Raw genomic sequence first — 57,671 nt, forward strand, 5'->3', positions numbered from 1 at the left:
TGAACTTTCTCCGATCCCAATTTTCTCTCATTATACAAGAAATACCCTATAGAATAGACTTTTTTTTCAGTGTCTATTCTATAGGGTACATTTTAATTATAGGCTGGTGTTTTTTTATCGCAGGTAGTGTTGGGCAAATCATTGTATCACTGACAGGTGGAATGTATATAGTAAAAGTCTTTTCTTTACCATCGTATTTTTCTTATATTATCGGGTTAATCATAGTAAGTATTTCTATCGGTTTCAATTTATTTGGATTAAAAATGAGCGGTTCATTTCAAGTATGTATCGGTGTATTAACTTTTTTTATTTTAATCGCAACAATTATAAGCTCACTACCTTATATTGAAATGAAAAATATAAATGTACATATTTCTATGAAAGCAGTAACCCCGATTTTAGATGCGTCATTATTAATTTTTTGGTCGTTTTTCGGTTGGGAAGCAATTGCGAGTTTAGCTCCAGAATTTAAAGCACCTAGAAAAAGAAATATTATTTTGTCTACAGGATTTGCAATTATTATTATTGGAGTTTTATATATGGGGATTGCATTATCAGTAATGGGAACAAAATCATATCATATTAATGCTGATAATACTACAGCTCTAGTACTTGTAATAAAACAAACATTAGGTAATCAATTTGCATGGTTAATTGGATTTGTAGCTTTTATTATTTGCTTAGGGACGACAAATGCATTTATCGCAAGTATGGGCCGTTTAGGCTATTCGCTAGGGCAGGAAGAAGTTGCACCTCGTTATTTAGCAAGTATTAATGTAAAAAGAGCAGCGCCAACAAATGCAATAAAAGTTGTAGGTTTTATTGCAATAATAGGTTTGTTACTATGTTTCGTTTTTCATATTAGTATAGATAGAATCGTATTAATACCGAACTCGTTAGGGATTGTTACATATATAGTCGGTACTGCGGCCGGAGTTAAGTTAATAAATAATAGATTAGGTAAAATTTTTTCTATAATAGCTTTTACATGTTGTATAGCGGTTTATCCCTTTATTGGAGGAGTCATAATTATTCCAATAGTTGTAGCTTTAGCGTCTTTATGCTATTTATATTGCATAAAAGGTAGACTTGTAAATGGGAGGGAGCAGAATAAGGAATGTTAAAATACATTCGTTTAAGTTTCAATATTTAGAGATATCTAAATATTGGGGATTCATATATAATTATGGAGGGGTTAAATTTTTGTAACTATTTGTAAAAAAAGGAGGCTATTAAAATGAATATACTTATTCAAGCTCCAACTAAATGGGAGTTAGGCAGACTATATTCTAATAAACAAGATCTTATATTTTCTATAGAACGGTTAATTATAGAATATAAAGCAACAAAAGACTCAGTAATCCTTTCACAACTTATACAGGCTATCGAAAAAGCAGAGTATTACTTATATTGCCGTGCTGCTGAAGATGAGAAGCAGCCTGAAAATACTTTACTAAGTGTAAAAGTAAATCAATTAAAGAAAGAAGTTCAACTATTAATAGAATCTAGTAAGGGACAAAGTGTTAATACAAATCATTCAAGTATTAAACTAATAGAAAATGAATTAAAAGCTTGGGAAGATATGTATACACAATTAAGAAATAAAATAGAAGTAATACACGATAAAGAGACTTTATCATTTGGACAAGCAAATTACGTTGCGATGAATAGTGATGATCATAATGAAAGATTAATAGTATTTGATTCTCTTACAAATGCTTTGAATAAGGAAAAAGATATCTTTGCTACTGTATTGAATCAAATAGGAAGATTACGTCATGCTAAAAGTGATGAAATGGAAGGAACAGAGATTTTAAAACAATCACTACAAGCAAATGGCATCTCTGAAACTGCATTATCCCAAATGTGGAATGCAACGAAACAAAATCTTACGAAGCTAGCAATTGCGTTAAACGGTTATAAAAAAGGAAAGAATTCAATTACATGGTACGAGCTAATGACATGGAAAGAAAGTAATGAGACTGTTATTCCTTTTTCAGTAGCAGTAAAAAACATATATGATGCACTAAAAAATATAGATGAAGAATTGGCACAGTTCGCACAGAATGCAATAGCGAATGGCTGGATCGATGCTGAACCGAGAGATAATAAACCGCCGGGTGGATTTTGTGCTCCTTTTTTCAGTGAAAAAGAATCTCGCATTTCACTTCGTTATGATGGAACAATTGATAGTGTAAGAGTACTTGCTCATGAACTGGGACACGCTTGGCATTTTTATGTTATGAGCCTTGAACAATCTACAACATTTTTAGATGATTATCTGCCAATGAGTACAGCTGAATCAGCGTCTATTTTCTTTGAAACGGTAATCATGAATTATTTAATTCAAACAACAGATTGTGTAGAGATGAAAAAGTCATTGCTTAGCTGGAAAATTAGAAATAGTTTTAATTATGTTATGGCAATTCGTGCATCGTTTCAGTTCGAAAAGAGTTTTTATGAAAAAAGTAAAGAAGGTCCTATAAGTGCTGATGAAATTGAGAAATTATCTATAGCCGCGCAGGAAAAGGCATACGGGAATGCACTAACAGAATATCAGCCGTTTGTTTGGATGAAATACGTTCAGTTTTATATAGCAGATGTTCCTTTTTACAATTATCCATACACACTTGGGTATTTAGCAAGTTTTAGTTTAATTGAAATAGCAAAGGAAAATAAAAATGCATTTCATTTGAGGTATAAAGGGTTTTTACGAGAAACAGGAAAGGCCCCAGTTGAAGAATTGATGAAAAAACATTTTGATATTGATCTAACAGAGTATGAATTTTGGAATAAAGCTTTTATGCAAATTCATAAAGATATTGATGAATATTTGCAAATTAATTAAGGGGACTACATATATGAACAGAATCGGTATTATCGGAGCAATGCAAATGGAAATAGACTTACTTTTAGAAAAACTACATATAAAAGAGAAACATACAATTGCGGGAATGCCTTTTTATAAAGGAAAGTTCATGGATACAGAAGTTATTATTACGAGATGTGGTGTAGGAAAGGTAAATGCAGCTGCTTGTACACAAATTTTAATTAATAAATTTGATGTGGATTCTATCATTAATACAGGTATTGCGGGTGGATTACATCCGGATGTGAAAATTGGTGATCTAGTTATTTCTACAAATGTTACGCATCATGATGTTAATAAAAATCAAATGAAGAATCTATTTCCGTTTCAAGAAGTGTTTCATGCAAGCAAGGAATTAAGAGATTTAGCCCGAAAAGCTGTTAATAGTAGTAGTTTAAATATTACTGTTCATGAAGGAAGAATCGTCAGCGGAGAATGCTTCGTCGAGGATTCAAAATTAAAGGAGCAATTAGTCACTGAATATGTACCTCATTGTACAGAAATGGAAGGGGCAGCAATTGGACATGTTGCTTATATAAATGACATACCGTTTCTCGTTTTGAGATGCATTTCTGACAGTGCAGATGATTCAGCGCAAGTTTCATATGATGATTTCGCGAAAACCGCAGCGAATTATTGCTCAGAAATTATTGTTGAGATGCTTGAAAATATTTCGATTAAAGCTGTATTGTAGTTCATAAGTAAAGAATGGGAGAGAATATCATGTTACAAGCACTAATTTTCGATATGGATGGAACTTTATTTCAAACAGATAAAATTTTAGAGTTATCACTAGATGATACATTTGATCATTTACGGTCACTACAATTATGGAATACGATAACACCAATTGATAAATATCGTGAAATTATGGGTGTACCTTTACCTAAAGTGTGGGAAGCTTTATTACCTAATCATTCTAATGAAGTAAGGGAACAAACAGATGCATATTTTTTAGAAAGACTAATTGAAAATATAAAGAGAGGAAATGGTGCTTTATATCCGAATGTAAAGGAAGTTTTTAGTTTTATAAAAGAAAATAATTGTTCTGTTTACATTGCTAGTAATGGTTTAACGGAATATTTACAAGCAATCGTATCTTATTATGATTTAGACCAATGGGTTACGGAAACATTCAGTATTGAACAAATACACTCGCTAAATAAAGGTGACTTAGTAAAAAGCATTTTGATGAAATATGATATAAAAGAGGCAGCGGTAGTTGGGGATCGTTTATCGGATATTAATGCGGCAAAAGATAATGGTCTAATTGCAATTGGATGTAATTTTGATTTTGCACAAGAAGATGAACTTGCTCATGCTGATTTAGTAATTGATGATTTAATGGAACTGAAGGGGATATTACCAGAATTGAAGAATACGTACATAACAAAATGAATAAGTTCACATTCAAATGAATGCTCAGGATAATATATTCTTGGGCATTTTTATTTTTCAAAAAGATACATTTGGATAGAGAAAGTGGGGGATTAAGCTGGAAGATATACAAATTAAGCAGATTGAAGATTTGTTTAAATATGAGATTAATCACCTTATTCAAGAAAGTACAAAAGAGGGATTTAACTTCTTAATAAAACTAATAAATGAATATGAAAGTAAAAGAAATACATTTAGTAAAACGGGCGAATGTTTATATGGCATTTTTCGAGGTAACACGTTAATTGGAATCGGGGGATTAAATCAAGATCCGTATACGAAAGATAATAAGATTGGCCGATTGAGGAGATTTTATATTGCAAAAGATTACCGGCGAAAAGGATTAGGAAAGTTACTGTTAGGGAGAATCTTAGGCGATGCAAAAATCTATTTTACTATCGTTGTCTTACACACAGATACAGAACAGGGGGACCAATTTTATACTTCGAATGGATTTGTGAAAGGGGCAATGTATGTAGGAACGAGCCATTATCTAAACTTAGATAAAAGGATGCAGTGAATTATTATTTATTCTCCGATAAGAACGTTTGTTCTTTTGTATGTAGATTTATGGTATGATTTATCTAAATCTATTATTAGAATGGGGAATTAGATGATGGGAGAAAATAAAATTATTAATGATTTCAATGAATATTCAATTTGGATAAATGCATTGAAAGATATGAAAGAAGAATTGTGGACGACACCAATATCAGAGGGGAAATGGACTGTTGGTGAGATCGTATCTCATATTATGAACTGGGATGACTATCTTTTACGTGAGACATTATCATCAGTGAGAGATGGACAGGGAATGGAGTTCCCTGACTTTGATACATATAATAAACTAGCCTCTAATTATGCGAAATCAGGTATATCTAAGATAAAACTTCTTGAAGAAGCAAAAGCTAAAAGAGATTTACTTGTTCAAGAGCTTCACCGACTGTCTATTGGAAAGCTAAGGGAACATTTAACTGCCAATGGAGTATCGTATTGTCCTCATACTGGAACGCCGTATTTTCTTATATATATTATTAAGGAATTCGTAGATCACGATAACCATCACAAAAGGCAGATTTTGAATTTTTTAAACGAAAATCATATTAAAAAATTAACTTGTTAACTGATAAAGAAAGATTCCACAAATGATACTTGTGGGATCTTTCTTTAATTAATCTTAACATTCATTTGTTTCAATAAACCCTGCGGATCACCTTTTACATAATAAAAATGGGGATTATTCTCATCATCGTAAAGCATAATGTAAGGTTTTTCATTAAGTGGGAGAAGGATGAGTACTTCATCGATTGTTGTATGTAACCATTGATTTGTAATAGGAACAGGTTTTGATAACGGGATTTTTATCATATGACCATCTTTCGGAACGACATTTAAGTTTTTAAATGGACCAGTAATTGATTTTGCGTATTGAACTGCTTCTTTTTGAATGGCTGAATCTAAAGATTGTTTTTGGACCACTATTTCTTTTTTACAATCAAATACTTCAATTTGTTTATTTGTATTTGCAAACGCATTTGTTGATAATAAAAAGAAGAGAAGAGTAATGACTCCTATTTTTTTGAACATGAAACAACACCTCACACTTACTATACCCTCAAACGTTGTAAATATTTTTATGTCACATTGATGTAACAAAGAAGTTGTATGATAAAATTGATATTTGTTTATAAGTAATGGAGGAAATGTAATGAAAGTATTAATCGCAGATGATGAACAAGATATGCTGAAAATTTTAAAAGCGTATTTTGAAAAAGAAGGCTTCGAAGTTTTATTAGCAAAGGATGGAGAGGAAGCACTTCAAATATTTTATGATGAGAAAATTGACTTAGCTATTTTAGACTGGATGATGCCGAAAAGTAGTGGTATTGCTGTCTGTCAGGAAATAAAAAAGAATTCGAGTGTAAAAGTATTAATGCTTACTGCGAAAAGTGAAAGTGAAGATGAATTAGCAGCTCTTCAAAGTGGGGCAGATGAGTATGTGAAAAAACCATTTCACCCAGGAGTGCTAATTACGCGAGCGAAAAAGCTTGTACAGCATGAAGATGTTATTCAAGTTCAAGATTTAAAAATAGATTTCACCAAAAATAAAGTATATAAAAATGAGAAAGAATTAGACATTACAAAGACAGAATTACAATTAATAAAGTGCTTTTTAAATCATAAAGGCACGATTTTAACGAGGAAAAAGTTGTTAGATATAGTCTGGGGATTTGATTATTTTGGGGAAGAGCGAACGGTTGATACGCATGTAAGAAGATTACGTAAAAAAATAGGAGAAAATATTATAAAGACACATCGCGGTTTAGGATACAGTTTGGAGGAAGAGTGTGAATAAACTCGGTAAAAAGTTATTTTTCAGCATCTCTTTAACAGTCATCCTTATTTTTGCCATCTCTTTATTATTAATTAACTATTTTTTACCAAAATATAATGTGCACAAAACACGCGAAAGCTTAGAAGGCATTACAGCGCAAATCCAGTCAATACCGCGTAAAGAGCTGGATGATGCTATAAATCGTATTGAAAATGAAGGTAATGTTACGATTGCGTATACATCAATAAATAGTTCAGAAGATGCTATTAATGAAGAATTACGCATGCAACTTACAAAAAAGAGAGTTGCATTGAATAAACTTTGGATTACAAAAGAAGAAATTACGAAAGTGAAGAACCTCGGACAATCGAATAAAATATATGATCAAGAAAAGATAAAATCTAGTTTTTTTGCGAAATACATTGCGAAAGATGATATGTTGATTTTAGTAGGAGTTTCTATCGCACATTCCAATGAAGTAATTAAAACGCTTAACTCATTTTATTTATACATTTTGGGATTCTCACTATTTCTTATTATCGTGCTCGTCTGGATTTTTTCAAAAACAATCACTACACCACTGAATGAATTGAGTGATGTCGCAGAAGATATTTCACGTCTGAAATTTAAACGGACGAAAGTTAAAACGAATGATGAAATAGGTGATTTAGCAAATAGTATAAACATTATGAGTGATAAATTACATGAAGCACATCAAGATTTAACAGATCGAAATGACCACTTAAAACGATTTATGGGCGATGTAACTCATGAATTAAAAACACCAATCGCATTAGTAAAAGCATATTCTATGGGAATAAAAGACGGTTTAGATGATGGTACATATGTTGATACAATCATTAAACAAACAGATCAAATTTCAAATTTAATTGAAGAGTTATTGCGATTTTCTAAACTAGAAAGAGATATTTTACAAAAAGAAGAATTCCCTATTGAACCACTAGTACAAAGTATAATAGATAAGCATAAGATTGAACTGGAGTCGAAAGAAATCAAGTTGCAAGTGAACTATAGTGTTGGTGACACGATTGTTTATGTTGATTTAAATAAAATGAGAATGGTCTTTCAAAATTTAATTTCTAATGCGATAAAATATACAACGAATCAAAATATAAAAATCACATTAGAAGAGAAAAATGGCATTGTGTATTTTCAAATTCAAAATGGTATTGCTGCTGAGGGAATTAAAGAGATAGATAAAATTTGGGAGCCTTTTTACGTATTAGAGTCTTCACGTAGCAAAGAAAAATCAGGTACTGGATTAGGATTAGCGATTGTAAAAAGTATATTAGAAAGACATGGATTTGAATACGGAGTTTCGGTAGAAGATGGAGAAATACAATTTTATATGTATATAGATAGGAACTAATTATTATTAGTTCCTTTTCTATTATCTTGAAAGAGTCGAATGTTTTACAAATTTCTCAACTTTCTATAAAATATAAACTGAATTTTCAGCATTTTTAATGTATAGTAAAAGAAGGAATATATGGGGAGGGAAGGGCATGAGGAAAAAGAAATTAGCAATAACACTTTCAGCTATATTATCTTTAACAATTACTTCAGGAGTTTCTAGTATGACTGCACATGCAGAAAATAAGGAAGGGAGCTCTGTAAAAGGGAGTGATATTAAGTTAAATGGTCAAGTTTCAGAAGCTTTAACTCCAAACACAAAAATTCAATTGGAAAATGGGATGACAAAACCAATCTATTCTCTTGATGAGGCCATCGTAGAAAATTTATTTGTAGAGACAGAAGTTGATAGTGATCGAGATGGTAAAAAAGATCGTGTATCAGTAAAGGTTATGCGTCCAAAGACAAATCCAGATGTGAAAGTCCCTGTTATTTATGAAATGAGTCCATATCGATCTGGATTGAAAGATGTTCCTGTTTATAATGTTGATGAAGAATTGAATGCATATGGAGGAAAACCGTATGGAGCTGTTAATCTTGGTTCATACGGAAATTATTACGTTCCAAGAGGATATGCAGTCATTTTAGGTGAAAGTATCGGAACTGGGAAATCAGATGGATGTCCGACCACTGGAGATGAGCAAGAAATATTAGGGACTAAGTCTGTCATTGATTGGGTAAATGGACGTGCGAAAGCATATACAGAGGATGGTAAGGAAGTAAACGCAAGTTGGTCTTCGGGAAATGTAGGAATGACAGGAGTTTCTTATAATGGTACGTTACCGAATGCTGTCGCAACGACAGGAGTGGAAGGGTTAAAAACAATTATTCCAATCGCAGCGATTAGTAGCTGGTATGATTATTATCGTGCAAATGGGGCGGTTATTGCGCCGGGTGGTTATCAAGGAGAAGATACAGATAATATGGCAGAAGCAGTACTAACAAGAAAAAACCCTGAAGTTTGCGGGCAAATTATTAAAGAACTAACAGCTGGACAAGATCGTAAAACAGGCGATTATAACGATTTTTGGGATAAACGTAACTATGTAAAAGATGTTAAGAATGTGAAGGCTAGTGTGTTTGTTGTTCACGGTTTAAATGATTGGAATGTAAAAACGAAGCAGTTCGCACAGTGGTGGGAAGCTCTTGGCAAAAATAATGTTCCTCGTAAAATGTGGTTACATCAAGGTGGACATGGCGGAACATCAAGTAATAACTGGCAACAAACCCAAAATAAATGGTTCGATTATTGGTTATATGGAATTGAAAATGGAATTATGGATGAACCGATGGTAGATGTACAACGTGAAAATAAATCGTGGCAAAAAATAAAAAATTGGCCAGATCCAGCAGCTGTACCATCAAAAGTCCGTATGTATTTAAGTAATAAAGCAGTCAATCTACCATTAAGTATGGGATCAGTAAACAATGTTTTCTCATTAGTAGATGATGCTAAAATAAAGTCAAATCAACTAGTAGAAAACCCTGAGTTAGAAATAGCGAATCGATTAGTATATACAATGCCTGTACTGCAAAAAGATATGCGAATAAGTGGTACGCCTAAAATTTCAATAACAGGAAATATTGATCGATCTGTTTCAAATTTAACAGCTTTACTCGTTGATTATGGCGGAGCGAGGCCTGAAATTGTAACGAGAGGTTGGATGGATCCGCAAAACTTAAATAGTATAGAAAATTCAACAGCGATTCAACCTGGTAAAGATTACACATTTACATGGGACATGCAGCCAGATGATTACGTATTTAAAGCAGGGCATCAAATGGGAGTCGTTTTAATCGCAAGTGATTACGATTATACAATTAGACCGAAAGCAGGAACGAAGCTAACTGTGAAATTGAGTGAAGTGACATTGCCGATTGTGGAATAAATAGTTTTTGATGAAGAGCTTACTATAGTAAGCTCTTTAAATTTTGAAATAGAAATGCCTACAAATATGGGGAGTGCATTATGCATTTACGTGCATAGTGGCAAAGAAAACAATGGGGGAAGAAAGACTGAAAATACCACTGGCTATTTTCCATATTTGTTTATATTTTTTTTGCTATAAAGAAAATTAGAACATTAATAGCGATAAGAAGAAAAAGAAATCCAATTAATGAATTCATCATATCCTCCTTTCAGTATAAGTCTGAATTTTGGTTTCTATATGTTCATTTTGAAGGGAATATTATACAATATGATTATATTCTATGGAAAGCGAGTGATATATTATGACAGTCAGCTCTTTCGAATTCTCATTAAAATTTGAGGTACGGAAAGATTAAGTAAATTAGAATCTTCCGTACACATAAAACGGAGGAGAAAATAAATGTTTAGTTATTATAGTACACTTTGTACGGAATTATATGATTACACAAAACCTGTCGGTTACTCTTTGAATGGTGATATTGAATATTATCAAGATCGTTTAAAGAGTTGTAAAGGAAGAATTCTTGAAGCAGCAGTAGGGTCGGGACGTGTCATTATTCCATTTCTTGAAGTTGGATTTAAAGTTGATGGGATAGATTATTCACCTGAAATGCTAGATTCTTGCCGTAAGCGTTGTAAAGAGAGAGGCTTAAACCCTAATTTATACCAAGGAAGCTTACAACAATTTTCATTACCATATAAATATGAGGCGATAATAATTCCTACGGGATCCTTTTGTTTAATTGAAAATCGTGATGATTCTATAAACGCTTTGAAATGTTTTTATGAACATCTTAATCCAGGTGGGCGTTTAATTGTAGATCTTGCGCTTCCATATGACTGTAAGACGGGTGAGATTCATACATCGACTTTTTCTCTACCAAGCGGGGACGGAATTACATTAGAAAATAAATCAATTGAAATAGATTGGCTTAACCAAGTAACTGTATCATATTTAAAATATGAAAAATGGAGTAAAGGACAGTTAGTACAAACTGAACTACAACGTTTTGCAATGCGGTGGTATGGAATAGAAGAGTTTAAGCTCCTTTTAGAAAGTATAGGTTTCACTGACATTACTTGCTCTGCTGACTATGTTTATGAAAAGCAACCGTCAAATGCAGAACAAATTATTACTTTTGAAGCTGTACGAAAGGAATAATATAGGAACTATTCATGAAAATAAGGCAATCGACACAACATCGACTGCCTTATTTTCAATTTTAGGATATGTTTTATTTCATTGTTTATAGAGAAAGATCGGGGGAAAATAAAGGAAATTCATCTTAATATTTGGCCCGCAAGCAGTCGGGAAAATGACAGTCGGACAAGAATTAGTGAAATTAACAGATTTGAAAATTTTTCATAATCACATGACCATTGATTTAGTAAGTCCATTTTTTGATTACAGTACAAAGGAAGCAAAAAGATTAGTAAGTTTGTTTCGTAATGAAATATTTGAAGAAGTGTCTAAAAGTGATTTATACGGAATGATTTTTACATATGTATGGGCATTTGACCTTCAATCAGATTGGGAGTACATAAACCATGTAGTAAGTATTTTTGAATCAAAAGGCGCAGCAGTATATTTTGTAGAGCTCGAGGCAGAATTAGATGAAAGATTAGAGCGAAATAAAAGTCCACATAGACTAGAGCATAAACCGAAAAAAAGAGACATTGAATGGTCTGAAAAAAATTTAAAAGAAACGATGAAAAAACATAGATTAAATTCATTTCATGATGAAATTGAAAAAAAAGAGTACATAAAAATTAATAATACTCATTTGAGTGCTAAAGAAGTAGCTGTAATGATTAAGGGAAAATTCCGATTGTAAAATACTTAAATGCTGTTACGTTTTCATAGTCCAAGCATTCTCCTACTAACTACATATACTATTTATATTAAGGACGGTCACTAATTTATTGAGAAACCGTCATTTATATATAAATGACAAATTTGGAAGGAGGTAAGAAAAAATTGGAAAATGAACAGCCAGGAAGAATTGAAAATCAAGTGTATTCTAATCGAGTTGTAAGATCAGAATTTGATAAGCATTGGGAAACTTGTATTTCAAAAAGTGGTTATGTAATCTATGTAGCGACAAGTGATCATGCTGAAGTAATAGTTTTACTTTCAGATGGTTCAAGTAAATTATTAATCTTCGAAAAAGGCGGTAAAGTAATAGTAGGCGGTGGTGGAACAAGCCATTATAGTAAACCGCATATTGCAAGAAACATTTAATGTAAAAAATGTTAATCGAGAAGATGCTGGTAGCCTTATAGTCTTTAATTTTTATATGGAGATACGTATAATAAAGTGAGTTTTTGTTTTAGGTTCTGGCGTTTTTTCTAACAAAAATAAGATGAAAAAGAACTTTAACGTATAAAGGTCTTTTTTGTTTTATTCACAAATCAAATTAATGGAGGTGAGCTAATAATGAAAAATATTTGAGTAACCTATGTTTTTTCGGGTGTTCTCCTATTCGGCCTTACATATATAACTTCCGCAATTTACGCGGGTTCATTAGAAATTTGGGATAGAGGAAGCGGGAAATTCTTTACTGCATTTTATGAAATCCAGGGTACAATTTTATCGGTAATTTCAATTTGTTTTATTATAGCAGGGATATACTGTATACATAAAAAAGTGTAGTGAAAAACAATCAGCCTTTCATGTACTATACATGAAAGGCTGATTGTTTTTATGTGTTGAAGAAGTCTTTTAGAAGAATTGTAGTTTTTAGATTGATAGTTGAAACTGTAACAGCTTATGTATAATTAATATCATTTTGTCAAATGAATGTCACATAAAAGTCTTATAGTGTATATAGAAAGTGAAACATATACAAAGCAGGAGATGAAATGATGAAAAAGGCACTACAATATATATTCATATTATTTACGTTAGTTACTTTAAGTTATGTAATTTATATTAACTATGAAAAGCAGAAAGAGATTAAAAATAATAAACAAGTAATTAGTGAAGTTGCAAAGAGGTATGATATTCCAGATTGGATACCATTATCAATTGCGGATCATGAAACAAAATTTAACCAAAAAGCAATAGGAGATAACGGAACATCTTTTGGATTATTCCAATTACATCGTGGTGGATTAGCACCAGCGCAATTATCGGAAGAGAGTTTAGTGGATTCGCGTATAAATACAACGATAGCAATTTCAAGTATGGTCAAATCGTATGAACGTGGTGTGAAAAAAGGATTGCAGGATTGGGAGTTGCTTAAATATGTTGCTAATACATCAGGGTGGCCAGGAAACTTAGGGGGAGAATGGACAGATAATAATACGAAATATAATAAAGGGCTAGAACAATCATATCAATTATATAAAAAAGAGAAGTAGATATAAAAAGGCATTTTCAATTTGGGGAAATGTCTTTTTTATGTTATAGTATAAAAGTGTTTGGGCGTTATGTTATTTCGATATATCTTCAAATTTGTTATGTAGTATTTTTATATTAAATAACTACTAAAATCATTTTTTTATATAAGGAGTAAGAAGTAGGAATATGAAAAATATAGATTTTATACTAGAAAGTGATGAAACATTAAAACCGTCAGAACGATTAGTACTATTATTATTAGAGAAGCATAGAATGTTATATACGAACGATCTATTAGCTCTTTCAAATTTATCATATAAAACATTAACAGATTCACTAACAGCACTCGTTTTAAAGTCTTATGTTTTAAAGGATACAGGTAAGGGAAGAAGGCAGAATTGTTATAGATTAGTATGATAAGAGTACTGCTATAGATTCTTGCTATATACGTATTTTTCAAATGATAAAAAACTATTAATTTAAGTAAATAGCCGGTTTTGATATGTAAAGAGTTCATGGCTGCTAAATATATAATTTCATTTCATTTTTAATAATGTTTGTTAGTTGTAAGTGAAAATGATATTTTTTAAAAACAATTATAAAAATGAAACTCAAAAACAATCTACTCATTAGAGTCGGTTGTTTTTTTATTAGGATAGCGAATTATAAAAATAATATTATTATGTAAACTTAATTATTTAGAAAGGAACATGTGATTATTAATGGAATTTATTAAGGGGTACTTAATATTTCTATACATGGAGGTTCATTATGGAACAAATCATATCAATATCACAAGCAGTCATAAGCGGGGAAAAAGAAAAGGTAGTAGAAATCATTAATACGGATCCAAGTTTTGTTAACTCATTTAGTGAAGATGGATGGACACCGCTTCATTTAGCAGCTTATTTTGGGCAGAAAGAAATAGCAAGTTTCCTTTTAGAACATGGAACAAATATACATATTAGAGCGAAAAACGAAAATGAAAATACGCCACTTCAAGCGGCAATTGCAAACAAACAAATCGAAATTGTATCTTTCTTAATTGAAAAGGGATCAGATGTGAATGCAGTGCAAAGTGGTGGCTGGACAGGACTTCATGAAGCTGCATTATTAGGAAATGAAGATATAATTACATTGCTTCTTGAACATGGAGCCAATAAAACGACTAAGAAAAATGATGGGAAAACTGCATTTGATATCGCTGTAGAGAAAGGGCATGAGCATCTTTTACATCATTTGCAAGAGGAAGTGAGCTTATGATTAGCCGCTGGAAAGTAGGGGTTTTTCTTTTTAATGAAGTGGAAGTGTTAGATTTTGCCGGCCCATTTGAAGTTTTTTCCGTTACAGCAACAAGTGAAGGTCAACCATTTACAGTTCATACTGTTAGTCAAGATGGAGAAATGATTACAGCAAGAAATGGATTAAAGGTACAACCAGATTATAGTATCGAAGACTTACCTCCAGTTGATATTTTAATAATTCCTGGTGGCTTAGGTGCTAGAGAAAACGAAATGAAAAATGAAATAATAATAAATTGGATCCGTCAGCAAATGAAAGAAGTGAAGTTAATGACTTCTGTTTGTACCGGTGCGTTTTTACTTGCGAAAGCTGGATTACTCGATGGGCTCAAAGCGACAACACATTGGGCTAGTGTTAAAAATTTTAGAAATGATTTTCTGAATGTGGAAGTTTTAGAGAATGTAAAATTTGTCGATGAGGGACATATTATTACGTCTGGAGGAATTTCAGCTGGAATTAACATGTCATTTCATATTGTGAAAAATTTGTTGGGTACTGGGGTTGCTGAAGAAACAGCGAAGAGAATGGAATATGATATTGATTTAAAATATTGAAAGTAAAACAAGACCAGCAGTTGAAATATCCAACTGCTGGTCTTGTTTTATATTGACTGAATATAAGCTAATTCCTCATCCGTAAGTATCGGACGGGTAGTTGCATCTGCATTTTCTTTCGCTTGTTTTTCTGTTTTTGCGCCAGGAATTGCGACCGATACTGCTGGATGAGAGAGGACGTAGCGAAGTGCAAGTTGTCCTAATGTTTGATTTTCATTTGAGAGTAATCGTAGTTTCTCTACTTTTTGTAAATCTTCTTGAAACCACTTTTCTTTTGGCCATTCTTTGCGTAAATCTCCGTCAGGAAAAGTTGTTTTATTTGTAAATTTTCCGGTTAATATCCCCATTTTTAAAGGGCCGCGTATAACAGCTCCTAAATTGTTCTCTTGTAGGTAGGGCAGTATGTCGTTTTCTGGTTTTCGGTTTAATATGTTGTAATCAAGTTGCACAACATCAATTTCATCGTTTTTATTGAAGTGTTTTATATATTGTATGTCGTGAGTTGAAACACCAACAGCTCTTACTTTTCCGTCCCGTTTTAATAGTTCAAATGCTCGTAAAAATGCTTCTGTTTCTTCTTGTTTATCCCACCAAATGTGACAGAAATAAACATCAATATAATCTGTTTCTAGGCGTAGTAAGCTAGTTTCAAATACTGCGATCACTTTTTCGGCAGTATTATAAACAGGCTCTCCACTTGGATCATAGTGATGCCCAATTAAACCGCCTTTCGTTGATAAAACGATATTATTACGGTGCTCTCTTATCGCTTGAGTTACTAACCTTTCACTATGTCCTAATCCGTATACATCAGCAGTATCAATAAAGTTTACGCCGCATTCAATTGCTTTCTTCATAGCGGTTATAGATTGTGTGTCGTTAACAGGACCCCATTCATCGCCGCCAATCGCCCACGCTCCAAAGCCAATTTCAGAAACAGTAATTCCAGTTTTACCTAATGTACGGTAGTGCATCATTTTTCCTCCTTGTAAGCATGTTATAACATCGGTATGCAAAACTAGAATTTATATGTGTAAAAATATTTTCTACAATTGGGGAAAAAGAATAACATAAACTACTATTTTATAGCAGCATAAATAAAAATTCTCATTTTAAATACAGAGATGTCGTCGAACGCTATCTCTAATTGGTTAATTTGTGAGATTTTTTTGTGAAGGAGGTTATTTTATAAGAATAGAATTTAAGTTAGTAAGAGATCGTGCCTATGGTAGTGAGAAAATATGGGTTAGGGGGATTTGAAAATGAGGAAACTCAAAAGAGTCAATGTTCCTAATATACCAGAGCAACTATCACAGCCTAACGACAAGCGAACTATAAATAAGAAGAAGTTAAGGCGTTTTATTTTCATGTTCATTTTTATTGCTGCGACTACTTTGTACGTTCAATATATTTTAACGAAACAACAAGAAGTAATTAATGGCAAAAAAAATACTATAACAAATCAAAAGAAACAATTAGTTTCTTTAAAGAAAGATCAAGGTTCTTTAAAGACTAACATTGAGAATTTAACCGGTAATGAAGAAGAGATTTTAAAGTTTGCTAGAAAAGAGTATCAATTTTCTAAGTCAAACGAAACAATATTCGTATTGCCAAAGTGAAGTGGTGGAACAGTTAGCGATAGCTAACTGTTTTTTGATGTATGAGGGAAAAAGTTGTTTGTAGTGTGAATGTCATGGTACAAGGAGCAATGACATATTGTAAAAATGAGAAGTTTGAGCCAATTTTAATTGTTTTAAGAGATTTTCATAATTATGGAATATATGTCAAAATAAATATTGTTAAAATTCTGTCAATTGTATATAATACAAGGTAAGCGGATACATTTTTTAATCAACGTTGAGTTAACAGCTTATACGTCTGTTAAGAAAACCGTTATCCTCGTATAAGAAAGGAAGATAGCTGTGTACGCTTCAAATACAATTTACGTCGTAGGGGATGCGAAAGCACCTCAAAATAATCCCATTACCGAAAAGTTCAAAAGTTATTTTGTAGCATTTGTACTTGAGAAGGATACAGGGGAAATTGTAGATGCAGATTGCTCAGCCACAATTGCATTAACATCTCAATTTGTTAAATATTTGTTTCTACATAAAAATATTAATGACCCAGCATTAGTAACAGAAATAAAAAATCGATACTTCGGTTCGTCTCAAAAGGCGCTACTTGTAGCGCTAAAGGATGCACAGAAAAAATATAATCAGATCGCTGCTTTGTCTACCCATTCATAGACAAAATCCAGCCGTAAGAATCTTCTTATGGCTGGATTTTTTTGTTTCGCATTAACGGAAAAGCCACCCGGGGATTAAAGTATCACTCTATAAACAATGAAAGGATGAACAAAATGAAAATTACCGATGTGAAGGTAAACCGCCGACATGTAAAGCTTCATACACCGTTTAAAACTGCGCTTCGCACTGTAACGGAAATCGAAAGTATAGATGTGTTTATTCATACAGATGAAGGGATTGTTGGAAAAGGAGCTGCTGCAGCAACACCGGTTATTACAGGTGATTTTACCAACGGGATTGAGGAAGCAATATTAGGGCCAATTCGCTCCGTATTAGTTGATAAAGATGTGCTGCAATTTCAAACGTTATTGTTACACATTCAAATGAGCTGTATAGGAAATACAAGTGCGAAAGCGGCGGTAGATATGGCTTTATACGATGTATATTGTCGATTTCACAACATACCGTTATATGCATTGTTAGGTGGGAAGAAAGAGATTCATACTGATATTACAGTAAGTGTGGATGAGCCTTTATTAATGGCAAAAGAAGCGAAAAAGCATATCGAAAAGGGATTCCAAACATTAAAAATTAAGGTGGGTAAAGAGGCACACTTAGATTTAGAACGCATAGAGGCAATTCGAAATGTAGTACCAAAGAATACGACGTTACGTCTAGATGCAAATCAAGGATGGAATCCAAAAGAGGCTGTTTCTATTATTAGAGAAATGGAGAATAGAAATTTAAATATAGAATTTGTAGAACAACCAGTTCATGCGAAAGATTGGGAAGGATTAAAGTACGTGAAGGACAATGTACAAACGCCTATTATGGCAGATGAAAGTATGTTTTCGGCAAGCGATGCATTAAAGATTGTCCAAGGAGGATATGCAGACCTACTTAATATTAAATTAATGAAATGCGGCGGCATACGAGAAGCATGGAAAATTGCGGATATTGCGGAAGCAGCAGGTGTGAAGTGTATGGTTGGAAGTATGATGGAACCTTCACTTTCAGTTAGCGTTGTTGCCCATTTAGCTGCGGCACATCCGAACATTCATTACTTTGATCTTGATGCACCGTTATGGTTAATGGAAGACCCAGAAGGAATGACTTACAATGGTCCAAAGGTAAACCTGCATTCTGTAGTGAATATACAATCTTAGAAGTAGTACCTAGTAAACTATCTTTTAAGGGGGATATATATGAAAAAAGTAGGAACTGCATTTTTGACAACCTTATTTATATTTTCATCGTTTACATCGGCAAATGCTGAAGAGAAGAAGGATAATAAAGCATTTATAGATGTATCTGCTGCAACGTTATGGACTGCGCCTGACTCATTACGACCAATTGATGCACCGAGCGCAACAAATCCAGTTGATTTATGGAAGTGGACGAAATCAATGACGCTAGATGAGAAGCTTTGGTTAACGAATGCAAATAAATTAGAAACGCAAGCGCTACTCGGTCAAGAAGTAACAGTAATTGATAAAAAAGGTGATTGGGTAAAAGTACTAGTGCACGGACAGCCAACGCCGCGAAATGAAGAAGGGTATCCAGGGTGGATGCCTGAAAAACAATTAACGTATAATCAAGAATTTGTAGATAAAACAAACGAACCTTTCGTATTAATAACGAAACCGACAGCAATTGTATATATTAACCCTTCTGAAAAACATAAATCGCTTGAAGTCAGCTATAATACGCGTTTACCGCTATTAAGTGAAGATACGATCTCATACCGCGTATTGTTGCCAAATGGTCAGAAGGCGTGGCTACGGAAAAATGATGGGACTGTTTACCATTCTCAAAATGATATTCCGACTCCAACCGCTGATGACTTAATAAACACCGGAAAAATGTTTTTAGGATTACCGTATATATGGGCTGGTACAAGTGGTTTTGGATTTGATTGCTCTGGATTTACACATACGATTTATAAATCACATGGCATTACAATACCGAGGGATTCTGGGCCACAATCAAAAGCAGGAATTGCGGTTGATAAAGAAAACCTACAAAAGGGCGATTTAATATTCTTTGCACATAATCAAGGAAAAGGTAGTGTTCATCACGTTGCCATGTATATTGGTGATGGGAATATGATTCATTCACCAAGAGCTGAAAGATCGGTAGAAATTATACCGTTAAATACACCAGGATATATAGAAGAATACGCTGGTGCTCGTCGTTATTTACCTTAAAAAAGATAGGGGGGCTTTATATGAAAAAGGTTGTTCGCTATTCATTAGTTAGTACTTTACTTGTCTCTTCATTTTTAGTAGGCTGTGCGAAAGAAAAAACAGCTACGAAGCCGAAAGATGAGAAAAAAGTATTACAACTACTAGAAACGGGTGAAATTCCATCACTGAATTCTGGAAAAGTAACAGATGCAGTATCGTTTAATGTTTTAAACAATGTTATGGAAGGATTATTCCGTTTATCGAAAAATGATGAAGTGATTCAGGCTGGGACACAAAAATATGAAGTGAGTAAAGACGGAAAGACATATACATTCCACTTGCGTGATGCGAAATGGTCTAATGGTGATCCGGTAACAGCTCAAGATTACGTATATGCTTGGAAGCAACTTATAAATCCAGATACAGCCTCTCAATATGCATATATCGCGTACGATGTGAAGAATGCGGAAAAGATAAATAAGAAACAATTAGGCTTAGAAGAATTAGGTGTGAAAGCAAAGGATGATAAAACGTTCGTTGTTGAGTTAGAACATCCAGTACCGTATTTTACGAAACTACTTATTTTACCGTCTTTCTATCCAATTAATGAAAAATTTGCGAAAGAGCAAGGTGATAAATACGGGTTAGAGGCAAATAAAGCGATATATAATGGGCCGTTTACATTATCGGAGTGGAAGCACGAAGCGAGCTTTACAATGAAGAAAAACGATAAATATTGGGATAAAAAAGAAGTGAAATTAGATGAAGTAAACTACCAAATTGTTAAAGAAATTTCAACTGCGGTAAATTTATATGAAACAGATAAGGTAGATAGGGCTGTCATTTCTACAGAATTCGTAGATAAATATAAAAATAATAAAGAACTGAAACAATATACAGATCCAGTTATGTATTTCTTCCGTTTCAATGAAAATGTACCGATTCTTAAAAATAAAAACGCACGCCTTGCACTTAGCACAGTTTTTGATAAGAAGGGACTTGCGACTTCATTTTTAAATGACGGATCAGTTGCTGCGAATTATTACGTACCAAAAGGATTTTTAAAAGGACCAGATAAGAAAGATTTTAGAAGTACGGCAGGTGAGTTTAATAAGACTGATGTAAAACAAGCGAAGGAATATTGGGAAAAGGCAAAACAAGAGACCGGTACAAATGAAGTTACGTTAGAACTATTAAATTATGATTTAGAAAACTTTAAAAAAGTAGGAGAGTATATTAAAGAACAGCTTGAGAAAAACTTACCAGGCTTAAAAGTAAATGTGAAACTACAACCACATACTCAAAAACTAGCGTTAGAGAAGAAAAAAGAATATGAAATGTCGTTATCACGTTGGTTACCTGATTATCCAGATCCAATGACATACTTAGAAGTTTTCCTTTCGGGAAGTACCGTAAATAATACAGGATATGCAAATCCAGAATATGATGCGTTAATTAAAAAGATTAAAACAGAATTAGGTAATGATGAAAAAGCCCGTTGGAAGGCATTGCAAGATGCGGAAAAAATGCTCCTTGATGATGCAGTAATCGCACCAGTATTCCAGCGCGGATTATCTTACTTACAAAAACCATACGTGAAAGATTTATATGTTCACCAATTTGGTCCAGCAACTAGCTTGAAATGGGCGGATGTACAAAAATAAAGTGATGGAGAAACAGACTTCACGTATGTGATAGTCTGTTTTTTCTTAGTTAAAGCCGATGATAGTTCATGGTATAATTTACTAGTCTATAAACTGTATTAGGAGGGGCACTATGTCTGTATTTGTAAAGGGGAAAGTAATATATACGAAAAGATTGGTGATGAGAAAACCGAATATAGAAGATGTTGATCAATTGTATAACATATTGAAAAAAGAAGCGGTTGGTCAATGGCTTGCTAAATCAAGAGGTATGTTAATAGATGAAACTAAAGATTATATGAGTCAACTTATATTGCATTGGGAACAATATGATTTTGGTGTATGGCTATTATTCAAAAATGAAACAGGCCAGCTATTAGGACATTGTGGTTTAAGAAAGGTAAATGAAACAGGGGAAACAGAAATTATGTATCTCCTTGATCCAGAGTATTGGAGGAATGGATATGCGTCAGAAGCAGCAGAGGCTTCCATTCAATATGCAACAGAGACGATGAATTTAAAAAGAATAATTGCTAGGGTTAAAGTAGCTAATGAGAATTCGAAAAAACTTTTACGAAAGCTAGACTTTACATATACTCAAGATGTTGATCATAGTGGGCGTTTATTATCATATTTTGAACTCAATACATCATCTGATGAATTATAGACATTTTATGTGTTTTTTCACTGGTTAAAAATAAAATTATTACTAAAATTCCAGTGTGAAATTTATGTAGAATCTTGTATAATTAACATGTTTCTTTGGAAACACTTTCTTGCTCTATAAGTATGTAACTTAATAGTGCAAAGAAAGGGAATACATACATGTAAATAATAGATAAATAGAATGGAACATGTATAGAGAAAAAGGAGAGAAATGATGACGTGTCAAAAACAAGGGTTACAATTTAATAGTACTAGAAAGAGGAATAGCAGATGAAGATGAAGCATGCTTTCGGACCAATTATTTTAGCCTGCGTACTTTTTTTCATTGTATTGCTTATTCCCTCTAAGAGTTTAGTATCACTAATAAGCGATAAAAAGGTAGAAGATGCAGCAACTTCCTTGCAAAAAGAAAAATTACAAAGTGTTTTCTTACAGCAAAAAATGTTAGAGAATTCGCAGTATTTACCGATGTATGGTTCATCAGAATTTTTACGAATGGATGCATATCATCCGTCAAATTATTTTAAAGTAAATCCGGCAGGTTTTACTCCATTTTTAATAGGGACTGGCGGTACGCAAAGCTTGGCTCATATTTTAAATATGACGTCTACAATGGATGAATTAGAAGGTAAAAAGGTAGTCTTTGTTCTTTCACCACAATGGTTTACAAAAACCGGTGTATCACAAGGGGATTTTACAAATAATTTCTCCAAACAACAAGCCTATCACTTTATTTTTAATGACGAAATAAAGCCTGAAATGAAGAAAAAAATCGCGAAACGTTTACTAGATTATAAAGTTGTTCGTAAGGATGCGATATTAAGTAGTTCGCTAGAAAGTATTGTATATAACGATACAAAACATAACATAAAAGCTGAACTAGCTAAACCGCTAGCGTATATGTACCGGAACATTTTAGATCATCGAGATTTATTTAACTCTCTATTTAAGATCGAACCGATGAAAGAGGAAACAAATATGGGTTTACGTTCGCTTTCTTGGGAAGATGCACGTAAACATGCGGAACAAGAAGGTAAAGTAGGATCCACAACAAATACATTCGGAATTGAAAATCCATATTATTATAAACATAATTTAAAGAAAAAATTAAAAGGTTTAAAAAACTTTAGAGCAAATGAATCGTATGATGATTCACCAGAATATGATGACTTACAAATTGTTTTAGATCTTTTCAAAGAAAAAAATGTAAAACCACTCTTTATTTCTGTGCCTGTAAACGGACCGTGGTATGATTACGCTGGTTTCCCAAAAGAACGTCGTGATGTGTATTACAATAAGGTTCGCGATCAAGTCGAGAAAGCAGGATACCCAGTAGTCGATTTTTCTAGCCATGAATATGATAAGTATTTCTTAAAAGATACAATTCATTTAGGCTGGAAAGGCTGGATCTATTTTGATGAAGCTGTGCAGAAGTTTTACTCTGAAAAATAATGCATAAACAATAGAAACAGGAATGGCAATAAAGCCGTTCCTGTTTTTTAGTATAGAGGATTTTGGTGTGGGCAATTTGGAAAGGCGTGTATATCTTGAATTTGTCTAAAGTCATAATGTTTCATGGCGAACTGGGCTTGGTAAAGGTATTCGTAAACAAATAATTGATTATTTTGAACGCCGCATAAAACGCCGGAAGTTCCTTGCCCATTAATAAGAGAAACACCAACAGGGCGTCCGATTAAGTATGGTACTTTTTGCTGCCAATGCATAGGGGGATCACTCCTTTTTGAGTTACTATACGAAATTACAAATGAATTGTAACTTATCCAAGTAAATCTTAAACTGGAGGGTTTTAATGAAATGTCTAGAAATCATTAATATGAATGAATTATTTGTGTGGAAGAGGAGTGCATTATGGAGAAAGGAAGGATTCTGAAAGAAAAGTTAAATCTAATAGAATGGTGCCAAACATTGAATGGAATATCGGAGGATATATGGTTTCAACCATTTAAAAAAGGTTCATGGGCAATTGCGGATGTAATTTCACATTTTATTGTTTGGGATGAGTTTCTAATGAAGTATAGAATTTCATATTTTGTAAGCGGGAAATCTGTACCTATCGTTCCAACAGATGTTGAGGAAATGAATAAGGGTGCAATAAAATATGCAAGGTCTGGTATTTCAAAAGAAGAACTAATAGATCAATTTAGCTTTACTCGTAAACAATTAGTAGACCAAATTGAGCGAATTCCTGCTCGGAATTTTAATAATGACTATCAATTTGGCACAAAAAAATTGAGGTTAAATAATTATTTTTCATCACTTATCGAGCATGACTTAAAGCATAAAAAAGAAATAATACAATTTCTAATACATGATCAAGCCGATAATAAAAACCGCTATAATTCTTAATGAATTTATAGCGGTTTTTATTATAATCTTAAGCAAGATTTTTACGTTTTTTTGTCCACTTTTTTATAACGAAATATAAAAGTATAAGTACAACGCCACCGATAGCGAACGATTTCACATACGGTCCAGCAATATCGTTAATATTCTCCCAATTTTCACCTAGTTTCTCACCTAAATAAATGAAAATGATAGACCAAGGGATGATCGCAAGTGCTGTTAATGTAGTGAAACGTAGTAATGGCATTTTTGTAATACCAGTAGGAATTGATATCGCATGACGAACGATAGGAATGAAACGTGCAGTGAAAATTACGCCAGTTCCGTAACGATTAAACCAATCTTCAGCAGCATCCATTTGTTTTTTATGTATGAAAATATACTTACCGTAACGTTCTAATACAGGGCGACCACCATATCGACCAATCCAGTAAACAAAGATTTGGGCAATAACACCACCAATTGTACCGAATATAACTGCGCCTACAAATGAGATACTACCATTGAATACTAAGTATCCTGCATAAGCAAGGACAATCTCACTTGGAATAATTTCAATCATAAGTCCAAGCATTATGCCCCAATAACCTAATCCCTCAAAAAATGTTAATACTGAATGAATAAAACTACTTAACATTGTTGCACCTTCTAATGTATGAATTTTGAATATAAGCCCCTTTATTTAACAATATAAAAGGTTCACTATATGTAGATTATACCTTATTTATATAGTGGATTGCCATTTCAATTCTTTTATGTCTCTCATAAGTATTATAGTAAAGGATATAAGCCCAGTTTTCATGAAGAGATAATGAAAAGATTATTAAAAATTTCTCATATATTAGTTAGAATAAAGGTGTCTACATAAAACTTTTTAGTCTCCGAAAAAGTTCATGAAGGACAATTTCGAATTTCATGTGAGCTTAATAGTACAAAAGATATATTGATATAAAAAAACAGGAGCAAATCTGCTCCTGTTTTTTAAGGTTTCACATCTAAATTTTGTAAAAATAACGTTGCTGTCACATATCGTTTCGCTAGCATTTGTACATAAGCGGTATGTACAGAAAGTGTGGCGATAATAATAGCGTTACGAATTGCTTCGCGTTGTTCGTTATTAATTTGATCGAACTTACTTGCTATTTTATCAGCCTTTTCTTTTACGATATTTTCGATCGTATGAACTGTATCTGTAGCATTTAGTTGTAAGCAATTCCCTTGATTCAGTTCTTCAAATAAAGAAGAATAAGCTACATATAAATGAAGAGGGTTAATTAAATCATCACTTCGATCGGCCGGGTCATTTACGATGAGTCGTAATAGTTTGCGAATAGATTCAAAATCAAGCGCTGTTTTTAAATCTTCGACAATGAATAATAATGCTGCTTGTTCGATTGAGTATTTCTTCCCTTTTTGAGGGGAGCCGATCATTTCTTTTATATCTCGTTTCACCCAGTTTTGCATAGCAGTTACAGAGAAACTCGTGTTTTCAATCTGATTGCCAAGCGCAACTATTTCGTTTAAAGAAAAACCGACGTCCGTATCGTCAATTTTAATCAGCTTTTCAAAAATAGGTGAAAGTGCGGTTGTAATAAAAGCAGTAACGCTTTGTCCGCTTTCAATATCTTTTTTATGTGATTTTGCCCAAGCTTCTTGTAAAATACCAAGAGGCTTTTTCGTATTCCATCCTCTTAATGATAGAAGGAGCGTTGCCATTTCGTTTCGTGTGAGATGAAATGTTTCCATCTTTTCACCTCCAAAATTATAAAAAGTTCTTATGAACTTATAATATGTTTTGTTTCATTTAAAGTCAATTCCGTTTTGCTTAATTTTTCCTATGTCATGAAATTGTCGTAAATAAATAATGCTTGCATATTTCGACAAAAGTTCATATAATAAGTTCATAAGAACCTTTAAAATGGTTTTAAAACAAATCTATCATTCTGAATTTACTAGAAAGGTAGATTTCACATATATCTATATAAAAGGAGAATGGATATAATATGTTGAAAAAACTTGTAGCAGTAATGACAGCATTCATGGTTATCTTTGGGGCTAGTAGCTTTATGTTCGTAGATCATGCGGCAGCGAAAAGTTACAAATCTGGTAAAAAATCATATACACCAAGTTCAGGTCAAAAGTCAAAAGTTGATTTAAACAAAAAAGATTCTAATGTGAATTCACAAAAAACGACAACTGATTCAAAAACAAAAGCAACAAACACAGCACCAAAAAGTAATAAAGGTGGCTTTATGAAAGGCTTATTACTAGGTGGTCTTGGTGGTTTACTAATGGGTAGCTTATTTGCAAATATGGGAGCACTTGGTTCGGTATTAGCGTTTATGGTAAATATGTTAGTAATGGTTGGTATCGTAATGTTAGCAGTTCGTGCATTTAAATACTTCAAAGATCAACGTAAGAAAAAGGCAGATGAAGTAGCATGGAAACAATAAAAATTTCTGAACAAGAACTTATAAATGCGCTTTGCGTATATATCGCTGAAAAAAGACAAGTTGGTCCAGAAGAAGTTTCAGTTGAACTAATGTATGATGATGACTACGGTTTCTCTGCAGAAGTAGAGGTAAATGGTCGCCAGCAAATTTTAATTCAAGCAAACTTAATCGAAGCACTACGCTTGTTGCTTGATCGAGAATACAACGTCAATTCATTTGCAGCAAGATTGCAACTTGAATTAGATGATGAAGAAGGTATTTACGCATTAGCGAAATTTAATAATAATGAACAATAAAACTGTTAGAGCTGTATGCTCTAACAGTTTTTATTTGGATTAATATTGCTAGTATGTTTTTTCTTTTAGAATAAAATCCAGTATTTCATGTGTCTTCAATTTAGTATTTGCATCATTTTATCTATCTAATCCAAAGTTGGCTATCCAAATAAATAATAATTTTGACATAAAACGACTTTTATTTATCTATTCGACGAATTGTGACAAATAAATCACAACTATATTTGATATGATATTTCAGAAATCTAATATTTTATTATTCAAAGCGAGGTAGAAGAATGATGGTGTGAATTTAGCTGAATTTGCTCATGAGGCTTCTGGAAAAAAAGAAGTGTGTATATCGAGAAGATTAGAAAAGTTCGAAAAAGGAGAACGGAACATGGAAACACAAACTTACAAGTATCCTAGACAAAAGATTAATGGGATTTGGCTAATAATTGCTGGAGCAGCAATGTTTTTACTTTTAATAAAACATAACGGCTATCCAAACGTTTGGCCTTTTATTATTGTTTATACATTAGGAATGATATGGCAATTGAACTCTAAAACTAGGAAGAAATTTGCAGTTGGTTCTGGAACACCGGAACAAAAGAAGTGGGCTAATTTTTCAATGATTATATTGGCTATTTTAGTTTTTCTCATTTTTCATTTTGTTGGTGATGATTATAGAAATTGCTGGCTATTAATTCTTTTAGCTGTAGGTGTTCATTTTTTAATGTTTATTCCGGTACATGGAAAAATGATGTTTTTTCTATCCATCATTTTAATAATCAATTCATTCATAGGATTAATCATTACTAACGTAAATCTAGATGTCTTTTTTGTAGTAGATGGTTTAATGAAAATTTTAGTTGGTGTAATTTTTATTAGGTTAAGTCCTATTGATTTTTAAAATACAGTTGATTAATACATTAGAAAAGAAGGCGTAGTAATGATATTTTTTATGTTATCTATTAGTGTAGGATTAATATTTTTTGTTCATTATATAACGAAACAGATGTTTAAATACGAAGTAAATCACCTAAGTTCAAAAAAACGCTTTTTAATAAATCTTTTGCAATTTGTTAGATTTTCACCATTAATTGTATTACTTGTAATATACATACTGGTTTTAACAACTTTGCATACGAAAACAGGTATTCGACTATCTCATGCATGGTATGCTGCGCAATTTTGGGCCTATTATACGTTTTTGTATTGTATTTATATGATAACTAGGAAAAAACTGCTTCTTTTTTCAATGGTTATAGCCTTAATTATGGCCATTTATTACACTCCGTTGTTCCACTTTGAAAACCAATTTATAGGATTGTATGTAATTGTCGCTAATATTTGTGGAATTTTAATGTTTATAAATTTATGGATGTCGATATCGAAAGTTTTAGTCGGAATGAAAAATAGGTAATACCTTTGGTTCCTGTAATTGACGTAACAGAAATACTAGATGTAGTACGAAAATTATAAAAAAGGCGGTGGAAATGAATCCACCGCCTTTTTTATATGCTAGTATTTCATGCTTTCATTTGTTGATTTTCTTCAAATGATTGAAAATCACGCCAAATCTCATTCATCTTTTGTCTACCAACATCAACCATCGGATTAAACTGAATCGCAGCTTTCTGACGTACAGTGTGAACATTTTGAATTGCATGTTGTAAATGTTTTTCAACCGAATTAGATGTTTTATTAGCTTGTTTTACGATTGAATATCCAGCGACTGTTCCTTGCACCATCGCGATTTTTCCGCTTTCAATTCCAGTAATATTTCCAGCTACAAATAAACCTGGAAGAGGGGTTTCCATTTCTTCTGAATGAAGTGGAACATGTCCGCCTAATTCTGGAATGTAATGGAAAGGGCATCCCGCTACAGCCGCAAGCTCAGCAAGCGGATATAAACCTCCGGCTATACAAACGAAGTCTGCCTCATATATCTTTTCTGATCCGTTAATAATATTCCCTTTAGAGTCAATGTTAGCAACACGAACACCTTCAACTTGTTCCGCTCCGATAATCTCAAGTGCAGCTTTACGAAGATGAAGCGGCGTCCCGTTTATTTTCATGCCGCTATTTGGATAAAATGTTAATCCAACTTTTCGAATCCAATCATATTTCATAAAACGACTACCTATACGTAGAAAAGCAGATGGGGCAAGGTGAGCCGCATTTAAGAGTGAGTTTAAGACTTCTTCTGGTTCACTAGCTTTTCCGCTCAACTCGTTTTTTTCAGGGAGTACAATATGATCCACTGTAATTCCAGCTAATTGCAATTCATTTAAAATGGCGAAAGACAAAATGTTAGCGCCAATTATGATTCCTTTTTTCCCAACTTGAACTCGGTGAACATTTGTCATAACTTGAGCTGCTCCAATTGACATAACTCCTGGAAGTGTCCAGCCAGGAAGGGGAATAGAATACTCCGCAGCCCCAGTAGCAATTAGTACGAACGGTGCTTCTAACGTACCGATATTTGTATGTACGAACCAAGAACTCTCATCTTTATCTAAATTATAGACGGAAACACCGCACCGGATATCGACTGAACGTGATTTTGCTTCTTCTCGAAGGCGTTTTGATTCTTCTATTCCGTTCCACCATTCCCCAGTAGGCTCTTGATGTAACTGTCCTAACAATCTCCCGCCCGGCTTCATAAATTCATCAATAACAAGTACGTTAAGTCCAAAACGTGCACAAGAGATGGAAGCTGATAATCCTGCTGGTCCTGCGCCAATAATAATTACATCGATCATCGCTTTTTCACCATCTCTCTCACGATATTTGGATGCTGTTTTCCGCTTTCAACAACCATATCGTTTTCTACAACCGTTAAGCATGCTCGCACGTTTGTTTGATTGTTTACTGTCACACGGCATTCAGAACAATGTCCGATATTACAATAAATACCTCGCGGCGTCCCGCTATCTTCATGGACTCTTAACGTTCTTATTCCGTTTGCAAGTAGAGCGGCCGCTATCGTTTCATGTTCATATGCTTCATATTGTTGACCATTAAATTGAAAATTGATACGCTGACTACTATTTAAACTACCTAAAATAGGGTGATTTATAATTCTATTCATTTATTTTCACCTACCGCCCCAAAAGTAACTGCACGCACTGGTGGTTGATATTTTAATGGAATCTCGTCAGGAGATGTACCAGGGTTAGCGTTTTCGATCATTCGATCTAGTGTTGTTCTACATGTACGTCCCCCGCAAAAACCCATACCAGCACGCGTTCTTAGTTTTAACTCACGAGCTGAGCAATTATATTCAGCAATTGTCGATTGAAGTTGTCCGTATGTAACTTCTTCACAACGACAAACAATTAAGTTCTCTTTATTCGTCATATGTATTCCTCCTCTAGTTCGGTTTGCACAAATTATTATGCAAAAACTATGCCAATATAGAGGAGGAGAGGGATTATTGTAACCCCAGTCTTTTTAAACGGTTATATAAAGTGGCCCTCGTTACCCCAAGTTGTTTCGCACATTCTAATTTATTACCATCTAAAATGCGTAAAGCTCTTTCAATTACCTTTTTCTCGTGCTCTTCCATTTCTTCTTGTAAAGAAAGAATCGTATTATTATTGCTGATTAATAAGGAATGAGCCGTATGATTGTCTAAAGTATCATTTGTATGAAACGGTAAATATTCTTGTTTTATAATGCCGTCTGTCGCAAATACGACGAGTCTTTCAACTACGTTGCGGAGCTCGCGAATATTACCAGGCCAATTGTAATGAAGCAGTTCATGCATAATATTTGAAGGTAAGTCTCGAATAGGCCTGTTATAGTTTATTGAAAAATCGTTTAAAAAGGAGTACGTCAATTCGATAATATCCTCTCGTCTTTCGCGCAGCGGTGGAATAAGCAAGCTAACTACATTTAAGCGATAGTATAAATCTTCTCGGAAAGTTCCTTTTCTCATTTCTTCTTGTAAATCACGGTTTGTAGCAGCGATAATGCGGAAATCGATATGTATTTCTTTTTCTCCACCAACTCGGTAATACTTTCGTTCTTGCAGTACACGTAAAAGCTTCACTTGCATATCGAGCGGCATTTCACCTATTTCATCGAGGAACAAAGTACCGCCTTGTGCGAGCTCTATTTTACCTTTCTTACCTTTACTATTTGCACCAGAAAACGCCCCGCGCTCGTAACCAAATAATTCACTTTCAAATAACGCTTCTGGGATTGCGCCGCAGTTAATTGAAATGAAAGGGGCATTTGCTGTCTCACTTGCTTCATGAATTGCTTTCGCAAACACTTCTTTTCCAACTCCGCTTTCTCCGAGTATTAAAACCGTGGATTTCACTGAACAAACCTTTCTAGCTAATTGAATCGTTCTTTGTATAACAGGGCTTTTTCCATTCATCGCAAGGAAAGGATCGGATGTATCTTTATATTTTGCTACTTCTTGTTCTAAACGGTGCATTTCATGAGACATATTAAATAGTTTTTCATTTAATACGACTTGATTTGTAACATCCGTTTCTGAAACGACTGCTCCAATAATTTTATCGTTGCAATAAACTGGGTTTGAATTAATTAATACGAACAAATCTGGACGTGGCTGATGGAACTGAGCAATTATGCTTTTTCCGTCATGTAATGATTGCAGAATTTCTAAATCTTTATAATCAAAAAAACGGGTGATGGGTTGTCCGATAATTTCATTATGGTTCACTGAAAAAATCTTTTCAGCGCCATCTGTCCAAGTACGAACGCATTCTTTATCGTCGATGACTGTAACAGAAGAATCAGACGTTTGAATAACAGTGTTATAAAAAGCTAGTAGTTCATTGTAATACTTATAAAGAAAAGGAATCATTTGCTGAGCAGTTATACAGCATAAAGGCTCTTGATTTTCTTTAATGATGACAACGGCTAGTTCATGAGAAAATGCGTCGATTAAAGTAGTGAAAGAGTCATCTTCATATATAACTGTGCACCTCCATTCCTCAGTAGGTGAATGGAGGTAATAAAATTTTTCACCTACCTGTTTCATGCGCTTAACGATACTTGTACAATCAATTGACAAAATTTTTATTAACTCTTTTATTGTTGGGAATGAAAATGCCATATTGCCCTCCTATTATGTATGAAAATTTAGACAGTGATAAAAAAATAATACACCTATTTACGATAGATTTAAAATATTTTTACAAATAAAAATTATTTCATATAAATAGTTCTGTATGTAGAGTTGGCACACCAATTGCATAAATAGAAAGTGAGAGATTTAGGAGAAAGGAGGGGTGCTATGTGAGACACTGTGACGTTTTAATAATAGGCGGTGGTATTATAGGATGTTCTATCGCTTATTACACATCAAAATACGGAAGAGACGTAACAATCATTGAAAAAGGGGAATTTGTCAGTGGAACGTCTTCACGGTGTGACGGGAACATTTTGGCGATTGATAAAGACCCAGGGTTTGATAGTCAAATGTCGTTAGTAAGTCAAAACTTAGTAACTGAATTAAGTGAAGAATTGGAGCACTCATTTGAATATAGAGCGCCAGGAAGCATTCTCGTTTGTGAATCAGACGAAGAGATGGAGGCAGCGCAGCAATGGGTAAATCGTCAAAAAGAGGCTGGTTTACCATTTCGAATGCTTGATAGGCAAGATATAAAAGAAGAATCACCATTTTTTGCAGATGATTTATTAGGCGGTTTAGAATGTGCAACGGATTCAACTGTAAATCCATATCTTCTTGCTTTTTCACTTCTTGCAGAATCGAAGAAATTTGGTACAAAAGCTTTTAATCATAGAGAAGTTAAAGAAGTGAAAAGAGATATAGACGGTTCCTTTATTGTAGAAACAACAAATGGAACGTTTACTGCGAAGCAAGTTGTGAACGCAGCCGGTGTGTGGGCTCCTAAAATCGGACAGATGTTAGATGTGAATATCCCAATTGAACCGAGAAAGGGACATATTATTGTAGCTTCAAGGCAACAACACGTTGGCTGCCGTAAAGTAATGGAATTTGGTTATTTAATTTCTAAATTTGGTGGAAAACGAAAAGTGGATGCTTTAACTGAAAAGTATGGGGTGGCACTTGTATTTGAACCGACAGAAAGCCAAAATTTTTTAATTGGTAGTAGTAGAGAGTTTGTAGGTTTTCATACGAAGATAAATAACGAGGTTATTAAATGTATTGCGAATAGAGCAATTCGTTTTTATCCGAAAATGGCAGATATGATGGTGATTCGTTCATATGCTGGATTACGCCCGTGGACAGAAGATCATTTGCCAATCATTTCAGGAGTGGAACATATTCCGAACTACTTTATAGCAGCAGGGCATGAAGGCGATGGAATTAGTCTTGCGGCAGTTACCGGGAAAGTGATTGAGGAGTTATTAAATGAAAAAGAAACAATCATTCCTATTGAACCACTTCGTTTGAGTCGTTTTACAGAAAGGGTGTTAAACGGATGAGGTTACAAAGAGTCTTTACGACGATTGATACACATACAGGAGGGAATCCAACGAGGACATTAATTAGCGGACTTCCTAAGTTAATTGGAGAGACGATGGCAGAGAAGATGTTACATATGAAAAAGGAGTATGACTGGATTCGAAAATTATTAATGAATGAGCCACGTGGTCATGATGTAATGTCAGGAGCACTATTAACAGATCCGTGTCATCCTGAAGCTGATATAGGTGTTATATACATAGAGACAGGTGGATATTTGCCGATGTGTGGCCACGATACAATCGGTGTATGTACAGCTTTAGTTGAATCAGGTTTAATTCCAGTAATTGAACCGGTTACTTCTTTAAAGCTAGATACACCAGCTGGCTTAGTTGAAGTAGATATTTCTGTTCAAGATGGGAAAGCGAAAGAAGTCTCCTTCTGTAACATACCAGCTTTTTTACTGAAAAATATTTCTGTACACGTCGAAGAAATTGGAACTGTAGAGGCGGATATTGCGTATGGAGGGAATTTTTATGCCATTATCGATGCGAAGTCAGTAGGTTTAGAGTTAGTACCAGAAAACGCATCTACAATCATTGATAAGGCGATTCATATTAGAAATACAATTAATGAGAAGTTTGAAATCATTCATCCAGAGTATTCGTTTATAAGAGGATTAACACATGTTGAATTTTATACAGATCCTACTCATGAAAGTGCGCATGTGAAAAATACAGTTGTTGTTCCGCCAGGAGGAATTGATCGATCTCCATGCGGCACAGGAACATCAGCGAAGTTAGCTGTATTATATGCTCATAAAAAAATTGATATCGATGAAGAATTTGTTCATGAGAGTATTGTAGGTTCTTTATTTAAAGGGTGTGTTATGAATACAACATATGTAAAAAATTTTGAAGCTGTAGTAACGAAAATTACGGGATCAGCTTGGCTTATGGGTATGCATAGATTTTTTTACAATGAAAAGGATCCACTTAAAGAAGGCTTTTTACTAATTCCGCCGATGGAACATGAAACGGAGGATGTAAAATGAACATTCAAAAAATGTATACAGCAGTAGACGTACACGTAAATGGCGAGGCGTTTCGTGTAATGAAAGACGTACCATGCAAATACTATTACAGTTTGGAGCAATTAAATGAACAATTTTCAGGTGAATTAGCAGAAGAAATGAAACTTTTATTAAATGAACCACGTGGTTTCATCGGTTTAAATGGATGTATTGTCGTTCCTTCTATTCATAATGAAGTGGATGCATCTGTATTGTTTTTTAATCATGAAGGATCCATTCCTCTTCATTACGGAGGCATTGTCGCAGTAATAACGATGTTACTAGAAAGCGGGTATTTAAAAAAGAGAGAGTCTAATCAATACAAAATCGAAACGCTATCTGGAATATTTTCAGTCGATGCATATGTAGAGAATGATGAAGTTGTATCTGTTTCGTTTGAAAGCAAACTATGTTATATGATTGAAAAAAATTTAAAGATTGGTAATATAAGTTACTCTCTCATACAGGCAGATAAAGTATATGCAGTTGTAGAAAAGGATACGTATTCGCCAGAAATCAGTATTGAAAACATCTCTAAATTAAAAAAATGGGGTGAAGCTACACTTCAAAATATACAAAAACAGTCATTAATAAAAAGACTTATTTTAGTAGATTCTATGCAAAAAGAAAAGAACCATATAAAGTCGATTACATTTCATGAAGATAACTTTATAGTACGTTCACCAGGTTTTGTTTCTACTATTGTGTCTTATGTTCATGCTTTATTTAAAAATGAATATATAGCGGATAAACCTTTTAAAAATGAAAGTATTTTTAATAGCTTTATAACAGTAGAAAAAGTGAAGAAAGAAGAACTCGGATACATTTTCCGATTTGAAAGTAGAGGGTTTATTACAGGTATGCAAACATTTATATTAGATCCTACCGATCCGTTTCCAACAGGTTTCTTATTAAAATAATATGTTAAAGGGAGAGATAAAGATGCAAAATATTAAAGGGGCATTTCCAGTATTAATAACACCAATGGATGAGTTTCAAGAGATTGATTGGAAAGGTGTAAAACAAAACGTAAACTACTTTATTGAGCAAAAAGTAGCTGGAATTATTATTAATGGAAGTACGGGAGAATTTGTTAGTTTATCAAAAGAAGAACGATTTAACATGTTAGAAACAGTATTAAAAGAAGTTGATGGCCGTATTCCAGTTATTGTTGGAACTGCTGCGGAGACGACGAAAGAAACGATTGAATATACGAAACATGCAGAAGCGCACGGAGCAGATTGTGCCTTAATTATAAACTCGTATTACTGTAAACCGAAAGAAGAGGAAATTTATTTTCATTTTAAAGAAATCTCAAACGCTGTAAATATACCAATTATGCTATACAATAATCCATTTACTTCTGGTGTTGATATGAGTACAGAGCTAATGCTCCGTATTGGAAAAGAATGTGAAAATGTTACACATATTAAAGAATCTAGCGGAGATATTCGAAAAGCGAGAGATTTAGTAAGACAAGGCGAAGGTGCTTTTCAAGTCTTCTGTGGATCTGAAGATTTAGTTATGGAATCTTATTTAGTTGGTGCATCGGGATGGGTTTCAGTAGCCGGAAATATCGTTCCAGGACTCGTTACGAAAATGTATGAGCATTTTCAAAATGGTGAATTAGAAAAAGCGTGGGAAATGAACGATGCTATTTTACCTCTTTGTGAGTTTCTTGAAGGATCAGGGAAATATGTACAAATCGTTAAACGTTCAATGGAATTACACGGACAAGTCGGCGGACCTTCTCGCTATCCGAGATTAGGATTAACGGAAGAAGAAGATCAAAAGCTTCAAACGATTTTATCAGAAATTGCAGCTCATGCAGCTGTTTAAATAAGGAGGAGAGTATATATGTTAACGACAAACATTGAGCTGAAACCAAAAGTGAAAGCGTTTTTAAATGAAGAAATTAAAATGTTTATTAATGGCGAATTTGTTCCTTCTATTAGTGGGAAGACGTTTGAAACATACAATCCAGCGACAGAAGACGTTCTAGCGGTTGTATGTGAAGCGCAAGAAGATGATGTTGATATCGCAGTAAAAGCGGCAAGATTTGCTTTTGAATCAGGCCCGTGGGCAGAGATGACTACTGCTGAAAGAGCACATCTTATTTATAAATTAGCAGATTTAATTGAAGAGCATAGAGAAGAATTAGCACAGCTGGAAGCTTTAGATAATGGAAAACCATATCAAGTAGCACTTGATGATGATATTGCAGCGACTGTAGAAAATTACCGCTATTACGCGGGATGGGCTACAAAAATTATCGGACAAACAATTCCAATTTCAAAAGATTATTTAAATTACACACGCCATGAACCGGTTGGCGTTGTAGGTCAAATTATTCCGTGGAATTTTCCGCTCGTTATGTCTTCTTGGAAAATGGGAGCCGCTCTTGCGACAGGTTGTACGATTGTATTAAAACCAGCAGAGCAAACACCTTTATCTTTACTATATACAGCGAAGCTTTTTAAAGAAGCTGGTTTTCCAAACGGTGTCGTAAACTTTGTACCAGGTTTCGGACCTGAAGCAGGATCGGCAATTGTAAACCATCATGATATTGATAAAGTAGCTTTCACAGGTTCAACAGTTACAGGGAAATACATTATGCGTCAAGCTGCAGAAACAATTAAACATGTAACGTTAGAACTTGGTGGTAAGTCACCAAACATCATTTTAGAAGATGCTGACTTAGAAGAAGCGATTAACGGTGCGTTCCAAGGAATTATGTATAATCATGGTCAAAATTGTAGCGCAGGATCTCGAATTTTCGTTCATCGAAAGCATTATGAAACAGTCGTAAATGAACTTGTGAAAATGGCAAATAACGTGAAGCTTGGAGCAGGTATGGAGGCGGAAACTGAAATGGGACCGCTCGTATCTAAAAAACAACAAGAGCGCGTGCTAAATTACATTGAACAAGGAAGAGCTGAAGGTGCTACTGTTGCAGCTGGCGGTGAACGTGCATTTGAAAAAGGTTATTTTGTACAGCCAACAGTATTCACAAATGTTACAGACGATATGACAATTGTTAAGGAAGAAATTTTTGGACCAGTTGTCGTTGTACTCCCGTTCGATTCGACAGAAGAAGTAATTGAAAGAGCAAATCGCTCGTCTTACGGACTTGCTGCGGGCGTATGGACACAAAATATTAAAACAGGGCATCAAGTTGCCAATAAATTAAAGGCAGGAACAGTGTGGATTAATGATTATAACCTAGAAAATGCTGCTGCACCATTTGGTGGATATAAGCAATCTGGTGTTGGACGTGAGTTAGGTTCATATGCACTTGATAATTATACAGAAGTGAAAAGTGTTTGGGTAAATATAAAGTAATAGAGAGTCTAACTGTTAATAAATAGAGGGATGAAATAATGAGAGATGCGGACAACTGGAAGGTTTAATAATAGTTGTCCGTTTTCTTATATATAAAATAGTTTTCAAAAGAATGATAAGGGGGATTTGGATGGAGCAGTTAGTAGAATGGTTAGTAGGGCAAGTTTGGAGTATTGGCTTAGTTGTTTTCGCATTAGGAGCAGGAGTGTATTTCACAATTGCAACTCGTTTTTTACAAATTCGCTATTTTAAGGAGATGATTAAACTATTATTTGAAGGGAAGAGCTCGGAGACTGGGATATCATCCTTTCAAGCATTTTGTTTGGCGTTATCAGGTAGGGTTGGAATTGGTAATATCGCAGGAGTAGCGACAGCTATCGCTTTCGGCGGACCTGGAGCTGTATTTTGGATGTGGGTGATGGCATTATTAGGAGCAGCTAGTGCATTTGTTGAATCAACATTAGCACAAGTATATAAAAGTAAAGTAGGCAATGAATACCGTGGTGGTACGCCATATTTCATTGAGAAAGGCTTGAAAATGAAATGGTTTGCGGTCATTGTAGCGGTAGTTGTAACACTATCATATGGCGTTTTATTACCAGGTATTCAATCGAGCAGTATTGCAGTTGGATTCGAAAATTCTAATGGTATTAGCAAATATATAACTGGTATATTGTTAGTCGTATTATTAGCAGCTATCATTTTTGGTGGCGTAAAGAGAATTGCGGGCGTTTCTCAAATGCTAGTTCCATTTATGGCAATTGGTTATGTAATTGTTACATGTATCGTATTAATTGCGAATGTAACGGAAATTCCAAGTATGTTTGCTTTAATTTTCTCAAGTGCTTTTGGTGTAAATGAAATGTTTGGCGGCATCGTCGGCGCAGCTATTGCATGGGGAGTAAAGCGTGCTGTATTTTCAAACGTCGCTGGTGTTGGGGAAGCGACATATAGCTCCGCTGCTGCTGAAGTATCACATCCTGCAAAACAAGGGCTAGTTCAAGCGTTTTCTGTATATATTGATACAATTGTTGTATGTACAGCGACAGCTCTTATGATATTAATAACAGGTATGTATAATGTAATACCTGAAGGGAAAAGCGCTATTGTAAAGAATATGGGAAATGTAGATGCAGGTCCAATCTATACACAACAAGCAGTTGAAACTGTTATGACAGGATTTGGTCCAATATTTATTTCAATCGCAATCTTCTTTTTTGCATTTACAACTTTACTCGCGTACTACTATATCGCTGAAACGACGCTTACTTATTTAGATCGTGACCTCAAATATAGCTGGTTAAAACCAGTTTTGAAAATTGGGTTTTTAATTATGGTTTACATCGGTAGCGTAGAATCAGCTTCGCTATTATGGAACCTTGGAGATTTAGGAATCGGTAGTATGGCATGGTTAAACTTAATCGCGATTCTATTATTAAGTAAAACGGCATTAAAAGTGTTAAAAGACTATGAAACGCAGAAAAAAGAAGGGAAAGATCCAGTGTTTGATCCTAAAAATGTGGGAATTGAAGGTTTAACATTTTGGGAAGAAAGAAGTAAAGAGGTTGAAAGGAAAAATTCTAAAGAAAAAGTGTCAGTAGATAATGGGCTGAAACTGTAGATGTGCAAATTTAAAAGTTAAATAAACTGAAAATTCATTCTATTTTTTAAGAGTAAATATTTGTATATGTCTTTCATTTTATCTCATACTAAAGTAAGTGTGAATAAAATGAATGGAGGATATACGATGGAAAATCAACAATATGGCTCTATAAATGATGTATTACTTGATTATAAAGAAGGTATAGGGAATTTTACGCAACAAATCCCTGAAATTGCAGAAACATATAACGCTTTTACACAAGCATGTTTTCAGGAGGGTACATTAACTAAAAGAGAAAAGCAGCTCATTGCATTAGGGATTAGTTTAGCAACACAAGACGAATATTGTACGATTTATCATACGAAGGGCTGTATTGACCAAGGATGTTCTGATAAAGAAATTTTAGAAGCTTGTGGTGTTTCAGCCGCGTTTGCTGGTGGAGCTGCAATGAGTCAGGCAGTAACCTTAGTACAAGAATGTCTGGTGGAATTGAAACATCAAAGTCATTAAACAAGAAAAAGCCCTCCTTAAAATATTCTTTTAAGGGGGACTTTCTAGTTTAGTCTAATTTTTTTGAAAGAGTTTCAATTGTTTCATATAGTCGATAGCTTTTGTTTTATTCCTTTGTGTAGAAACATATTGTGCCTCGTTTATATCTCTATAATAATTATTAAATATTTCTTCAGAAAGAATTCCGTCAGAGAGAGCTTTTTTAACTTCACAGTGTGGTTCATTTGTATGCGAACAGTTAGAAAATTTACATCTCCTGGATATATTCGTTATATCTTTATATCCAAAATCAAAGTTACCTTCATGATTTATTAAGTCAAATCCTATTTTACTAATAAGTAATCCCTCCACTTTTAAATGAGTTTTTTAGAATCATACATACAAAGTGTATCGTTTTTAATTTGTTCTTGTTTTAATATTCTGTATTCTTATAAGTTGATTTCTCTACATCAGGGAGAAGGGTGTATATGCTCTTCCCAATTAAAGATTCTAATTCATTCTTAATTGTATAGAATCCTTTCCAATGTAAAGAGGTATGAGAGGTTGTGCCATGACGTAAACCAACAGAAACCAATCTTCTTTCAAGCGTAGTAAAACCATCCGCATCAGCGAGAGCGTCGCAAAGAGTAATTACTTTATTGTATAAGTCATAGTCACTATTTTTATTCAATATTTCAATTAATCGGCTTTCCATATAATCGGGAACAAGGCTCCACTCTGCTGCGATATCTAAATGCTCATTTTTGCAAGGAAATGAATGTGTCACACAAATAATCGCGTTTCCTGTATACCCTAAATCATTCATATACATATAGCCATCATAGGAATGAATAACAGATTTAGTAAAACCTTTATATCTTCCTATGTCATGCAGGAGGGCAGCGTTGTATGCTATATCAGCATCTAGGTCGTACCCATTATTAATAAGTTCAACAACTATCTTTTCAGTTGCAAGGGCAACATTACGTGAATGTTCGAACCACGGACCTGGGTTTTGTTCATATGCCCAATCCAGCAATTCTCTTGCATATTTTCTATCTAATATATATTTCATATAGTTATCCTTTCTCTAAAAAATCGTATTTTAAATAATTTCATCTTAGTATTTCATTATTCCTGCTTTAAAAATTGTTACAATGAAACAAAAGGGGGATTAGTAATGCAAGATTTAGTAATTGAAGAGATTAAGCAACTAGAAAATGATATTGAAGAGCTTTCTGAACTGTTGAAAACTGTAGTAGATGATGGAGCGTCGATTGGTTTTTTACCTCCACTAGAAGAAAAAGAAGCAGCGAAGTATTGGCAAACTGTATTAGCACCAGAAGTGATATTGTATGTTGCTAAAATAAACAATGAAGTGGCAGGGAGTATTCAATTATATTTAGTTACAAAGCCTAATGGGATACATAGAGCTGAAATTTGCAAGTTAATGACTCATCCAAACTTTAGACGTAACGGCATTGGACGTTCACTTATGCAAAAAGCAGAGGAACGAGCAAAGCAAGAAAACAGGTCTCTTTTAGTGTTAGATACTAGAGAAGGAGATCCCTCGAATAGATTGTACAAGTCGTTAGACTATCAAGAATCCGGTAAAATACCAGGGTATGCAATTTCTCCGAATGGTGAGTTAGATGCAACAGTAATTTATTATAAAATGATTTAGTTTTTTATTTGAAAAGGGAGATAATTTCAAACGACATATTTGTTATTATGTCTGTGTGTTGATTTACAAAAAGATTAATAATTCAAAATAAAGTTTGATAAAATCCTGTATAATAGTTTTTTTCTTTTGACCCTTTAACTTCATCTGGAATGTTTAATTTAAAGGGCTAGTCTGTAGAGAATTTTAACAGTTTTTTAGATTTTGATTTTGAAGTCTTTTGGTGAATATTAAATGTTAATCTAAAAGATGGAGGTTGCTGTCATGTTGAAACTGTTTCAATATAATTGGCAAGTTCGTGATGAGTGGTTTACATTGTGCAAAGACATGCGGATGAAGAACTATTAAAGAAACGGGTCGGTGGGTTCGGTAGTATCCTACATACTTTATTTCACATTGTAGATGTGGAATATATGTGGATCTTAGGTTTGCGAGGTGAGCCAGTTCCTGAGGAGCCATTGTTTGAAGAGTATGCCAGCTTGCAAAAAGTAAAAAATCTCTCAGCTCAATATCACGAGAAAGTGAAGCCATTTGTGACATCTTGGACAAATGAAATGGATTCTCGGAAACTTTCAGAAACTGATTTCAATGAAGAACCGATTAGCTCTAGAGACGCATCAATTAGGCGCCGAGTCATTGAATGTACACACGGAGAGATAATACGTCATGTCATTGTCCACGAAATCCACCATATCGGCCAGTTATCTATATGGGCACGTGAAATAGGAAAGGAGCCTGTTTCCGCAAATCTGAGAGGAAGAGGGCTATTCGATAATTAGACTGCCTTTGCCAATTTCGTAATTTATTTATAAACGAATGGTTTAATTGAGTATATTTAAAGCGTGTTTAGATCAATCTTTTTCAAAACACACTTTTTCTTTATATTATTTTATCTAGCTTTATAGAGTTAATGTAATCAAACTTTTTTCGAAGCTACACTGTGATATATAATTGTAAGTAATTATTAACTACTTTAACGCCGTTTGTATTTTCAGACGGTGTTATAAGTATTTAACAATAAAACGACAAAATAAATAATAGATTTGATAACTGGTAATTAAAATGTGAAGAAGAATTGATATTTTTGTAGCTAAACGAATTTGAGAAAGTTTTTAGAGGGTTCTTTTAGTAATGCTCTTCCACTTATAATGGATGTAGAGAAGATGACTAGGCAACTATAGTTATTTTCGTTTCATTTTTGGGAAGGGGATGAAAGAATGAAAAAGACAAGTTTACAAAAGATAAAAAAGGTTATGTTAAGTGGTGGGATATTACTTACTGGATTATTAACATTTGGATTTTCAGAAAAGGCTTCAGCTCATGGGTATGTAGAATCACCAGCGAGCCGATCTTATTTATGTAAGCAAGGGGTAAATGTAAATTGCGGTCCAGTTCAATATGAACCACAAAGTGTAGAAGGAATAGGTGGCTTTCCGCAATTAGGACCTTCTGATGGACAAATTGCAGGTGCTGGTCATTTTCCTGCTTTAGACGTTCAAGCAGTTGATAGGTGGAAGAAAGTTACGTTAAACGGCGGGATGAATACATTCAAGTGGAAACTAACCGCTCCTCATAGTACGAAAGAATGGAAATACTACATTACAAAGAAGGATTGGAATCCAAATATGCCTTTAACAAGGTCTAGTTTAGATTTAGTGCCGTTCTATGTAAAAAATGATGGCGGAGTTAGACCGGGGACAACAGTAACGCATGAAGCAAATGTACCAACTGACCGTAGTGGCTACCATCTTATTTTAGCTGTTTGGGAGATTGCGGACACTGGAAATGCGTTTTATCAAGTTATTGATGTGAACCTTGTGAATAATGGTTTAAATTCCAAATTTGCTTTTAACAATGTAGTGCAAGTTCCTACACTATTTTAAATTAAATATACATTTTGATCATCTAATTCATTTTAGATGATCTTTTTTATGAAAAATATAGAAGAAAGTACAATTATTTATAAAAAAATGTGTCTAAAATATTGTCATATTTGCTTCTTTAAGATATCCTTTTCATGAAGAGGTGGAAAACATGGAAAAAGTACTAGTTTTCGGGCATAAAAACCCAGATACAGATGCAATTTGTTCTGCGATTGCTTATGCAGAATTGAAAAAAGAATTAGGAATGAATGCTGAGCCTGTACGTTTAGGCGAAATCAGCGGTGAAACTCAATTTGCGTTAGACTCTTTTAAAGTAGAAGGACCGCGTTTTGTTGAGACAGTAGCAAACGAAGTGGACAACGTTATTTTAGTTGACCATAACGAGCGTCAACAAAGTGCTAACGATATCGAATCTGTTCGTGTGTTAGAAGTTATTGACCATCACCGTATTGCTAACTTTGAAACAAGCGATCCTATATACTACCGTTGTGAGCCAGTTGGATGTACAGCTACAATCTTAAACAAAATGTACAAAGAAAACGGCGTTGCAATTCGTAAAGAAGTTGCAGGTTTAATGTTATCTGCAATCATTTCAGATTCTTTACTATTCAAATCTCCAACTTGCACAGAGCAAGACATAGCAGCAGCTCGTGAATTAGCGGAAATCGCTGGTGTAGATGCAGATAGCTACGGCTTAGAAATGTTAAAAGCTGGTGCTGACTTAAGCGGAAAAACAATGGAGCAATTAATCTCCCTTGACGCTAAAGAATTCCAAATGGGTAACGCGAAAGTTGAAATCGCACAAGTAAACGCTGTTGATACAAACGACGTTCTTGTACAACAAGCGGAACTTGAAAAAGTTATCTCTGCAGTAGTAGAAGAAAAAGGTTTAGACCTATTCTTATTCGTTGTAACTGATATCTTAACTAACGATTCTGTCGGTCTTGCGATCGGTAAAGCAACAAACGTTGTTGAGAAAGCATACAACGTAACATTACAAAACAACACAGCTACTTTAAAAGGTGTTGTATCTCGTAAAAAACAAATCGTTCCTGTATTAACAGAAACATTCCAAGCTTAATAATATTGAGTACGGATAAACAGAAAGGACAAGTAGTCAGATTGGCTGCTTGTTTTTTTCTTTTTTGAAATGACAGAAAATTATAATTTTAAAAAAGGAGGTTTGCGTATGTTTAATGGTTCAAAGACGTTAAAAAGGGATGGAAATAGGAAATGTTATGACTTGAAAACGTTGGAAAACAAATTTCAATCACTTTTAAATCAAAATATTTCTTCTGTTGCTGAATTAGAGGAATGGCTAATAAAGGAACAGCGTTTAACTGCTGAAGTAGAAGAGGTGTTAACGAGTCAATTAATTGCTGTGTATAGAGATACGAAAGACAGTACAATACGTAATCTACATAAATATAACCAAAATAGTATTCAACCACTTTTAAAAAAATACAATGCAAAATTTGATTGGAAATTTAGTGATTGTCCGTTTTCAAAGCTATTGGATGAACGAAAATACGGATACATGAAAAAAGTAAGATTGGTGAACAGCGAATTATTTAATGAAAAGAATATTTCTCTTGCCGTTAAGGAGGAGGGTTTTATAACGAAGTATAGAGAAATTATGTCTAACATAACAATCAATTGGAACAACGAAATAAGGACGTACGCATACGTTAAAGCAGAGTTGGATAACCCAAATAGAAGCATTCGTGAAAAGGCATGGCATGCTTTATGTGAAGCACGAAGTGTAGTAAAACCAGAAATAGATTGTATTATGAATGAACTTGTACAATTACGGAATCAAATGGCCCTAAATGCAGGGTTTAACAATTATAGCGAATATATTTTTAAGCTAAAAAACAGAGAATTTAGTATTGAAGACTGTTATACGCTTCATGAATCTATAGAGAAGCTGGTTGTACCCGTATGGAAACGATTAGGGAATCTTTTTAAAAAGGATCTTGGTGTAAAAGCGTATCTTCCATGGGATCTTGCTCCTTGTACATTGCAGAAAGTTTCATTTCAAAATTCCAATGATTTATTGGATGGGATTGAAGAGATGTTAAGAAAGACAGATTCATATTTTCATGAGGAATTTATTCATATAAGGAAATCAGGATTAATTGACGTAGAAGAACGGGAAAATAAGGCGCCGGGGGCTGCTTGTTTTACCTTACCTTATAACCAAGAGGTTTTTATTTATTCTAATTTTAGCCCATCATTTAACGCAATTAATGCACTCATACATGAAGTGGGTCATGCACTTCATTTCAATAAACAGTTTAACAATGAAAGTAGTATGCAAGAAAAATATCTTCGTGAAGAAGTAGCTGAGTTGTATTCTCATAGTCTCGAGCTATTACTAATGGATAAACTTAACATTTTTTATAAGGAAGAGAATGAATATAAGAAAGCACAACGAGAACAACTGCATCGAGCTTTGTCTTTATTAATTACGCCAGTTTCAGGTGATCTATTTCAGCATTGGCTCTATACCAATCCAAATCATTCATCAGAAGAATGGGATGAGAAATATCTCGAATTATGTAAAAGGTATAAATTTTCGTCAATCGATATTACAGGCTATGAGGAAGGGCTTGGTGCGAGTTGGATAGAATCGCTCCATTATATTCAGTATCCTTTTTACAAAATTGAATATGCAATTGCACAATTAGGAGCACTAAAATTATTTCAAATATATCGGGAGAATCAAGAAAAAGCGATTACTTTCTTTAAAGAGGGAACGAGTGCGGATTGGAATTTTTCCATACAGGAAATCTATGAAAATACAGGTGTTGCATTTGATTTTTCGCAAGAAACGGTACAAAGTACTGCTGGAGCTGTGTTGAAGTTTATAAGTGAATTAAAATAAGGATAGCATTCGCTATCCTCTTTATTCATAAGATCGTTTCTTGTTTATATAAAATGTAACAATAGCAGCAATAATGAAAATAGGTATTGCGTACGCTTGCCCAACGAATAATTTCCATCCCACATTATTATAGCCGTCAGATGCTGGAATGATAATTGCGATGATACAAACAATAATATAAGCTAATAATGCTGGGAGTATATTTTTCATAATTGTTCACCTCCTTTTAATACCAATGTTATGACTATATTTATATAATACATGATAAGTTTGTGTTTGGGAAATTATGTATAAGACATATATTTTTGTAATTATGTAAATGAAATGGTTATTTGAAAATAGGGTAGATGATATATATAAAGAATGATATAGGGGGATTTGTATAATGGACAATATATTAAATAGAATGAAGCAAGATATAAATATGGAGTTATTGTATAAGCTATGGCCTGATTTTAAGAGGGCTGCTTTTGCATTGTATGATGATGAGTATGTGTATGTATTTCATCATCCATTATTTCTGACAGAGGATGATGATGGGTATACCGTTTTAAATTGGAATGAACAATTTAAAGGAGATACATTCATCATATTCAAAGATTATCCAACTGCCATCGTCAATATGAATAGGTATAGAGATTATGAAAGTTTATTTGCGATTGTAGTGCATGAACTTTTTCATTGTTATCAATATTTGAATGGTGAAAGTAGATTTCCAAATGAATCTCTAGGATTTCAATATCCTATATTAGAAGAAAATATTGAATTACGAAATAAAGAACGAATTTGTTTATATGATGCTGTTCATTGTAAGTCACAAGCTGAGAAGAATAACTATATTAAGCAATTTATTGAACTAAGAGAGCAAAGGGCTAATTTTATGAAAGAAGAGTTTGTAACATACGAGTGTATGGTTGAAAGTATAGAAGGGCCTGCTTGGTATGTTGAAATGAATGCTTACAATACAGTATGTAATAATGATGAAAGTGAAACATTACGAAAAGAATGTTTTTATGTTTATTATTAGATGAAATCCTTCCTGAGTGGAAAACGAGCTTCTTTAATAGTGATAAATCGCTATATGCTTTTTTAAAACAAAATATAAATGTGGATTTGGATTTAAACAATGAAATTACAATAAGTAATGAAACAAAGCAAATGATTCATTTTGTTCAAAACGAAAGAGACAAGGATTTTAAAGAATTTAATGAGAAAAAAGGATATCACCTGTATATTATAGGGGATATAAAATTAAATATGTTTAATCCAATGAACGTAAATTTAAAGGGAAATAAAGCATTACATAAAACCTTTGTAAGTGTAAGTATACATAATAAAACATATATGCTAAATCAGCCTGTGTTAGCATCTTTTGAAGAAGATTATAAAAATATGAAACAAGTTCATATCATTATGAATGAAAAACCGGTAGAAAAAAATAATAGTTGGAACGTTGTGGGAATTGGAGACATAGAAGCTGAGTATGAAGAAGTGGAGAATTCTCTATTTTTATATTTAAAAAGTTAGAAGCGAGGTAAGAAATAACAATGAAAAGATTATGCATTATTCCGTGCGGAAAAAAGAAAATTTGGGATAAGTATCCAGATTACGGAGAGGAAGAGGCAAAAGATGTATATATTAGTCCATTCGGAAAAGCATGTCAGGCGTATGCAACTGAGTTTTTCGAGAATTGGGTTATATTATCAGCAAAGCATGGATTTTTAAGACCAAATGATATTGTAAAGGAAAATTATGATCTTGCATTTGATTCAAATAGTAATGAGATTATTAGCATAGAACAATTAAAACAACAGATGATTGATAAAGGTTTACTTCAGTTTGAAGAGATCGTCTTACTTGCGGGGAAGAAGCATAAAAAAGTAGTGACGAAGTTATATCCAGAAGAAATCATCACATATCCGTTAGCGGGATGTAGAGGGATTGGGTATATGCTGCAGAGGTTGAATGGGGCAGTGGAAGCGCAGAAGGAAGTATAGGGATAAATTAGTAATATAGATTCAAATTATACCAAATTAATACATTTAAAATAGACTATTAAACAAGCCTTTTTACCCTTTTAAACATAGAATATGATGAATTCTATTTTATATTAGGGGAGAGTCATATTCATGTGTAATAATTGTGGTTGTAGACGCAGAGATTGTAATAGATTTTGGGATGATTTAATGTTTGGAAGATGTAGACGTAGAGATTGTGATGATTGTGGTTGTAGACGTAAACGTGACTGTGATTGTGATGATTGCCGTCGCAATCGTAAACGTGACGACGATGATGATAAATGTCGTAAGTGGTAATATTTTAAAAAGAGTACTTTGAAGTAAGTACTCTTTTTGTGTATAAACCTTTTAAATTCCATCTTGAACAGATTTTTTTTCAATTTCCCATGAATCCTGTTTTATAATCTTTAAAGCTACATTAGTACCATTAGATTCCTTATAAAAGATATATCCGTGGTTTGATTTAACGTAAGTTAAAGGTTCGCCAATGCAATCTTTAGAACAAGATGTGTTGATAAGTTCAATTAAGGATAGTTCGCTAGGATCGGTTTTACTAGCATCTATAAGTGTATCAAGGTTCGTTTTACGAAAACCTTGTAAGTTTACATCGAAATTCTTTTCTATTTCTCCAGTAACGCTAGTATTCATTACTTCAACTGAATTTTTCTTTTCTAGAAGAAAACCATTTCCATAAAGGAATTTTGTATATCCAATCCATGTGATTAAAAATAGTATAAAAAACATACCAGTTGTTTTAAGTTTTCGAAGCCGTTTACTTACGATTGATTCTGAATATTTCATTCAGCCTAATCCTCCAATGTTTTTATTTTAAAGTATGCGTGGGTATATATATTTAGAAGGAGATGAAAGTTAGAGAGTTACTGATTCAAAAAAAGAAAGCATCTGAAGTTAGGTGCTTTCTTTTTGAATACTGTCCGCTATCTGTTAGTTACTTGTTTCATAAGAGGTCTTATTTCTTTAACAGGTGGTTTTTTATCATAGGCATCAACGTAAGAAAAGTAATAATTTAAGTTTCTAAGAAGTCCCTTTCCTATTTTTGCGCTTAAGAAGGGGAATACTTGTCCAGTATAATCATCGAGAGATTTACAGTAGTATTTTTCGTCTAAGTATATGCTGTATTTACATGTTAGTTCTACTAATGAGTTACCTTCATCATCAAATACTTCTTTAGAATCAATAATGTCTATTAATGCGAATTTTTCATTCAGATAAACTTTCTTCTTTTTCTCGTGCTTATTTGTGAGAATAAATACGAGACCAATTGCGTTAATCAAACTATTTCCTCCTATAAAAAACGGATATTAATAAAATATATCGATATACGTTAAATGTAAAGAGGAGTGGTGAAATATCATTGATAGAAACCTAAATAAGCCGATTTGTTTTTTCAAATCGGCTTATTTTTATTGAAATACTTGCGGAAATTGTTTCACGATTGCATCTGTTATCATGTCGGCCATTTCTAAGGCTTCTTTTTCAATTTTATCGTATAATTTTACACTGGCATCATAATCCTTATTTAGGAAGGCGAGTGCTTCCGCTTTCGTTAACGCTAAATGCTCATAAAACATTTTTCTAAATGCTTCTTTTTCTATATATGGGTTGATACTGGTTAGAAACTCAACAATTTCATCTCCATTAGCGTACCACTTCTTTTCTATAGCGGCCGCTGCGTTTTGATCACCAGCTTTTGCGGATTTAACAAGATCAGCAGCGATTGTTAAGTGGTCTTTAATTAATGCACTATATTTTTTCACCGCATTTTCTCCGTAGAATGGTTCAAGTGATAGCCCCATGTGTGTTGCATTTTGTAGAAGACGTCCAACGGTAACGTTTACGTCGGGCAAGTTAAAGATGATGCCTATAATGGCTAATCGTGTCCAAGCAACGTGTTGTTCCCATAAAGAACGCATATATCCTTTTAGAAAGTTTTCGTTTTTACTAACTCGGTAATTTCGTACAAATGAATCGAAGTTTCCATTAGTGATATGATAAGGGGAGTAATACGATTGCCAATAAGTATACATAAATAGTTACACTCCTTTGAACATGTATATCTCACAATATGATAAACGTTATTTTTAAGTTACGTGTCCAAGAGTTTTTTTGAGAGTTGGAAAAGGAGAAAATTGAAGGGGAATAAAAAACACACTTATGATATATATGAATCAAAAGAATTTTAAAATAATAGAGGTCCTGCAAGGGAAATTACAGGACCTCAAAAGGGTATTGCCGAGATGTCGGACTCGACTACGTAATATTAACATAAAATCCTTTCGGAAAAACCTGGTAAATGTGTCCAAATGAGAAGGGTACTTTTTAATAAAGTTAAAGGGATCTGCTTCCCGCGGCAGATCCCTTTAACTAGATAATGTTGATGAGCAAAAACTCATCTGGAGTACTTTCATAGTAACAAATGAAATTCACTTTGTGTATTGAGAAAAAATGAATTACTTGTATGAATGTAGCAGATTTATATTTTGCTTTTTGGAATTATAATCATTTGTGGAGAGCGGAATAGGGTTCTAAAATGGAGAAAAGACTTTTCAGCCACGATACGACATATTGCGATATATAAGTATAAAAAAAGACCTGCTAATTTAAGCAGGTCAACATAAGGGGTTTATCTAACAGATTATTATATATGGTAACAACTGTATTGTAGTAAGTCTATAAGTTATATGTTGAGAAAATTTGTTTGAATGATATATATTTGGCACATGTATTAACGTTTAAAAAGTTGAGAAAGGAAATTCATAAGCTTGCTATAAGAAAATAAGGGCTGATACTTATAAAATGATTCGTATTTCCACGCATCATTATTAGAGAATTGGAGTTGTTTATTTGACGCTTTAGGTTTGTTGGAATTATTGTAACGACTCTTCATAATTTAACCTCCTTAAATTCATATGTATACGATTAGTAGTATTCTAGGAAGGTAAATTAAATGAATATTTATTTTGAAATTCTTTCTTCTTGTGTACTAGATTTGTTTTTTTATGTTGGAAAACGTAAGAAGCAAATAGAACTCAAATACTTATAAAATTCAAAGTGGCGAGAATCAGTTTGATGATATAATGGGAATAGATGAAAGATAAAGAAAAGCAGGTGACTCTTTTTTGTTTACAAAAGCACAAGAACTTTTAGCGTCTTATTTCGGTTATTCGTCATTCCGAAGAGGACAAGATGAAACAATTAAAAATGTATTAGATGGGAAAGATACAGTTTGTATTATGCCAACGGGCGGTGGTAAGTCAATTTGCTATCAAATTCCCGCATTAGTATTCGAAGGAACGACATTAGTTATATCACCTTTGATTTCACTTATGAAAGATCAAGTAGATACATTAGTACAAAACGGTATTTCAGCTACTTATATTAATAGTTCCATTTCTATTACAGAAGCGAATCAACGAATTCAATTGGCGAAACAAGGACATTACAAATTGCTTTACGTGGCGCCTGAGCGTCTTGATTCTATGGAGTTTGTTGACCAACTTATCGATATGAAAATTCCAATGATTGCCATTGATGAGGCGCACTGTATTTCGCAGTGGGGTCATGATTTCCGTCCAAGTTATTTACATATACATCGCATATTAGATTATCTTCCAGAAAAACCGCTCGTTTTAGCTTTAACGGCAACGGCAACACCACAAGTACGTGATGATATTTGTAGTACGCTTGAAATTAATCAAGAAAATACAATTATGACAACGTTCGAGCGCGAGAACTTATCATTTTCAGTAATTAAAGGACAGGATCGTAATGCGTATTTAGCAGATTATATTCGTCAAAATCAGAAGGAATCTGGGATTATATATGCAGCTACAAGAAAAGTAGTCGATCAGTTATATGAAGATCTAGGGAAAGCAGGAGTTTCGGTATCGAAATATCATGCAGGTATGAGCGATCACGATCGAAATGAACAGCAAGAACTCTTTTTACGAGATGAAATCAGTGTGATGGTAGCGACATCTGCGTTCGGGATGGGGATTGATAAATCAAATATTCGTTACGTTATTCATTATCAACTTCCGAAAAATATGGAAAGTTACTATCAAGAGGCGGGACGTGCTGGTCGTGACGGGTTAGATAGTGAATGTATTTTGTTATATTCTTCTCAAGATGTGCAAGTGCAACGCTTTTTAATTGATCAATCAACTGGAGAATCACGTTTTTCAAATGAACTAGAAAAATTGCAAAATATGACCGATTACTGTCATACAGAACAATGTTTACAATCATTTATTTTGCAATACTTTGGAGAAGAACCGAAGGAAGATTGCGGCCGTTGTGGTAATTGTACGGACGACCGTGAAAGTATTGATGTAACGAGAGAATCACAAATGGTTCTATCTTGTATGATCAGGACGAACCAACGATTCGGAAAACAAATGATTGCACAAGTATTAACTGGATCGAAAAATAAGAAAGTCATTGAATTTAATTTTCATACTTTGCCAACGTATGGTCTTTTATCAAACCGTAGTGTAAAAGAAGTCAGTGAGTTTATTGAGTTTTTAATTTCAGACGAGTTGATTGCAGTTGAACATGGTACATATCCGACATTAAAAGTAACGGAAAAAGGGAAAGAAGCACTACTTGGTAAAGTGAATGTTTTACGCAAAGAACGAGTAGAAACGAGACAAATTGTTCAAGACCATCCTTTATTTGAAGTGCTTCGTGAAGTGCGTAAAGAAATTGCACAAGGGGAAGGTGTACCGCCGTTCGTTATTTTCTCTGACCAAACGTTAAAAGATATGTGTGCGAAAATGCCACAAAGTGACTCCGAACTCCTAACTGTAAAAGGAATCGGAGAACACAAACTCGTGAAGTACGGGTCTCACTTCTTACAAGCAGTTCAGCACTTTATTGAGGATAACCCAAACTATGCGGAAACAATTAAGACTGAAGTTGTTTCAGAGAGTAAAAAATCAGGAAAAGCGTCAGTGAATTCTCATTTAGAAACGTATGAAATGTATAAACAAGGCATTGATCTAGATGAAATTGCGAAAGAACGTAGCTTATCAAGACAAACAATTGAAAATCATTTAATTCGCTGCTTTGAAGATGGAATGGAAGTAGAATGGAACAGTTTTGTTCCTGCAGAATATGAATCACTGATTGAAACTGCCGTGCAAAATGCAGAGGGTGGTCTGAAATCGATTAAGGACCAACTTCCAAATGAAGTGAGTTACTTTATGATTCGTGCTTATTTACAAATTAGAAAGTAGAGACATATAAAGGGGATAGGGATTTATGCATCACGTTTTCGTGTATGGCACGTTAAGAAAAGAGCAAACGAATGCTCATTTTATGCAAGTTGCAATATGCATCGCAGACGAAGCATGGACGTATGGTAAATTATTTGATACATACGAAGGGTATCCTGCGATGATTTGTTCAAATGGGGAAAAGGTATACGGAGAAGTTTATGAAGTAAATGATGATGTTCTGCAAAAGTTAGATGAACTTGAAGAATACACAGGTAATGCAGAGAGTGATTTATATGACCGAATCACCGAAACGATTTATTTAGGTGATAGAGAAATACGTGCATTTGTGTATATTGCTCAAGATAAAGAGATGCTAAAGAAAGTTATCATTTCTGGTGATTGGGTGGAGTATCAACAAGGAAAATAAAAGCAGCTATAGAGCAGATAGTGGAATCGACCATTATCTGCTTTTTATATTGGTACTTTCAAAATTCTTATTATTTTGATAAATTGTAAATATAGAGAAATAAGAATGGTTTTTTTTCATGGATGTCAGAAATTTAGTTTCTCACCTGTAGCAGAAAAATCTAGTGCAGGAGGAGAATAATAATGAACGAATTAAATGTGAAGGAATTTTACCAAAAACAATTCGAACTGTCGAATTACGATATCAATACAGAAAGCTGGTTAGAGCAGGTTGCTAAAGAAGTTCAAGAACAAGTTGGTCATCCATTTCAAACGATGTTAGAACTAGGAGCAGGAAATGGCAGATTTGCAAGGGCGATGTCTAGGTTACAAGTGAAAATGACTACGGTTGAACTTGTACCAGAGTTAGTTATGTTTGCAAAAGAACATTCTACTAATAATATAGATATTCATTGCGCTGATTTTTATAAAATTAACTTTGAAGAAAAGTTTGATGTTGTTAGTTATTTAGACGGATTTGGTGTAGGAACAGATGATGAGCAATTGATTCTATTAAAACGGATTAAAAATTGGATGAAGGATGATGGATGTGCACTTATTGATATTTATCAACCATTGTATTGGAAAAAAGTAAGTGGACAAGAAATGTCCTTAAGCGCAGCTATGCGAAAATACGAATATGATAGTATAAATGAAAGAATGTTAGATCATTGGCGGGACCCTAATTATCCAAATGATGTAGTAACACAGTCTTTACGATGTTATACGGTAGATGAGATTAGCAATCTATGTGCTGAAGCTGGTTTAAGTATTATGGGAGTCTTCCCTGGGGGAGCATATGATTTTGAAAAACGAAAATATAAAGAATTGGCAACATTAAATGAATGTTTGGCATATCGAATTAAAGTAAGGAAGAGTAGGGATTAATCTCTACTCTTTTTTAATTTAGAAAATTCTTACTAAAACTATTGACTTTATGAATGGATTTTTAATACAATTATATTTCGACTGAAAAAATTGGAACGGACAGGAGGGAATCATCAAATGAACAACATTTTTGACGAAGAGTTACAAAAAATGAAAGATACTTTAAGTACGATGGATGATCAATTAGAACAGCTTGAAAAAATCCCGGTTTATTATGGAGAAGATTTTAAAGAGCAAATTCTTGAAAGTATGAGGGAGTCTAATAGACAAAGCTTACGTATTGGTGTACATGAGCCGTATTTTGGAAGATTAGACTTTCAGGAGGATGGCAAGGAAGACGTAATGCCGATTTACATCGGTAAAGTAGGTGTTTCAGATAAAGATACGATGAAACCAATTGTAATTGATTGGCGTGCACCTGTCGCAAGTATGTTTTATTCATTTACCGGTGGTGAAGAATTAGCATTTTATCATTCACCAGACGGATTAGTAGAAGGCGATGTTTATTTAAAACGAAACATTTCGATTCGAAAGAGAGAACTAGAACGTGTTGTTGATACATATGTGAAAGGAAATGAAGATGTCTCACATGCTGATGATTTTCTTCTATATCGATTAGGTGAGAATAAAGATAATAAATTAAAAGATATCGTATCGACTATACAATCGGAGCAAAATGATATTATACGTGCGGAAAGAAACTTACCATTATTAATTCAAGGGGTTGCAGGGAGCGGAAAAACAACGATCGCTTTACATCGCCTTGCTTTTTTAATTTATGAATATCGTGAACAACTTGAAGCGGAGAGAATGATCGTATTCGCTCCAAACAGTTTGTTTTTAGACTATATTTCAAGTGTACTTCCTGAGTTAGGGGTAGGAAATATTAGTCAAACAACGTTTCCAGATTGGGCATTGCGTCTGTTAGATGGTTCGGTGAAACTGAAGCAGACAGAAGAAAAATTGAAAGAAGCTTTCTCAATTAATCGCGATGAAAAAAAGGTTATGCTAGGTAAATTGAAAGGCACGCTGGAATTTAAGTCGTTTATTGAAGAAAGAATGATTCAATTTGAAAAAGATTTAGTGCCAACAAAAGATTTTGAGGCATGGGATAAAGCTGTTATTCCAGTGGAAGACGTTAAAAAATGGATGCAGGTTGAATATAAACACTATCCATTAAAGAAAAGAAGAGAACGTTTAGTCGGCCGTATGAAGCGCTGGATTGAAATTGAGCTTAAAAAGTTTGGAGAAACAAACGAGAAAAAATTACTAAAAAAAGAAGCGACAAAGAGATTGAACACATATATGAATTTTTGGCCGAAAATGAGCCCGCTTTCACTATATAATTCAATGATAAAGAGTAAAGAAATACTCGAAGTATTACCTGAAGAACTTGTTCAAGAAACAGAAAAGAATTGTCGTAAAAAAGAAGTGTATGTAGAAGACTTACCAGCTTTAATTTACATACAACATCGCATAACAGGAATTGAAATTGGACAAAAGTTCCATCACGTCGTTATTGATGAAGCGCAAGATTTCTCGCCATTCCAAGTATATGTATTAAAAGAAATTACACTAGGTAATTCTTTCACTATATTAGGTGATTTATCTCAAGCAATTTATGATTACCAAGGAATTGAAGACTGGGGTGCTTTTAAGGAAGTATTCCAAGAAACAGGTTATTATGAACTGACGAGAAGCTATCGTTCTACAAAAGAAATTATTGAATTTGCGAATGAAATAATAAAAAATGCAGAAATTCCTGTAGGACTCGCAACACCAGTTTTTCGTAGCGGTGAAGACGTGAAAGTAATTCGGGCAGAGGACCAATTTACTGAAGTTTTAAAGACATTACAGCATTTGCAAACTGAAGATGTGAAAACAATCGCGGTAATTGGAAGAACAGACGATGAATGCCGTGATATATATGAGAAGTTAACAAATGTAGGGTTGACTGTTAATGTCATTGAAGCAGATCAAAGCAAATATGAAGGTGGTATTTCGGTAGTACCTGTATATTTGGCGAAAGGATTAGAATTTGATGCCGTACTTCTAATCGACGTTGATGAGGAACATTACAAAAATACAAAACATGATGCGAAATTATTGTATGTCGGATGTACGAGATCGCTTCATGATTTATGGATTTTCTATAGCGGGGAAGTATCACCTTTAATTAAGGGATTAAAATAAATAAAAAAGAGGATTTTCTAGTAGTTCATGAAAATCCTCTTTTTATAGTTAAAAGGTATATGAATTAACGATCTAAGCTGTTTTTTAAATAATAAAATATCATATTCTCAAATTCTTTAATTTGCTCTTTTTCCCATAGACGAACAGCATCTACCGGATTTTGTGTATTCTTTAACCAATCTAGAATTAAGTCTAGTTGTTCTTGTATTTGCCATATTATTTGTTCTTTTATGTTCTCATCCCGAATTCTCTCAATTAATTGAATCATATATGGAAGTTTTTCTTTACATTCGTTTAAATCTCCGCAATAACCTGATGGAAATTCATGCGTACCAAACTCTAAGCTATTTATATAGTAAGAAACAAGATGTATCATTGCCTCTTGAGTATAAATCTTGGTGATGGAAGTGTTTCTTGTTCTGCTTCAAAAT

61 protein-coding genes and 5 pseudogenes (1 of these 66 running past the window's edge) are annotated in these 57,671 nt (G+C 33.8%); 49 read left to right on the forward strand and 17 right to left on the reverse strand.

Translation table 11 applies throughout. From position 1 onward, the window contains the following. Positions 1–41: 41 nt before the first annotated feature. The 6 genes from ABH960_RS23375 to ABH960_RS23400 all read left to right on the forward strand — a co-directional run bounded on the left by ABH960_RS23375 (position 42) and on the right by ABH960_RS23400 (position 5,429). Positions 42–1,124 (forward strand): APC family permease, encoded by a 1,083-nt coding sequence (locus ABH960_RS23375; RefSeq protein ID WP_404448835.1) that lies wholly within the window; start codon positions 42–44, stop codon positions 1,122–1,124. Between the two features lie 113 nt (positions 1,125–1,237). Further along, complete coding sequence (locus ABH960_RS23380; protein WP_404448686.1) at positions 1,238–2,848, forward strand: M3 family metallopeptidase; 1,611 nt, start codon at positions 1,238–1,240, stop codon at positions 2,846–2,848. Positions 2,849–2,861: 13 nt separating this feature from the next. Continuing rightward, positions 2,862–3,563, forward strand: coding sequence for a 5'-methylthioadenosine/adenosylhomocysteine nucleosidase (locus ABH960_RS23385; protein ID WP_404448688.1), 702 nt, complete (start codon positions 2,862–2,864; stop codon positions 3,561–3,563). A gap of 29 nt (positions 3,564–3,592) precedes the next feature. Continuing rightward, positions 3,593–4,267 carry an HAD family hydrolase gene (locus tag ABH960_RS23390; RefSeq protein WP_002127790.1) on the forward strand — a complete coding sequence of 225 codons (675 nt, stop codon included), beginning with the start codon at positions 3,593–3,595 and terminating at the stop codon, positions 4,265–4,267. A gap of 97 nt (positions 4,268–4,364) precedes the next feature. Continuing rightward, positions 4,365–4,826: a GNAT family N-acetyltransferase gene (locus tag ABH960_RS23395; RefSeq protein ID WP_404448838.1), complete on the forward strand. Its 462-nt coding sequence runs from the start codon at positions 4,365–4,367 to the stop codon at positions 4,824–4,826. Between the two features lie 96 nt (positions 4,827–4,922). After that, complete coding sequence (locus ABH960_RS23400; RefSeq protein WP_404448691.1) at positions 4,923–5,429, forward strand: DinB family protein; 507 nt, start codon at positions 4,923–4,925, stop codon at positions 5,427–5,429. A gap of 44 nt (positions 5,430–5,473) precedes the next feature. On the opposite strand, the gene ABH960_RS23405 is transcribed toward ABH960_RS23400, so the two are convergent. Continuing rightward, positions 5,474–5,893: a hypothetical protein gene (locus tag ABH960_RS23405; protein ID WP_404448693.1), complete on the reverse strand. Its 420-nt coding sequence runs from the start codon at positions 5,891–5,893 to the stop codon at positions 5,474–5,476. Between the two features lie 121 nt (positions 5,894–6,014). On the opposite strand from ABH960_RS23405, the gene ABH960_RS23410 reads away from it, so the two are divergent. From ABH960_RS23410 to ABH960_RS23460, 11 genes and pseudogenes are all read left to right on the forward strand, one after another. Next, a complete protein-coding gene (locus ABH960_RS23410; RefSeq protein ID WP_404448695.1) occupies positions 6,015–6,662 on the forward strand; it encodes a response regulator transcription factor in 648 nt (215 codons plus the stop codon). Then, a complete protein-coding gene (locus ABH960_RS23415; RefSeq protein ID WP_404448697.1) occupies positions 6,655–8,031 on the forward strand; it encodes a sensor histidine kinase in 1,377 nt (458 codons plus the stop codon). Before ABH960_RS23410 ends, ABH960_RS23415 begins: the two co-directional genes overlap by 8 nt. A gap of 136 nt (positions 8,032–8,167) precedes the next feature. Continuing rightward, positions 8,168–9,964 carry a Xaa-Pro dipeptidyl-peptidase gene (locus ABH960_RS23420; RefSeq protein WP_404448699.1) on the forward strand — a complete coding sequence of 599 codons (1,797 nt, stop codon included), beginning with the start codon at positions 8,168–8,170 and terminating at the stop codon, positions 9,962–9,964. 441 nt (positions 9,965–10,405) lie between these two features. After that, positions 10,406–11,167: a class I SAM-dependent methyltransferase gene (locus tag ABH960_RS23425; protein WP_404448701.1), complete on the forward strand. Its 762-nt coding sequence runs from the start codon at positions 10,406–10,408 to the stop codon at positions 11,165–11,167. A 154-nt stretch (positions 11,168–11,321) separates the two neighbouring features. After that, positions 11,322–11,840 (forward strand): shikimate kinase, encoded by a 519-nt coding sequence (locus ABH960_RS23430; protein WP_404448703.1) that lies wholly within the window; start codon positions 11,322–11,324, stop codon positions 11,838–11,840. A 143-nt stretch (positions 11,841–11,983) separates the two neighbouring features. Then, the gene (locus tag ABH960_RS23435) at positions 11,984–12,247 is read left to right on the forward strand and encodes a hypothetical protein (protein WP_002136786.1); all 264 of its coding nucleotides are present in this window, start codon (positions 11,984–11,986) and stop codon (positions 12,245–12,247) included. A gap of 195 nt (positions 12,248–12,442) precedes the next feature. Beyond that, positions 12,443–12,658, forward strand: a pseudogene (locus tag ABH960_RS23440) (hypothetical protein). Positions 12,659–12,867: 209 nt separating this feature from the next. Beyond that, a complete protein-coding gene (locus tag ABH960_RS23445; protein ID WP_404448705.1) occupies positions 12,868–13,368 on the forward strand; it encodes a lysozyme family protein in 501 nt (166 codons plus the stop codon). A gap of 166 nt (positions 13,369–13,534) precedes the next feature. Beyond that, positions 13,535–13,765 carry a hypothetical protein gene (locus ABH960_RS23450; protein WP_000789035.1) on the forward strand — a complete coding sequence of 77 codons (231 nt, stop codon included), beginning with the start codon at positions 13,535–13,537 and terminating at the stop codon, positions 13,763–13,765. 354 nt (positions 13,766–14,119) lie between these two features. Then, positions 14,120–14,611 carry an ankyrin repeat domain-containing protein gene (locus ABH960_RS23455; RefSeq protein WP_404448707.1) on the forward strand — a complete coding sequence of 164 codons (492 nt, stop codon included), beginning with the start codon at positions 14,120–14,122 and terminating at the stop codon, positions 14,609–14,611. Next, on the forward strand, positions 14,608–15,204 hold the full coding sequence (locus ABH960_RS23460) for a DJ-1/PfpI family protein (RefSeq protein WP_404448709.1): 597 nt from the start codon (positions 14,608–14,610) through the stop codon (positions 15,202–15,204). The genes ABH960_RS23455 and ABH960_RS23460 overlap by 4 nt, the downstream gene beginning before the upstream one ends. A gap of 47 nt (positions 15,205–15,251) precedes the next feature. Here ABH960_RS23460 and ABH960_RS23465 read toward each other — a convergent pair whose 3' ends face one another. Beyond that, positions 15,252–16,178 (reverse strand): aldo/keto reductase, encoded by a 927-nt coding sequence (locus tag ABH960_RS23465; RefSeq protein WP_404448711.1) that lies wholly within the window; start codon positions 16,176–16,178, stop codon positions 15,252–15,254. 288 nt (positions 16,179–16,466) lie between these two features. On the opposite strand from ABH960_RS23465, the gene ABH960_RS23470 reads away from it, so the two are divergent. The 8 genes and pseudogenes from ABH960_RS23470 to dltD all read left to right on the forward strand — a co-directional run bounded on the left by ABH960_RS23470 (position 16,467) and on the right by dltD (position 23,400). Continuing rightward, positions 16,467–16,823: an FtsB family cell division protein gene (locus ABH960_RS23470; RefSeq protein ID WP_404448713.1), complete on the forward strand. Its 357-nt coding sequence runs from the start codon at positions 16,467–16,469 to the stop codon at positions 16,821–16,823. Beyond that, positions 16,762–17,038, forward strand: a pseudogene (locus ABH960_RS23475) (hypothetical protein). Before ABH960_RS23470 ends, ABH960_RS23475 begins: the two are co-directional and overlap by 62 nt. A gap of 88 nt (positions 17,039–17,126) precedes the next feature. Next, the gene (locus ABH960_RS23480) at positions 17,127–17,453 is read left to right on the forward strand and encodes a DUF3870 domain-containing protein (RefSeq protein ID WP_002012954.1); all 327 of its coding nucleotides are present in this window, start codon (positions 17,127–17,129) and stop codon (positions 17,451–17,453) included. Between the two features lie 104 nt (positions 17,454–17,557). Next, positions 17,558–18,619: a dipeptide epimerase gene (locus ABH960_RS23485; protein ID WP_404448715.1), complete on the forward strand. Its 1,062-nt coding sequence runs from the start codon at positions 17,558–17,560 to the stop codon at positions 18,617–18,619. A 39-nt stretch (positions 18,620–18,658) separates the two neighbouring features. Next, complete coding sequence (locus ABH960_RS23490) at positions 18,659–19,660, forward strand: C40 family peptidase (protein WP_404448717.1); 1,002 nt, start codon at positions 18,659–18,661, stop codon at positions 19,658–19,660. A 20-nt stretch (positions 19,661–19,680) separates the two neighbouring features. Further along, entirely contained in the window at positions 19,681–21,303 is a 1,623-nt protein-coding gene (locus ABH960_RS23495; protein ID WP_002147300.1) for a peptide ABC transporter substrate-binding protein, read from the forward strand. A 112-nt stretch (positions 21,304–21,415) separates the two neighbouring features. Further along, positions 21,416–21,949, forward strand: a complete 534-nt coding sequence (locus ABH960_RS23500; RefSeq protein WP_404448720.1) for a GNAT family N-acetyltransferase — start codon at positions 21,416–21,418, stop codon at positions 21,947–21,949. Positions 21,950–22,218: 269 nt separating this feature from the next. Continuing rightward, the gene (gene dltD / locus ABH960_RS23505) at positions 22,219–23,400 is read left to right on the forward strand and encodes a D-alanyl-lipoteichoic acid biosynthesis protein DltD (RefSeq protein ID WP_404448722.1); all 1,182 of its coding nucleotides are present in this window, start codon (positions 22,219–22,221) and stop codon (positions 23,398–23,400) included. A gap of 47 nt (positions 23,401–23,447) precedes the next feature. On the opposite strand, the gene ABH960_RS23510 is transcribed toward dltD, so the two are convergent. Then, the gene (locus tag ABH960_RS23510) at positions 23,448–23,672 is read right to left on the reverse strand and encodes a hypothetical protein (RefSeq protein ID WP_002032598.1); all 225 of its coding nucleotides are present in this window, start codon (positions 23,670–23,672) and stop codon (positions 23,448–23,450) included. A gap of 145 nt (positions 23,673–23,817) precedes the next feature. Between ABH960_RS23510 and ABH960_RS23515 the strand changes: the two genes are divergently transcribed. Then, positions 23,818–24,315 carry a DinB family protein gene (locus ABH960_RS23515; RefSeq protein ID WP_404448725.1) on the forward strand — a complete coding sequence of 166 codons (498 nt, stop codon included), beginning with the start codon at positions 23,818–23,820 and terminating at the stop codon, positions 24,313–24,315. Positions 24,316–24,343: 28 nt separating this feature from the next. Here the strand turns inward: ABH960_RS23515 and uptA are convergent, their stop codons facing one another. Both uptA and ABH960_RS23525 read right to left on the reverse strand, forming a co-directional pair. Then, positions 24,344–24,949, reverse strand: a complete 606-nt coding sequence (gene uptA, locus ABH960_RS23520) for an undecaprenyl phosphate transporter UptA (protein WP_404448727.1) — start codon at positions 24,947–24,949, stop codon at positions 24,344–24,346. A 344-nt stretch (positions 24,950–25,293) separates the two neighbouring features. After that, entirely contained in the window at positions 25,294–26,058 is a 765-nt protein-coding gene (locus ABH960_RS23525; RefSeq protein ID WP_002085036.1) for a DUF1836 domain-containing protein, read from the reverse strand. A 257-nt stretch (positions 26,059–26,315) separates the two neighbouring features. Between ABH960_RS23525 and ABH960_RS23530 the strand changes: the two genes are divergently transcribed. The 4 genes from ABH960_RS23530 (at position 26,316) to ABH960_RS23545 (ending at position 28,466) form a co-directional block, all read left to right on the forward strand. Beyond that, on the forward strand, positions 26,316–26,765 hold the full coding sequence (locus ABH960_RS23530) for a hypothetical protein (protein WP_404448729.1): 450 nt from the start codon (positions 26,316–26,318) through the stop codon (positions 26,763–26,765). Beyond that, positions 26,753–27,061 carry a YxcD family protein gene (locus ABH960_RS23535; protein ID WP_000447767.1) on the forward strand — a complete coding sequence of 103 codons (309 nt, stop codon included), beginning with the start codon at positions 26,753–26,755 and terminating at the stop codon, positions 27,059–27,061. The genes ABH960_RS23530 and ABH960_RS23535 overlap by 13 nt, the downstream gene beginning before the upstream one ends. 379 nt (positions 27,062–27,440) lie before the next feature. Further along, positions 27,441–27,953, forward strand: coding sequence for a DUF6609 family protein (locus ABH960_RS23540; protein WP_215585112.1), 513 nt, complete (start codon positions 27,441–27,443; stop codon positions 27,951–27,953). A gap of 39 nt (positions 27,954–27,992) precedes the next feature. Beyond that, a complete protein-coding gene (locus tag ABH960_RS23545) occupies positions 27,993–28,466 on the forward strand; it encodes a hypothetical protein (RefSeq protein WP_404448731.1) in 474 nt (157 codons plus the stop codon). 106 nt (positions 28,467–28,572) lie between these two features. Here ABH960_RS23545 and ABH960_RS23550 read toward each other — a convergent pair whose 3' ends face one another. The 4 genes from ABH960_RS23550 to ABH960_RS23565 form a co-directional block, all read right to left on the reverse strand. Then, positions 28,573–29,808, reverse strand: a complete 1,236-nt coding sequence (locus tag ABH960_RS23550; protein ID WP_404448733.1) for an NAD(P)/FAD-dependent oxidoreductase — start codon at positions 29,806–29,808, stop codon at positions 28,573–28,575. Beyond that, on the reverse strand, positions 29,805–30,137 hold the full coding sequence (locus tag ABH960_RS23555) for a (2Fe-2S)-binding protein (RefSeq protein ID WP_002110336.1): 333 nt from the start codon (positions 30,135–30,137) through the stop codon (positions 29,805–29,807). The genes ABH960_RS23550 and ABH960_RS23555 overlap by 4 nt, the downstream gene beginning before the upstream one ends. Beyond that, the gene (locus tag ABH960_RS23560; protein WP_002065856.1) at positions 30,134–30,406 is read right to left on the reverse strand and encodes a (2Fe-2S)-binding protein; all 273 of its coding nucleotides are present in this window, start codon (positions 30,404–30,406) and stop codon (positions 30,134–30,136) included. The genes ABH960_RS23555 and ABH960_RS23560 overlap by 4 nt, the downstream gene beginning before the upstream one ends. Positions 30,407–30,479: 73 nt before the next feature. Next, a complete protein-coding gene (locus tag ABH960_RS23565) occupies positions 30,480–32,141 on the reverse strand; it encodes a sigma-54 interaction domain-containing protein (RefSeq protein ID WP_404448736.1) in 1,662 nt (553 codons plus the stop codon). Positions 32,142–32,323: 182 nt separating this feature from the next. Here ABH960_RS23565 and ABH960_RS23570 point away from each other — a divergent pair, with 182 nt between their 5' ends. The 7 genes from ABH960_RS23570 to ABH960_RS23600 all read left to right on the forward strand — a co-directional run bounded on the left by ABH960_RS23570 (position 32,324) and on the right by ABH960_RS23600 (position 40,006). Next, positions 32,324–33,499: an NAD(P)/FAD-dependent oxidoreductase gene (locus tag ABH960_RS23570; protein WP_404448738.1), complete on the forward strand. Its 1,176-nt coding sequence runs from the start codon at positions 32,324–32,326 to the stop codon at positions 33,497–33,499. Continuing rightward, the gene (locus ABH960_RS23575) at positions 33,496–34,533 is read left to right on the forward strand and encodes a proline racemase family protein (protein WP_404448740.1); all 1,038 of its coding nucleotides are present in this window, start codon (positions 33,496–33,498) and stop codon (positions 34,531–34,533) included. Before ABH960_RS23570 ends, ABH960_RS23575 begins: the two co-directional genes overlap by 4 nt. Next, complete coding sequence (locus ABH960_RS23580; protein ID WP_404448742.1) at positions 34,530–35,471, forward strand: proline racemase family protein; 942 nt, start codon at positions 34,530–34,532, stop codon at positions 35,469–35,471. Before ABH960_RS23575 ends, ABH960_RS23580 begins: the two co-directional genes overlap by 4 nt. Positions 35,472–35,493: 22 nt before the next feature. Then, on the forward strand, positions 35,494–36,390 hold the full coding sequence (dapA, locus tag ABH960_RS23585; protein WP_404448744.1) for a 4-hydroxy-tetrahydrodipicolinate synthase: 897 nt from the start codon (positions 35,494–35,496) through the stop codon (positions 36,388–36,390). A gap of 18 nt (positions 36,391–36,408) precedes the next feature. Further along, entirely contained in the window at positions 36,409–37,893 is a 1,485-nt protein-coding gene (locus ABH960_RS23590; RefSeq protein ID WP_404448746.1) for an aldehyde dehydrogenase family protein, read from the forward strand. A 130-nt stretch (positions 37,894–38,023) separates the two neighbouring features. Then, on the forward strand, positions 38,024–39,514 hold the full coding sequence (locus ABH960_RS23595) for an alanine/glycine:cation symporter family protein (protein ID WP_002085061.1): 1,491 nt from the start codon (positions 38,024–38,026) through the stop codon (positions 39,512–39,514). A 126-nt stretch (positions 39,515–39,640) separates the two neighbouring features. Next, entirely contained in the window at positions 39,641–40,006 is a 366-nt protein-coding gene (locus tag ABH960_RS23600) for a carboxymuconolactone decarboxylase family protein (protein ID WP_002085063.1), read from the forward strand. Positions 40,007–40,060: 54 nt separating this feature from the next. Here the strand turns inward: ABH960_RS23600 and ABH960_RS23605 are convergent, their stop codons facing one another. Together ABH960_RS23605 and ABH960_RS23610 are read right to left on the reverse strand one after the other, a co-directional pair. Further along, the gene (locus tag ABH960_RS23605; RefSeq protein WP_404448749.1) at positions 40,061–40,357 is read right to left on the reverse strand and encodes a hypothetical protein; all 297 of its coding nucleotides are present in this window, start codon (positions 40,355–40,357) and stop codon (positions 40,061–40,063) included. Positions 40,358–40,418: 61 nt separating this feature from the next. Then, positions 40,419–41,060 carry an HD domain-containing protein gene (locus ABH960_RS23610; RefSeq protein ID WP_404448750.1) on the reverse strand — a complete coding sequence of 214 codons (642 nt, stop codon included), beginning with the start codon at positions 41,058–41,060 and terminating at the stop codon, positions 40,419–40,421. 105 nt (positions 41,061–41,165) lie between these two features. Here ABH960_RS23610 and ABH960_RS23615 point away from each other — a divergent pair, with 105 nt between their 5' ends. The 5 genes and pseudogenes from ABH960_RS23615 (at position 41,166) to ABH960_RS23635 (ending at position 46,436) form a co-directional block, all read left to right on the forward strand. After that, positions 41,166–41,669 carry a GNAT family N-acetyltransferase gene (locus ABH960_RS23615; protein WP_404448752.1) on the forward strand — a complete coding sequence of 168 codons (504 nt, stop codon included), beginning with the start codon at positions 41,166–41,168 and terminating at the stop codon, positions 41,667–41,669. A gap of 261 nt (positions 41,670–41,930) precedes the next feature. After that, positions 41,931–42,445: pseudogene (locus ABH960_RS23620) on the forward strand (DinB family protein). Positions 42,446–42,883: 438 nt separating this feature from the next. Further along, the gene (locus ABH960_RS23625) at positions 42,884–43,549 is read left to right on the forward strand and encodes a lytic polysaccharide monooxygenase (RefSeq protein WP_404448754.1); all 666 of its coding nucleotides are present in this window, start codon (positions 42,884–42,886) and stop codon (positions 43,547–43,549) included. 151 nt (positions 43,550–43,700) lie between these two features. Beyond that, the gene (gene ppaC / locus ABH960_RS23630; RefSeq protein ID WP_404448756.1) at positions 43,701–44,630 is read left to right on the forward strand and encodes a manganese-dependent inorganic pyrophosphatase; all 930 of its coding nucleotides are present in this window, start codon (positions 43,701–43,703) and stop codon (positions 44,628–44,630) included. A 108-nt stretch (positions 44,631–44,738) separates the two neighbouring features. Next, entirely contained in the window at positions 44,739–46,436 is a 1,698-nt protein-coding gene (locus ABH960_RS23635; protein WP_404448758.1) for a M3 family oligoendopeptidase, read from the forward strand. Positions 46,437–46,457: 21 nt separating this feature from the next. Here the strand turns inward: ABH960_RS23635 and ABH960_RS23640 are convergent, their stop codons facing one another. Beyond that, complete coding sequence (locus ABH960_RS23640) at positions 46,458–46,646, reverse strand: DUF4017 family protein (RefSeq protein ID WP_002032631.1); 189 nt, start codon at positions 46,644–46,646, stop codon at positions 46,458–46,460. A gap of 175 nt (positions 46,647–46,821) precedes the next feature. Here ABH960_RS23640 and ABH960_RS23645 point away from each other — a divergent pair. From ABH960_RS23645 to ABH960_RS23655, 3 genes and pseudogenes are all read left to right on the forward strand, one after another. Beyond that, positions 46,822–47,963: pseudogene (locus ABH960_RS23645) on the forward strand (peptide ABC transporter permease). Positions 47,964–47,983: 20 nt separating this feature from the next. Further along, on the forward strand, positions 47,984–48,433 hold the full coding sequence (locus ABH960_RS23650; RefSeq protein ID WP_098168333.1) for a DUF6884 domain-containing protein: 450 nt from the start codon (positions 47,984–47,986) through the stop codon (positions 48,431–48,433). 132 nt (positions 48,434–48,565) lie between these two features. Continuing rightward, the gene (locus tag ABH960_RS23655; RefSeq protein ID WP_002085081.1) at positions 48,566–48,751 is read left to right on the forward strand and encodes a hypothetical protein; all 186 of its coding nucleotides are present in this window, start codon (positions 48,566–48,568) and stop codon (positions 48,749–48,751) included. A 51-nt stretch (positions 48,752–48,802) separates the two neighbouring features. Here the strand turns inward: ABH960_RS23655 and ABH960_RS23660 are convergent, their stop codons facing one another. The 3 genes from ABH960_RS23660 to ABH960_RS23670 form a co-directional block, all read right to left on the reverse strand. Then, positions 48,803–49,255 carry a hypothetical protein gene (locus ABH960_RS23660; RefSeq protein WP_404448761.1) on the reverse strand — a complete coding sequence of 151 codons (453 nt, stop codon included), beginning with the start codon at positions 49,253–49,255 and terminating at the stop codon, positions 48,803–48,805. A gap of 137 nt (positions 49,256–49,392) precedes the next feature. Continuing rightward, entirely contained in the window at positions 49,393–49,749 is a 357-nt protein-coding gene (locus ABH960_RS23665; RefSeq protein WP_000606233.1) for a hypothetical protein, read from the reverse strand. A gap of 129 nt (positions 49,750–49,878) precedes the next feature. Further along, complete coding sequence (locus ABH960_RS23670; RefSeq protein ID WP_404448763.1) at positions 49,879–50,502, reverse strand: acetylglutamate kinase; 624 nt, start codon at positions 50,500–50,502, stop codon at positions 49,879–49,881. 1,092 nt (positions 50,503–51,594) lie between these two features. Here ABH960_RS23670 and recQ point away from each other — a divergent pair. The 4 genes from recQ (at position 51,595) to ABH960_RS23690 (ending at position 57,240) form a co-directional block, all read left to right on the forward strand. Then, positions 51,595–53,712, forward strand: coding sequence for a DNA helicase RecQ (gene recQ, locus ABH960_RS23675; RefSeq protein WP_404448765.1), 2,118 nt, complete (start codon positions 51,595–51,597; stop codon positions 53,710–53,712). A gap of 25 nt (positions 53,713–53,737) precedes the next feature. Continuing rightward, on the forward strand, positions 53,738–54,121 hold the full coding sequence (locus ABH960_RS23680) for a gamma-glutamylcyclotransferase family protein (RefSeq protein WP_404448767.1): 384 nt from the start codon (positions 53,738–53,740) through the stop codon (positions 54,119–54,121). Between the two features lie 182 nt (positions 54,122–54,303). Next, on the forward strand, positions 54,304–55,047 hold the full coding sequence (locus ABH960_RS23685) for a class I SAM-dependent methyltransferase (RefSeq protein ID WP_404448769.1): 744 nt from the start codon (positions 54,304–54,306) through the stop codon (positions 55,045–55,047). 117 nt (positions 55,048–55,164) lie between these two features. Further along, the gene (locus tag ABH960_RS23690) at positions 55,165–57,240 is read left to right on the forward strand and encodes a HelD family protein (RefSeq protein WP_404448771.1); all 2,076 of its coding nucleotides are present in this window, start codon (positions 55,165–55,167) and stop codon (positions 57,238–57,240) included. Positions 57,241–57,304: 64 nt separating this feature from the next. On the opposite strand, the pseudogene ABH960_RS23695 reads toward ABH960_RS23690, so the two are convergent. After that, positions 57,305–57,625: pseudogene (locus tag ABH960_RS23695) on the reverse strand (hypothetical protein); the annotation flags it as partial. Continuing rightward, positions 57,613–57,671, reverse strand: partial view of a hypothetical protein gene (locus tag ABH960_RS23700; RefSeq protein WP_404448773.1) — the 3' portion only. 355 nt of this gene lie beyond the right edge of the window; 59 of the gene's 414 nt are visible here — the last part of the coding sequence; the start codon falls outside the window, past its right edge — the gene reads right to left on this strand; it ends in the stop codon at positions 57,613–57,615. The pseudogene ABH960_RS23695 and the gene ABH960_RS23700, both read right to left, overlap by 13 nt.

Source organism: Bacillus sp. RC252 (assembly GCF_044909215.1).
GTDB classification, from domain to species: Bacteria; Bacillota; Bacilli; order Bacillales; family Bacillaceae_G; genus Bacillus_A; species Bacillus_A mycoides.

What these genes read in the sequence shown, in the direction of transcription:
- ABH960_RS23380 (WP_404448686.1), top strand. Translation starts at nt 1,238, where the DNA reads ATGAATATACTTATTCAAGCTCCAACTAAATGGGAGTTAGGCAGACTA.
- ABH960_RS23385 (WP_404448688.1), top strand. Translation starts at nt 2,862, where the DNA reads ATGAACAGAATCGGTATTATCGGAGCAATGCAAATGGAAATAGACTTA.
- ABH960_RS23390 (WP_002127790.1), top strand. Translation starts at nt 3,593, where the DNA reads ATGTTACAAGCACTAATTTTCGATATGGATGGAACTTTATTTCAAACA.
- ABH960_RS23400 (WP_404448691.1), top strand. Translation starts at nt 4,923, where the DNA reads ATGGGAGAAAATAAAATTATTAATGATTTCAATGAATATTCAATTTGG.
- ABH960_RS23405 (WP_404448693.1), bottom strand. Translation starts at nt 5,893, where the DNA reads ATGTTCAAAAAAATAGGAGTCATTACTCTTCTCTTCTTTTTATTATCA.
- ABH960_RS23410 (WP_404448695.1), top strand. Translation starts at nt 6,015, where the DNA reads ATGAAAGTATTAATCGCAGATGATGAACAAGATATGCTGAAAATTTTA.
- ABH960_RS23420 (WP_404448699.1), top strand. Translation starts at nt 8,168, where the DNA reads ATGAGGAAAAAGAAATTAGCAATAACACTTTCAGCTATATTATCTTTA.
- ABH960_RS23425 (WP_404448701.1), top strand. Translation starts at nt 10,406, where the DNA reads ATGTTTAGTTATTATAGTACACTTTGTACGGAATTATATGATTACACA.
- ABH960_RS23430 (WP_404448703.1), top strand. Translation starts at nt 11,322, where the DNA reads ATGACAGTCGGACAAGAATTAGTGAAATTAACAGATTTGAAAATTTTT.
- ABH960_RS23445 (WP_404448705.1), top strand. Translation starts at nt 12,868, where the DNA reads ATGATGAAAAAGGCACTACAATATATATTCATATTATTTACGTTAGTT.
- ABH960_RS23450 (WP_000789035.1), top strand. Translation starts at nt 13,535, where the DNA reads ATGAAAAATATAGATTTTATACTAGAAAGTGATGAAACATTAAAACCG.
- ABH960_RS23455 (WP_404448707.1), top strand. Translation starts at nt 14,120, where the DNA reads ATGGAACAAATCATATCAATATCACAAGCAGTCATAAGCGGGGAAAAA.
- ABH960_RS23460 (WP_404448709.1), top strand. Translation starts at nt 14,608, where the DNA reads ATGATTAGCCGCTGGAAAGTAGGGGTTTTTCTTTTTAATGAAGTGGAA.
- ABH960_RS23465 (WP_404448711.1), bottom strand. Translation starts at nt 16,178, where the DNA reads ATGCACTACCGTACATTAGGTAAAACTGGAATTACTGTTTCTGAAATT.
- ABH960_RS23470 (WP_404448713.1), top strand. Translation starts at nt 16,467, where the DNA reads ATGAGGAAACTCAAAAGAGTCAATGTTCCTAATATACCAGAGCAACTA.
- ABH960_RS23485 (WP_404448715.1), top strand. Translation starts at nt 17,558, where the DNA reads ATGAACAAAATGAAAATTACCGATGTGAAGGTAAACCGCCGACATGTA.
- ABH960_RS23490 (WP_404448717.1), top strand. Translation starts at nt 18,659, where the DNA reads ATGAAAAAAGTAGGAACTGCATTTTTGACAACCTTATTTATATTTTCA.
- ABH960_RS23495 (WP_002147300.1), top strand. Translation starts at nt 19,681, where the DNA reads ATGAAAAAGGTTGTTCGCTATTCATTAGTTAGTACTTTACTTGTCTCT.
- ABH960_RS23500 (WP_404448720.1), top strand. Translation starts at nt 21,416, where the DNA reads ATGTCTGTATTTGTAAAGGGGAAAGTAATATATACGAAAAGATTGGTG.
- dltD (WP_404448722.1), top strand. Translation starts at nt 22,219, where the DNA reads ATGAAGATGAAGCATGCTTTCGGACCAATTATTTTAGCCTGCGTACTT.
- ABH960_RS23510 (WP_002032598.1), bottom strand. Translation starts at nt 23,672, where the DNA reads ATGCATTGGCAGCAAAAAGTACCATACTTAATCGGACGCCCTGTTGGT.
- ABH960_RS23515 (WP_404448725.1), top strand. Translation starts at nt 23,818, where the DNA reads ATGGAGAAAGGAAGGATTCTGAAAGAAAAGTTAAATCTAATAGAATGG.
- uptA (WP_404448727.1), bottom strand. Translation starts at nt 24,949, where the DNA reads ATGTTAAGTAGTTTTATTCATTCAGTATTAACATTTTTTGAGGGATTA.
- ABH960_RS23525 (WP_002085036.1), bottom strand. Translation starts at nt 26,058, where the DNA reads ATGGAAACATTTCATCTCACACGAAACGAAATGGCAACGCTCCTTCTA.
- ABH960_RS23530 (WP_404448729.1), top strand. Translation starts at nt 26,316, where the DNA reads ATGTTGAAAAAACTTGTAGCAGTAATGACAGCATTCATGGTTATCTTT.
- ABH960_RS23535 (WP_000447767.1), top strand. Translation starts at nt 26,753, where the DNA reads ATGGAAACAATAAAAATTTCTGAACAAGAACTTATAAATGCGCTTTGC.
- ABH960_RS23540 (WP_215585112.1), top strand. Translation starts at nt 27,441, where the DNA reads ATGGAAACACAAACTTACAAGTATCCTAGACAAAAGATTAATGGGATT.
- ABH960_RS23545 (WP_404448731.1), top strand. Translation starts at nt 27,993, where the DNA reads ATGATATTTTTTATGTTATCTATTAGTGTAGGATTAATATTTTTTGTT.
- ABH960_RS23550 (WP_404448733.1), bottom strand. Translation starts at nt 29,808, where the DNA reads ATGATCGATGTAATTATTATTGGCGCAGGACCAGCAGGATTATCAGCT.
- ABH960_RS23555 (WP_002110336.1), bottom strand. Translation starts at nt 30,137, where the DNA reads ATGAATAGAATTATAAATCACCCTATTTTAGGTAGTTTAAATAGTAGT.
- ABH960_RS23560 (WP_002065856.1), bottom strand. Translation starts at nt 30,406, where the DNA reads ATGACGAATAAAGAGAACTTAATTGTTTGTCGTTGTGAAGAAGTTACA.
- ABH960_RS23565 (WP_404448736.1), bottom strand. Translation starts at nt 32,141, where the DNA reads ATGGCATTTTCATTCCCAACAATAAAAGAGTTAATAAAAATTTTGTCA.
- ABH960_RS23575 (WP_404448740.1), top strand. Translation starts at nt 33,496, where the DNA reads ATGAGGTTACAAAGAGTCTTTACGACGATTGATACACATACAGGAGGG.
- ABH960_RS23580 (WP_404448742.1), top strand. Translation starts at nt 34,530, where the DNA reads ATGAACATTCAAAAAATGTATACAGCAGTAGACGTACACGTAAATGGC.
- dapA (WP_404448744.1), top strand. Translation starts at nt 35,494, where the DNA reads ATGCAAAATATTAAAGGGGCATTTCCAGTATTAATAACACCAATGGAT.
- ABH960_RS23590 (WP_404448746.1), top strand. Translation starts at nt 36,409, where the DNA reads ATGTTAACGACAAACATTGAGCTGAAACCAAAAGTGAAAGCGTTTTTA.
- ABH960_RS23595 (WP_002085061.1), top strand. Translation starts at nt 38,024, where the DNA reads ATGGAGCAGTTAGTAGAATGGTTAGTAGGGCAAGTTTGGAGTATTGGC.
- ABH960_RS23600 (WP_002085063.1), top strand. Translation starts at nt 39,641, where the DNA reads ATGGAAAATCAACAATATGGCTCTATAAATGATGTATTACTTGATTAT.
- ABH960_RS23610 (WP_404448750.1), bottom strand. Translation starts at nt 41,060, where the DNA reads ATGAAATATATATTAGATAGAAAATATGCAAGAGAATTGCTGGATTGG.
- ABH960_RS23615 (WP_404448752.1), top strand. Translation starts at nt 41,166, where the DNA reads ATGCAAGATTTAGTAATTGAAGAGATTAAGCAACTAGAAAATGATATT.
- ABH960_RS23625 (WP_404448754.1), top strand. Translation starts at nt 42,884, where the DNA reads ATGAAAAAGACAAGTTTACAAAAGATAAAAAAGGTTATGTTAAGTGGT.
- ppaC (WP_404448756.1), top strand. Translation starts at nt 43,701, where the DNA reads ATGGAAAAAGTACTAGTTTTCGGGCATAAAAACCCAGATACAGATGCA.
- ABH960_RS23635 (WP_404448758.1), top strand. Translation starts at nt 44,739, where the DNA reads ATGTTTAATGGTTCAAAGACGTTAAAAAGGGATGGAAATAGGAAATGT.
- ABH960_RS23640 (WP_002032631.1), bottom strand. Translation starts at nt 46,646, where the DNA reads ATGAAAAATATACTCCCAGCATTATTAGCTTATATTATTGTTTGTATC.
- ABH960_RS23650 (WP_098168333.1), top strand. Translation starts at nt 47,984, where the DNA reads ATGAAAAGATTATGCATTATTCCGTGCGGAAAAAAGAAAATTTGGGAT.
- ABH960_RS23655 (WP_002085081.1), top strand. Translation starts at nt 48,566, where the DNA reads ATGTGTAATAATTGTGGTTGTAGACGCAGAGATTGTAATAGATTTTGG.
- ABH960_RS23660 (WP_404448761.1), bottom strand. Translation starts at nt 49,255, where the DNA reads ATGAAATATTCAGAATCAATCGTAAGTAAACGGCTTCGAAAACTTAAA.
- ABH960_RS23670 (WP_404448763.1), bottom strand. Translation starts at nt 50,502, where the DNA reads ATGTATACTTATTGGCAATCGTATTACTCCCCTTATCATATCACTAAT.
- ABH960_RS23680 (WP_404448767.1), top strand. Translation starts at nt 53,738, where the DNA reads ATGCATCACGTTTTCGTGTATGGCACGTTAAGAAAAGAGCAAACGAAT.
- ABH960_RS23685 (WP_404448769.1), top strand. Translation starts at nt 54,304, where the DNA reads ATGAACGAATTAAATGTGAAGGAATTTTACCAAAAACAATTCGAACTG.
- ABH960_RS23690 (WP_404448771.1), top strand. Translation starts at nt 55,165, where the DNA reads ATGAACAACATTTTTGACGAAGAGTTACAAAAAATGAAAGATACTTTA.